Raw genomic sequence first — 57,671 nt, forward strand, 5'->3', positions numbered from 1 at the left:
GGCCTTGTGCACTGCCGGAACGATCTACGTCATGGGCAGGCATTGGGCACCGGATTCACTGATCCCCACCATCCTCAGCGTCACCTGGACCGTAGTGTTCTGCTCTATGCTCGGTGTGTTTGCTATCGTCCAACCAGCCACACGCCGAGGTTTCGGCAAACGATGGGGCGTAATGATGTCCCTGTGGGCGATCACGTAGGTCCTCGCCACGGTCCTCCACGCGAGCCTCGACACAGCAATGTTCCTGTCCACTATCTTCCTCCTGCTAGTTGTCGCTGGCACAACCTGGGAAGCAATCGTGAATCGAGTAGTCCGATGAGCGCTCACCCCCGCCTCGACCTCAACCCTGCATTCAGCAACCCCTTGCGATTCTCCCTGGTAGCAGCATTGTCAGGAGTGGATTCGATGGTTTTCAAAGACCTACGAGACTATATCGCTACCACCGACTCCCCCCTCTTCAAGCACGCGTCTGCCTTGGAAGAACTGGGGTACGTGAAGATTAAAAAGGGGTTCGTCGGCAAGAAGCCGCAAACAAAACTGTCTCTCACCAGCGACGGGCTTAAGGCCTGGCACACCCACCTCGCCACACTCCAAGCAATTGCAGGCTAGTGACCAAACGCCAAAGCCCAGCAACCTCAATTTTGCAGGTTGCCGGGCGTATTGGGTTTTTAGCGCTTATTGCCGCACGCGCACCAAATAGCGGTAGATGGTCGCCTCAGACACGCCGAGCTTGGCTGCGGTAGCCGCAATTCCGCCTTTGAGCAGATAGAACCCTGCTTCATCCAGATCGGAAACCACGTTGAGCCGTTCGTCTACCCCCATGTTCTCGATCACATAACCATATTTCGCAATCGCACCACCAAGCATTGACTCCAGTAGGTTGTCCAGGTTGGATTGCAGATTTTCCATCGTGTCTTCTGCAACGGTTTTAGGTGCTGACGGCGTGGTGAAGTCCATCACTGCTTGTTTCTTCACCTCGTCGACCGGACTTAAGTCCTGGAAGCCACCCAAATCCACCGGCTGATCCTCAATGGGGTCAGGCATTGGCAGCATTTCCACTTCATCTTCGTAACCGTTGGCTACCACTGGTGTCGATTGGCCGATTTGCGGCCCAACGAATCGGTGAAACTGAACAAAATCAGTAATGTCTACGTTGACGCAGATCATTCCGATGAGTTCATTTTGTTCGTTTCTGATGAAGTAGCTTGAAGATCGACAGATCCTTCCAGCGCCGTTTACTGCGCGATAGCCTGCCACATATGGCACAGAAGACTTTGCCCCCTGACGCATGAACCACAATGCAAAATTCGTAACTGGGCCGCCGAGCTTTCGACCACTAATGTGGCCGTTTACGATCGCAATGATTGACTCGTCGGGAACAGTTAGGTCGTGAAGCACGATTTCACAATTGGGACCGATGGCCTGGCCAAGAAATTCCACCAACGGCACGTATCGATCATATAGATCCTGCCGATCCCGGACCGGAGCTGACATCATGAGATGTTGCATTGCTTTCGGATCTTGTTTCATCGCCATCATCTTCTCTACATAACCACTGCACATCACCTCGACACACCGGTAGTTGATGTGTCGAGGTGGTGAGAACTTTCTTGCCTGATTTTAATACTACGAGCAAGGCAAAAGTACTGGAAATACCACTTTGGCCAGACCGCCGGCAGAAGTTTCACGGTACTTATTGTCCATGTCTTTTCCGGTTGCATACATTGTTGCAATGACCGAATCGAGCGACACTGCTGGCTCGGAGTCTCGGTTTATCGCCATCGTGGCGGAGTTGATTGCCTTCACAGCACCAATGGCGTTTCGTTCTACACAAGGAACTTGGACTTGCCCACAGATGGGGTCACAGGTGAGCCCAAGGTTGTGCTCCATTGCGATCTCCGCAGCACTGCATACCTGGGCTGGAGTTCCGCCCAACAGTTGCGCCAAGCCTGCAGCTGCCATTGAACAAGCAACCCCCACCTCACCCTGACAACCAACTTCGGCACCAGAAATAGAGGCATTCATCTTGTACAGAGCTCCGATTTGGGTGCAGGTCAAGAAATAGTCAGCGTAGCTGTCTGGGGTGACCTTCTCGACGAATTTGTCATAGTAGGCCAAGACTGCTGGAACAATGCCACACGCACCATTGGTAGGTGCGGTCACCACTCGACCACCGGCTGCATTGGTTTCGCTCACTGCGAAGGCAATCATGTTCACCCAGTTGACGCTTTCCAGGGCGCCCAACCGGTGGGGAGCATCTTTGGACTCAATGCGATGCTTCAGTGCTGCGGCACGACGAGGGATTCGCATTGGCCCCGGCAGCACTCCGTCTGTATGGAGCCCCCGATCAATGCCTTCCTGCATGACTTCCCATACCCGTGCCATATGCTCCCGGACCTTTTGCTCACCATGAGCTGCAATTTCATTCGCCATGGCCAGCTCTGGGATACTGAGCCCCTTTTGATTACAGAGTCGGAGCAAAGCATCGGCAGTTGGGTACGGATATGGCACTGGCTGGTGCGTATCGCATCGCTTTCCGATCTCCGAAGCCGGCATAACGAAGCCACCGCCAATGGAACAGTAGAACTTAGTGAGGACTTCCTCTTCGCCACGGTAAGCAGTCAGCGACATCGTGTTTTCGTGAGCAGGATGGAAGTCACTGCGGAAGACGATCCCATTCTCCCCGTCGAAGGCTACCTCCTTTTGCGAGCTACCGATATTCAGCTTGTTCGTGGAGCGAACGGTATCGAGGAAAATTGGCATCTGATCGATGTCGACCGTCTCTGGTTCAAACCCCGCCAGGCCCATGATGATCGCATTGTCGGTGGCATGTCCCTTGCCGGTCAGTGACAATGAACCATACACTTCAGCGCTGACGCGATCCACCATGCTGATGAGTTCTGATGCTTCCAGCTCGTCGACAAAGCTCTTGGCTGCTTTCATAGGACCAAGAGTGTGTGAGCTCGACGGCCCGATTCCGATTTTGAACATTTCGAAGATGCTGATGAACACGGCCTTATTACTCCTTTTTCAATTCCAGCAGCAGCTGTTTAGAAAACCTGGAAGATGTTGTAGACGATGGTGCACACCGCAACGACACCGATGACTGTGGTGAAGTAGTTACCAAAGTGCCCACGGAATCGCTTCAATGCTGGAACCTTGTAGATCGCGTATTGCGGCAGCAGGAAGAGCAGGATTGCAATCGTTGGGCCACACAGGGTTTCAATCATTCCCAAGATGGAAGGGTTAGCCCAAGCCACGAGCCAAGAGCTGACCAGCATGAACATCAACGTGAAGTTGTGCAGGGACTTACCTTCTGCAAATTTCTTATTACTCGACGCGCGCTTGACAATGCCTTCAAAGCCCTCAGCTGCGCCCAGGTAGTGGCCCAGGAAGGACTTTGCGACGGCGATGATGGCAACAACTGGTGCAACCCAAGCGATCACTGGATCATCGAAGTGATTAGCCAGGTAGGACAAAATCGTGATGTTTTGCGCCTTGGCCTCAGCGATGTTTTCTGGGCTCAGCGACAAAGCGGTCGAGAAAACGAACAGCATAACCACAACAACCATCAGAATTTCAGCGGAAGCCAGGATTCGACCGGTCTTCTTATCGCTGTTCGCACCGTAGATCTTCTTATTCTCTTTAGCAAAGGAAGAGATGATTGGCGAGTGGTTGAACGAGAACACCATCACTGGCACGAGCAACAGCAGCGTAACTGCAAGGCCGTGGCCAGAAGCTGCGGAAACCGATTCCAGGCTAAACGTAGTGAACAGTGCGCCGCTCCACTGTGGAATCAGGTAGAGAGAGAGCAGCACCAAGATAGCGATGAACGGGAAAACCAGGACAGACATCACTTTGACCACTACGTTTGAGCCAAAGTTGACGATCAAGATCAATGAGCCAACCAACAGTCCAGCAAGCAAACCACGAGGTGGAGCGGACATGTGGAGCTGGTGTTCCATGAAAGAGGTAACTGTGTTGGTGATGGTGACGGAGTAAACCAACAGGATTGGGTACACCGACAGGAAGTACAGAACTGTCATCGCCAACCCAGCCTTGGAACCGAGGTGTTCTTCCACTGCCTCAGTGAGGTCTCCTTCTTCCGAGGAAGACGAGAGGACAAACCTGGTGAGAGCACGGTGTGCCCAGAAGGTCATTGGGAAAGCGACAAACGTCATGATCAACAGCGGGATAATACCGCCGACACCTGCGTTGATTGGCAGGAACAGGACGCCAGCACCGATCGCAGTACCGAAGAGGCTGAGCATCCAGACGGTGTCGTTCTTCTGCCACTTGAGGGCAGCATATGATCGGTCGGCGTCGCCGGAGCTTCCTAGTTGTGAATCACGAGATTCCGTAACGAGGGACATGAGTTTTCCGTTCGATGGCGGAGGAATGAGAAATTTTTGCATTTCGCTCACTTCTCAAGGCAACTCGTGACCCGAAGTGCAAACTTTTTCTCAACTGACACACCTCACAGTAGTCCTCCCCCGCATGTTTGAGAATTAATTATTGCCCAATAGTGTCGGATGCAACATTTTTTACATTGTTGAACAGGAAAAATCGGCTGCGCCCCCCACCAAAACTCCCCCTATGTGGGGGCATTTGATGTCGACGGTGCAGCTCACGAACCGACCCAGCAGTGCGCAACCGTTTGCATGCGAGATCCTTTGCAGCCTGAGAAAAACTTTGATGTTCAACTCACAAATCTCGCATCCAGTGCGACCGAATCTGTGATTACCGGGTTAACTGGCCGACGGGACTAGAAAGGCCCGATCCCCTTACGGAACCGGGCCTTAGTTTCGAATCTGGTAATGCAAAGTGACTAATTCACAAGGAAAACGTCAATTTACATTACCAAATCCCGCACGGGCGCTTTCTACGGCTGCATTACACCGTCGATGAGGCGCGCGGATTCGGAAAGCAGCATTGCTGCTTCGCGTTCCTTGGCTGCTGCGCCGGTGCCGCCAAGGTTTCGGTCGACTGGCTTCTCGTAGAGGGCTGCGCCCCCATGCATGGCGCTGAGGATCCGGCGCAGACCGGCGGCCTCGCGGGCTGCTGCGGCAGAGCGCCATTCGGTTGCACGGGCGCCCAAAGCTGCTTCGAATGCGGCTGGGTGCACGATGGCGATGAGTGCGGAGACATGTCCGAAGCCGAGAGAGGTCACCAGGCCGGCCTTTGGTGCGCGGGACCGCAGGTCCAGGGAGGAGCGCAGCCACACCAGATCGGAGTTCTTCTCTAGGGCTGGGTCGACGCAGTCCAGGGAGCGGTTCGGAGGAACGACGCCGGAGCGTAGGACCTGAGTAAGGCCGATCAATTGGAATGCTGCGGCGCCGCCCTTGGCGTGACCGGTGAGGGTCTTCTGGGAGATCACGTACAGCGGGTTACCTGCGGTGCGGCCAATTGCGCGACCAATGCGGGTATGCAGGTCTGATTCGTTTGGATCGTTCGCCTCGGTGGAGGTGTCGTGCTTGGACACGATCGCGATGTCATCCGGCGTCACACCAAGCGAGGCCAGAGCAGTAACGAACCGGGACTGCGTACCACCACGAGCTGCACCCAGTGCGCCCAGGCCAGGAGCCGGGATCGAGGTGTGCGCACCGTCCGCGAAGGATTCGGCAAAGCCCACCACGCCGAGCACCGGCAAGCCAAGGTCAGCTGCCACGGAACCACGAGCCAGCAGGATCGTGCCGCCACCAGCGGATTCGACGAAGCCACCACGGCGACGGTCGTTGGCTCGGGAGAAGAACTTGTCTTCAATTCCCTTGCCTCGCATGACACCGGAATCGGCGGTGGCCGCCATATCACCGAAGCCGGTGATGCCTTCCATCGACAGGTCATCCAGGCCACCTGCGACCACGAAGTCTGCCTTACCCAGGCGGATCTTGTCCATGCCTTCTTCCACGGACACCGCGGCGGTGGCACATGCTGCTACTGGGTGGATCATCTGGCCGTAACCACCAACGTAGGACTGCATGACGTGGCCTGCCATGACGTTCGGCAGCGCTTCCTGCAGGATATCGTTCTGTCGCGGCTCAGCGAGCAGGCCATCAACGAACAGGGAACGCAGGGACGCCATGCCGCCCATGCCGGTGCCCTGGGTGGAGGACACGCGGGTTGGGTGCAAGGAACGCATGATCTCTGCGGGGGTGAAACCGCTGGATAGGAAGGCGTCCACGGTGCAGACCAGGTTCCAGACAGCGACGCGGTCCAGGTTGTCGATCATGTCCGCTGGGATGCCGTACACGCTGGGGTCAAATCCCTCTGGGATCTGGCCACCAACAAAGCGAGACATCGCCATGCGGCGTGGCACGCGAACTGCGGAACCAGCCTTGCGGGTGACAACCCACTCCCCTATTTGCTCGTCCAGGTGCGCCGTGGTGGTTTCCGGCTCGGAGTCAACGAAGGTGCGGGCAGCAGCTGCGTCAGCGACGTTGAAGGACAGGTCACGGTCCAGGTACACGGTCGTCAGCTCCGGCATGAGGTTGTTCACCATGCCGAAGTCATCGTGGTACTGGCGAACGCCCACACGCGCGAGGACCTCGTCGTGGAAGCGGTCGAAGATGTCTTCCTCCGCAACCGGTTCGTCGGATGCGTCGTACCAGCCCGGTTTCGGGTCCTCGTCCCAGTGGATCAGTCCCATGGTCCATGCCAGCTCAGTGACGCCGGCGGCGGTCAGGGATCCGGTGAGTTCGGCGTCGAAACGCGTGCGGGCAGAGCCGTATGGGCCCAACTCGCCGGCGCCGACGATGACAACCATGTCTTCAAGCTTCTGGGTGACCTCGAAGGACGGCGTGGTGGCGTCGAAACGACGGTACGGCGTTGGAAGGGCCTTAATGGTGCGCGGCTTGTCGACGTCCCCTGCCTCCGATGCCTGTGCCGCAGCGTTACGTGCGAGCTCAGCCAGATTCAGCTCAGCCTCACCCAAGCCACCGGTGAAGTCCTTCACCACCGGCGCGGTCGCTGCCTTGGAACGCACCGCTGGGGTGACCTGCGACAGCAGCTCCTCCGCGATTTCGTTCGTGGCGTAGGTGCGTACACCTGCGGCTTCGACAGCCTCGACCAGCGGATCGTTACCGCCCATGAGGCCGGTGCCGCGCACCCAACCGATGAGCGCGTGGACCAGCGAAGTGCGAGAGCCCCACACTGGCTCAGCGTGCCAGCGAGTGACCAGCGCGTCGAGGGCTGCCTTGGACTCGCCGTACGCGCCATCGCCGCCGAAGCGACCTCGGTTCGGCGAACCTGGGATCACCACATGCAGGCGCTTACCGATCTCCGCGTCCACCCCAATCGCAGACAGACCAGCGATGAGACGCTCCACCGACCACAGCAGCAGACGCATCTGGTTCTCGGCCTGCGGGCCGGCATCTGCCAGGGATCCGGAAACCCGAGGAGCGGCGAATGGGAACAGCAGCGTCGGAACCAAAGCTGGCTTCAGCACCTTCTTCGCACCGTTCACGGTCGCGGTCTGCTCATTGCCGATCCACTCGATCACGGCATCCAGGTCCGTGTAGGACGACAGGTTAGCTGGGACGATCCACAGTGCAGCCTGGCCGCGAGCGGACTCGCGGTAGAGCTTCTTGTAGTACTCAAGACGCTTGTGGTTCAGGCTGGAAGTGGTGACCACCACGGTGGCACCACCAGCGAGCAGCCCCTCGGTCACAGCTGCAGCGATGGAGTTCGGGGACGCACCTGTGATCACAGCCACGTCGTTGGCGTACTGCAACGCTTCAGTGGAACGTGCCTGCGCAGCCAGGTCATTGAGCCCAAAGAACTCAGCCTGCTGTGCGACGGCCTCACCCGCACCGGTGATGTCCAGTTCTTCCAGCTGACCCAGTGCAAAGCGCGTGACGTCTTCGCGGGCAGAGGCCCAGCGGTCGTCGAGAAGCACGGCCTTATTCTCATCGAACGCAGGCGCGACCTGGCGTGGCCAGTCCGATCCGAGTTCGCGAGCGACCAGCTCGAACAGTTCCACGCTGTCGTCCTGCTCCGGCAGTCCGTGGGCTGGAGCGTCGGCAAGGCCCAAGGTATTCAGGATGGTGCGAGCGGTCTCTGCGAGCACGCCCTCGCGCCCGGTCACAGCCTCGGCGAATTCGCCCAGCGCTGCGGAGTCCACCACGCCACCGCCAGCTCCACCGGCGGATGGCAGCCCCACGGACACCCCGTGGCGGGCTGCGACGGCCTGCACGGCGGCGTCGATAAGTGCGTCTAGCTCGGCCGCATTGTTCGCTGGCGGCAGGGTCGCGAGGTCACCACCACGCAGCGACGCACCTTCGCGAGCGCCCATCACTACCTCAGCCTGGACATGATCCGCCCAACCCTGGCCCAGCTGCCACGTTCCGGTGACGCGCTCAGCAATGTAATTCGGGCGCTTTCCGGTAGGTCCGGTGATACGACGCAGCGCGTCCGCAGACGCATCCGCAAGCACCGGCCCGAAGGCGGTGTACCCCTTGGCCATGCGGGACACGGTGTTCTTCAGGTCGGATAGCTCCGCGTCAGCAGCACCATCGATCGCGCCGAGACCGAACTCCACACCAAGGTCCAGCAGCAACTGGTTACGGCGAGACGACACACCCTCAACCAAGGTCTCGATGGAGTCCGTAGCACCCATCTGATCTGGGCGAACCTTCGTCCAGATAGCGATCAGCATGTCGGTGGCATCAGCCGGAGTGAAGGCAATGTCATCCGGGCGAGGGCCGCCGGCAGGCGCCGCAGCAGGGGCAGCCACAACCTCCGTGGCCTGAGCTGCAACATTCTCCGTCTCCGGAGCAGCCTCAGCTGCTGGCTCGTCCTCAGCAACCTCACGGGTGATCGCATCAATAGCAAACACTGTCGCCGCATCGCGCTCAACGTTCAGCACCTCCAGGTGTGCATTCGCATACTGCGGCAGGCGCATCGTCTGGCCAAGCATGTTCGCGATCGTCGGCGAGGATCCCACGCCCACTTCCACGAAGCGGTCCACGCCCAGTGACGTGAGTGCCAGGTGCTGGGTCTCAATCCAACGCACTGGGGAGGCGAACTGCCAGGCGAGCAGCTCGATGAGCAGGGTGCGGGCCAGCTTCTGCTCATCCTGCGCTGCAGCCTCAAAGTCAGCCAAGATCTGGTCGAGCTGCTCGGAAGAAACCACCTCAGCCATGGACTGAACAAACTCGCGACTCAGCTCGAACGGGCGGGCAACCAGGTTCGGGATGTAACGACCCACCAGAATGTCCAGGTCAATGTGGTGCGGGATGAGGGAATCCAGGTGGTCACGGAACGCGCCCACGCCGTCGCGAAGGTGCGAGGAGTGGAATGGCACGTCAATGCCCGGGATCTGGATGAAGGCACGCATGCCGGGCGCGCGCTTTTCCGCGTCAGCAGCCAGAGCGTCCAGCCCGGCGCGGGTGCCGGCGACAGCGTACTGGACACCAGCGATGTTGTAGTTCACAATCTCCAAGAACTCACCGGAGGATTCCGCGATGGAAGCAACGTATGGGAAAACCTCCTCCGCGGAAATGCCCATCTTGTTCGGACGCAACGCGGCCAGGCCGTAGTTAGAGACACCGGAAGCGTCGCGCTCGACCAGGCGGTGCATGGTGAGGCCTCGGGCGTACACGATCTCCACCACGGATTCCAGGGAGAGCACTCCGGCGTACGCGGCAAGCGCGTTGTATTCGCCCACAGAGTGGCCAGCGAAGAAGGCCCGCTGGTTCAAGGCGGACGCCTCGCGCATCTCGGCGACCTGCGCGCAGCCCAAGGTGGCCATGCCGACCTGGGTGAACTGGGTCAGGTACAGCACACCGTCTGGGTGCTGGAACTTCTCGCCCTTCACCGTGACTTCGGATGGGTTGTTGCGGACGATCTCAAGGATGGAGAAGCCAAGCTTGGCGCGGGTATGAGCATCGGCGCGATCCCACACCTCACGCGCCGCTGGGGAGCTGGCGTAGGCAGCCATGCCCATCCCTGGGGACTGGATGCCCTGGCCTGGGAAGGCGTAGAACGTCACCGGCGCTGCCATGACGGCGGTACCGGTGAGAACCAGGTTTCCGTCAACCTTCGCGGTGATCTCGCGGACCTCGCCGAAGCCCGGGCGGTTGTCTACGCCAGCACGTTCAACGGTGAACTCGATCTCAGCACCCGGCAGGACCGGTGCAAGCATGGTCGCGGTGTATTCCAGCACCTTCTTCGGCTCGGAGCCTTCAAACCCGGAGGAAGCGATCAGTTCGGCGATCGCGGAGGTCCACATGCCGTGCACGATAACGCCGTTCGGTAAGCCAGCGAGCGCCGCGGCGGTATCGGACACGTGGATCGGGTTGCGATCTCCGGACACCACAGCGAAGGGCTTCATGGAGGTCGGTGCCACGACCTTGGCGTAAGCACGGAAGGAGCGCGGGGTGTCCACCACGGTTGGGAACACGGAGGTGTTGGTGCGGGCGGTCATCTTGCCACCACGGCCACGGATAGCGAAGCGCTCAGACAGCTCCGCGGCGAGGCGTTCGCCTGCGTCTGGGTAGTCGGCGTAGACGCGGGCACGCACAACGACGACGCGGCCCATGTCCGTATCGGAAACCTCATCAGCGGTTGCCTCGATGCGGATCGGCACGGATGCTGCTGGCAGGGCGTCGGGCTGTGCTTCGACCAGCTTGATGTGGTGCTCGAGGTGCACCAGGGACAGCATGCCTTCGACCACGGAGGCAGAGTCGGTTCCTGGGATCACGGCGGACTTCACGGCTGCGAAGATCGCTGGCCATGCCAGTCCCACGATGACATCTGGCGCGGTGCCACCTGGGGTGACGGTGCGATCCAAGTAGGCGGCGGTGACGTTGTTGTAGTCGGCGATGTGGTCGGTGGACAGTTCGGTGTTCCAGTGCGCCACGCCATCCTTGATCTCTGGCAGTTCGCCACCGGCAGCGATGCGGGTGAGTTCGCCCATGGCGGCTTCCGCGTCTTCTTGGGTGACGGTCGGAACGCCGACCTCTGGGAGGGTGAAGCGAATCTTCAGGTCCGCGGTGGTGCCCGGCGCGGTGGAGCCGGTCAGTGGAACGGTCAGTTCGGCGTGAGTGGCGTCGAGGTCGCGTAGCGTCGCGCCGGTTGGGGCGTGGGTGGCTCCGCCGTCGTGAAGCTGCCATGCGTCGAGGTCGCCGAGGCGGGCGATCATCGAGCCGGTGTTGCGTCCAGCCCAGTAGGTGCCCTGTGCAGCGAGGACGCGCTCGGTGGCGGTCTTCGTTGGGGCGTCGGTGGCATCGAGGCGGTCGATAGTGGCCTGGTTGAAGCGTGCGAGCAGTTCGGCGACAGGCTCGTTGGCGCGGGTGATACCGGCGACAGCGGCTGGTCCTGGGATGATGCAGACGGCGTCGGCGTCGTAGCGCTCATCGTGGGCCTGCCACAGGGAGTCGGAGCGCCACCAGCGGCGCACATCCTTGTCGATCACCGGCACAAAGTTCACCGGTTTGCCCGGGGTGCGGCACAGCCCAAGGAACCATGCGACGTCCGCCGGGTGCAGCAGGTCAGTGGTGTTGTAAAGTTCGCCGAGCTTCACGACGGCCTGGGCTGGATCCTCAGTCAGCTCCACCTGCGGTTCAAACTCGCCGTGGTCTAGCTCGGTGAGGCGAGCCTCGGCGCGTTCCAGCATCTGGGCAAAGCGGTTCTTCCAGGAAATATCAGTCCACTGCCCCTGATACGGGCCGGACAGCTCGAGGTAGCGGTTCAGCCACTGCTCGTAGGTCATGTCGGCCAGGTCGCCAAAGTAGACTTTGCATGTCTTAGCCATGGCGGCGATGATGTCCTCGCGCTGAGCGGCAACGGCTTCTGCATCGCCCGCTACTTCATCGAGGAGACGGCCACACTTGGCAAAGGAGTTGTCGATCTCGTGAATATCGGCGCCCAGTTGGGAGCGTCCGGAGGCCATGCCGAAGGCTGCGTTACCTGCACCAACCCATTCGTCTTGCCCCTTGGTTTCCACCAACAGCTGCTTCACGGCATCGGAAGTCTTCGCTTCCTTGGTCGCCATTGCTGCGGTGCCGACGAGGATGCCGTCCACCGGCATCTTGGGCAGATCGTACTTGGTGGACCACTCACCGGTGATGTAGTCCGCGGCGCGCTCTGGAGTGCCGATACCACCACCGACGCATAGGACGGTGTTCTCGGTCTCGCGGATCATGCCGTAGGTGGCAATCAGTAGGTCATCGAGTTCCTCCCACGAGTGGTGACCACCGGCCTTGCCGCCCTCAACGTGGAGGATGATCGGCACCTCGGGGACAGACCGAGCAATCTCGAGGATCTGGCGGACCTGCTTCACCGCGCCCGGCTTAAAGGCAACCCATGGGAACCCGTTGCCACGCAATTCATGAATCAGCTCCACTGCCTCATCATGCTCTGGGATACCAGCGGTGATCACCACACCGTCGATCGGCGCACCATTCAGGCGAGCTTTCTGCACCAGGCGCTTGCCACCGATCTGCATTTGCCACAGGTATGGGTCCAGGAACATGGAGTTGAACTGCGCGTTCACCCCCGGCTTAAGCAAGGAATCCAGCTTCGCAATATTGTTTTCCAGGATCTCCGGGGTCACTTGGCCGCCACCAGCGAGCTCCGCCCAGTGGCCTGCATTCGCAGCAGCAGCGACAATCTCCGGGTCCACGGTGGTGGGGGTCATACCGGCGAGCAACATCGGGCTACGTCCGGTCAGCTCGGTGAACTTGGTAACGAGCTTGCCGTTCTCCACGCGTGGGGCGAACTGATCAAAGGACACCGGTAGTGATGGGGCGCTCCCTGCGTCGAAAAGCGCGGATTGCCCGGCGTGGGTGCCGACGGAGAGCACGCCTGCGCCCCGCCCCGCAGCGATGTTCGTGGTGAGAGCGCGCACGCCTTCGCCCGGGCCGACGTCCAGCAGCCACGTTGCACCAGCGTCGAGAGCGGAGGTGACATCCTCCACCCAGTCCTCCGGGGTGATCAGGATTTCGGTAGCTAGCTCGCGCGTCAGCTCCACATCCAGTGCGGCACGCTCGGCCCACTGTGCGGCCAGCTCAACGGCGGGCAGCATTGCGGTGTGGTGGAAACCAACCTGTACCCCGAGGAACGCGAACTTCGGAGCAAACGGGGTGCCGCCACGCTTCTTGTTCTCAATCTCGCGGGCATCTTTTGCAGCAAGCTTTTCCAGGCGCTTCTTCAGCTCCACCAGATGCTGCGGCTGCCCGACGGCAACATACCAGTCGCGGGCGTTGCGCAGGCCGATCTCGACCTCGGTTCCCTCGATAGCGTTCTCGAGTTGCTCCCGGGTGATGCCCTGAATGGACAGCATCGGGGTGTGATCACCGCTTGGCACCAGGCGTTTTTCGCGGGCGATCTTGCTGGCTGCGGCCCCCACCAGCTGGGCGATCGCCACAAAATCCGCGGCCCGGGTGAGATCCTTCACGGCGTGCGCCGCGAGAATTCCCTGTGAATGCCCGATTGCGGTGCAGGCGCGCTCAATGTCCAGACCCTGCGCTTCCAGAGTCATGAGGGTGGCCAGCTGTGCGGTGAGTATGCCGGGCATGCTTACCGACGCCATCGTCGCATCAATCAACGGTGGCTGCTCAGCATTTGCCCAGTTGACGGGATCGAAGCCGAACGGTCGCGCCGTGGCGATGTCATCCTCAACCGGAGCAAGTTGCGCGGCTGCGTCGCTGACGACATCGGCGATTGCCCGGCCGGCACCTGCGGAAATTGCGGTACGCAGGCCGGCGAGCCAGTCGACACCTTGTCCCGCGAAAACCAGCCCGAATGGAGTGTTCTCCAGTTCGTCGATCAGACGATTCGCACCGTTCACTCGCAGAATGTGCAGCTCAGTCACGTTTATTCCTCTTTCAGTAGCTGGATTTTGAGTCGGCGATTGACGCACTCCACCAATTTCTTGGGAGTTAACTCTGCAAATATGCCACAGATCGTGAGGAAACCGTCATGTTTTGACGGCGGTTAGTTAGCGTGTCGAAATCTTTCGGTTTCATTTTCGCAGTTGGACGGTTATTTTCTTTCCCAAAACTAGATTTTGTGAAAGCGCCCTATTTTGGGGGTAGTTAAGGGTTGTTCAACACCTTTGCGACGTTTTCGCGAACCTCAGCCAGCTTTTGCACCGAGTCAGCGACCGCACCATCAAAAACCTGACATTCATTTTCAGGCACCACCTCATCAGAAGGAGTGATGCCATGCTCCGCTACATATTCATCAATATGCCTGGAAATACTCATAGTGGAACCCATCGTACCGGGGACATCTTCCCGCCCCAATGTGGCCTGTAAAAGAGAGCCCTAGTGGACGGCGCATCTCCACGCCTTCATATCAGGACACGGAAATCGAGCGTACGGATGGGATTTTTAAGGCGCGAAACATCCCATCCGTACGCTCTATTTCCGCGCCCTTGTACTTAACCCTACGGTGCGCCGATGCAAAAAGCGGGCCCCACCAACGGGGGCCCGCTTCCTGAACAACTGTGGGCCTGGGGAGACTTGAACTCCCACGTCCGAAGACACTGGAACCTAAATCCAGCGCGTCTGCCAATTCCGCCACAAGCCCTTGGTTTTCTCACATGATACACATTCGATAGCTAGTTACCGAATCGTGGCTCTTCCAGGCACAACAGGTAGACTGTTTCTTTGTGAGTGACGATGTCGAGTTGAATGAGCAGCCTCCCCGCAAGAGGAAAAAGGTGCGGGTAACCCATATTGTGTTTCTCACTCTCGCAGTGGCAGCCACTTTGGGGCTTGCCTACTGGCAGTGGACACGATTCCGGGCCGGAACTGGCACTTTCCAGAATCTTGGCTATGCGATTCAATGGCCGGCTTTCGGAGCTTTCATTGTGTATGCGTACCGGCGTTATATCCAGTTGGAAAACGAGTACTCGGAAACTGGGATGTCCCCTGTGGAGTTAGAGAAGCAGCGTAAGGCTGAGGTCACGGAGATTGATGAATCTTTCCTCCCCGAGCGCCCCACAATGAATGTTGAAGAGTTCAACGCACAAAATGAACCTCGTAGACGAAGGAGAAATTCATGACAACCCCCCAGGTGCATCCCGACCGGCAAGCTCGAGTGGCTAAGGCTTTGCGGTTCTTCTCTATTGCGGCGTTTGTCACCGGTATTTGGCTGCTGATTTTGGTCGCCGAAATGATCTACAAGTACCTCATTTTGCCGTCACCGGCCGATGCTCCGGGGTGGTTCTTCTATGTCGCGCAGGCGCACGGCGTGTTCTACATGATTTACCTGCTGACCACCGTCAACCTTGGAATCAATGCGCGGTGGGAACCACTGAAGTGGGTCACCACCGCGCTCGCTGGCACGATCCCGTTCCTGTCGTTTGTGGCTGAGCACCGTCGCCGTAAGGAAGTGACCGCCCAGTTCCAGCTTTAATACCCTTGCCCGGCTAGCTTGTTGTCCACGGCGAAGCGATAGTACTCACTGTGTTTGAGACCAGCTGCTGCGTCGGGGTCGAGCACAACTGTGGCGTGGGGGTGCAGCTGCAGCACTGAGGCCGGGCAGACCGCCGCCACTGGTCCTTCAGCTAGGGCGGCAACCGCCTCCGATTTTCCGGCGCCTGTTGCGATGAGCAGCAGGTGCCCTGCTTCGAGGATGGTCCCGAGGCCCTGGGTGAGAACGTGGTGGGGCACCTGGGATTCGTCGTTGTTGAAAAAGCGGGCGTTATCCCTGATTGTTTGGGGGTGCAGGGTCTTAACTCGGGTTCGGGAAGCTAGCGAGGATCCGGGCTCGTTGAAACCGATGTGCCCGTCCGTTCCAATGCCTAGCAGCTGCATATCAATTCCACCGGCCGCTTTGATTGCTTCGTCGTAGCGGTTGCCTGCAGCGACTGGATCTGCTGCAGTCCCGTCCGGGCTGTGGACGGCACTGTCCTCAATGTCGATCGAGTCGGTAAATTCCCGCCGGATGGTGCGATAGTAGCTTTGCTCATGCTCCCGGGGCAGGCCGAGGTATTCGTCAAGGAGAAAAGCCTGGCATTGGGCGAAACTGAGGCCTTCCTCCTTGTGGCGACGAATCAGCTCCTGGTAGGTCTTGAGCGGTGTTGAGCCGGTGGCCAGACCTAAAGTCTTTCCTTCCCGCGCGTATTTTTCGATGATGTCCGCGGCAACGATTTCTGGACGTTCCGTGATGACGATTTCCATGGGTTAACCTACTTCTTCCGCTTCCCGAAATACTCGGTTGATGGTTAAGTCGTTATCGCACACAATAAAGTTCGCGGGAGTGCCCGCCTCGATCGTGGCTCGGTGTGATTTGCCCAACAGGTGATGGCCGCTGGTACATGCGGTCAGGACGTCGGGTAATGAGTGACCGGCACGCACTGCACGTCGCAATTGGTCAAACACTCGTGTGGTGCCACCGGCAATTGCTCCCTCGGTCCCATCGGAGGTGGTGAGCCGAGCAATGCCATCTGCAACGGTGACGTCGAGGGCTCCTAACATGTACTGGCCATCTGCTTTTCCTGCGGCAGCCATCGCATCAGAGACGAAGGTGACGTGCGCTGGCCCGACCAGACCGAGCACCATATCTACTGTTTTGTCGTTGAGATGCACCCCATCGGCGATCAGCTCGACGGTCACGTCCCCTGCTCCTGCTGCTTCCAAGAGGGCTGCTACCGCTCCGGGCTTTCGGTGGTGCAGTGGAGGCATGGCGTTGAACAGGTGTGTTGCGGTGATGGTCGCGCCTCGGCTGACCGCGTAGCCGATGGCTGAGGCGGTAGCTTCGGCGGACGCGTCAGTGTGGCCAAAGGACACAATGACATTGTGCTCTGCGCAGATGTCAATGAGTTCGTGTGCATGTGCCGTTTCTGGAGCAAACGTGATCGAGCGCAGGTGGCCTCGAGCCTGCGTGATCATTTGCTGCAGCAGGTCCGGGTCACCGGGGATGATCGCGACAGGGTCTTGGGCGCCACACCTACAGGTGTTGATGAAGGGGCCTTCCGCATGGATACCGTCGATGGCTCCTTGTTCGGCGACGTCGGCAAGCACGCTGAGCTGTGGCAGGAGCCGTTCGGCAGGTAGAGACACTGTCGAAGCAAGCAGCGTGGTGGAGCCATGCGCGCGGTGGTACTGCGCGGCGGTGAGGCAGCCCGCGAGGTCGGAGTTGGGGAAGGACTCCCCCACTGCGCCGTGGTTATGCAGGTCCGCGAGGCCGGGGAATACGACCTGTTGCGCTGGCTTATCGACGGGGTCCAGCCCCACGATCACCCCATCGGCAACCGTAATGTCGTGCACCCCCAGGCGGTTTCCGGGGAGCACCACGTCCGCGATGAACGACTCAGTCATGTGCGGCCTCCGCGAATTGCTGGGTGATCCATGCGGTGTCGGTGATTGCGGTTCCGACGATCAAGGCATCCGCCCCCACAGCGCGCCCCTGGCGAACGTGTTCTGGGGTGTGGAACCGGCCCTCACCGATCAGGAAGACATCATTTCCGAGTCGTGCTCGGATTTCCTTGATCAGGTCAAGGTCTGGACCAGTGGTTTTCTCCCGATGCTCAGTGTAACCGGCCAAGGTGGTGGAAATCAGATCAGCGCCGGCCTCATGTGCCGCGACGGCTTCCTCTGGGGTAGCGATGTCAGCCATCGCTAATGCCCCAGCCTCGTGTACCGCAGCGACCTGGTCGGCGAAAGTGGAACCGTCCTGGCGAGGCCGGAGGGTGGCGTCTATTGCGACTACGGTTGCCCCTGCTTCGGCAACGGCCACTGCTGACGCAACCGTGGGAGTGATGTACACCCCGACGTTGCCTTCTTTCGTGAGTCCGATGACGGGAAGATCGACAGCGTCGACAATCGCACGGATATCTGCGAGCCCGCCGTAACCGCCGCAGCGGATCGCAGTGCTTCCGCCGGCTTCGGCGGCTTTAGCCAAGAATGACATTGTTCGGGTGTCGCGCAGCGGGTGCCCGTCCGGAGCTTGGACGGAGACAATGAGGCTGCCACGAATAGCTTCCAAAAAAGCTTTACTTTCCATTAGTTATTCTCCTTTATAAGCCAAGTGAGCCAGGTATCCGGCCCCGACCAATGGTGCATTGGTGCCAAGTTGAGCCGGGAGGATGGGAATCGTGTCGACGGGGTGCAACGCATGCCGCCGGAAACCTTCTGTTAGCGGGGTGAGGATCGGAGCACCAATAGTGCCTACCCCACCACCGATAATGAGGGCATCAACATCGACGGCGGAGGCAAAACCAGCCAGTGCTTCACCTAACGCGAACATGTTGTGGTCAATGACAGCTCGTGCAGTATCTTCCCCTGCATGATAGCGCTGCATGATTTCAGGAAGCGCGAGAACCAAACCAGTTTGGGTGTTGTAGGAGCGTGCCAAACCGGGACCAGACGCGAAATCTTCCACCGAGCAGGCTTTGTCATCAGGCCCCCGTCCAATGATGCCGCGGAGTTCACCCGCCGTGTGGTGAGGTGAGTCAAGGAGTCGGCCCCCTCGCACGAGCGCTCCTCCCACCCCTGTTCCCAAGCTGACAAAGAGAATGTTGGAAAAACCTTGTCCAGCGCCATAGACAGCTTCCCCGAGGCCCATGATGCGAACGTCGTTATGTATGCCAACAGGAACAGGGAAATGGGCAGTGAGCGCTGCGGCGATGTCAGTTCCAGCCCAGCCCGACATCGTGGGGCCAGAAGAAACCACTGTCCCGGCGACCGGATCAATCACCCCAGGGGCTCCCACTCCGATCGCATCTATCGACACGCCACGGAGCTGAGCCTGCCGCTGTAATTCCTGAACAACCGTCACCACCGTCTCCATGACGTCGCACTTTGGGGTCGGTGTGCGCCCTACTGCGGTGACCGTGGTGGGCGTTGCGGCGTCGACAAGCCCATAAGCAATCTTCGTGCCACCTATATCTATGCAGGCAAAGTTAGTCATTGATTTTCTCATCAATCATCCGCTTCAGCGGTCCGTAGTGATCATCGATAGTTTGCAGCAACCGCGCCTCATCGCCAGCCTCAATCGCTTCAACCATGCTCAGGTGCGCATCGACGGTTTCCCGCAAGTCCTTCCCCCGATCCAGATGGAACTGCGGGATCGCTTCCGTATGCACCTGCCACAGCGCCATGTAGAGCTCCTGGATCAGCTGGTTGGACAGCTTCGCATTTAGCTCTTCATGGAACTTTCCGTCGGCCACGGCGATAGACTCGCCGTTTTCGAAACACTGCTGCATTTCCGCGACGATTTCACGCAACCGATCCGTGGAATGATGACGGTACGCTTCAATGAGTTTCCGCGCATTGAACTGGTCAAAGGCGATTCGCGTGTCGACCACTTGCTTGAGGTTGAGCAATGCGCTTTTTTGGTCAATCGTCAGGCGAAGCGTCAAACCGTTCACCAAGGGCGCAAGCGACATCTGGCCGACATACGTGCCGTGGCCGTGTCGAATTTCCACCACATCAAGCGACGACAAGGTACGCATCGCCTCGCGGATCGAGCTGCGTGAGACTTCCAACATCTCACACAGGGCCGCTTCGGAAGGAAGCACATCACCAGGCTTTAGAGCATGATCGCGAATGTAATCCTCAATCGCAGAAGCTGTCGGATTGAGCTTGTGTTTTCCAAGCACCTTTGACATCGATTTTCCTTTAACTAAGGGCCGATCACCGGTCCGGCACACACGCCCGAATTCCAATGACCGCCTAAAGGCACACTCTGTGTTTGTTTTCATGTTTTATTTTAACAGAAAACCTTCACAACATCAGACGTCTGACATATGATGTAGATATCAAAAAAGAAAGCCTTCTTGGCAGTACAGATTCAGATATCTCCCTTCTCACCCAATACGGGACAACCCCGAAAGGAAGAACCATGACCCGCGCATACTCCCGCCGCGACTTCATGAAAATCTCCGGAGTGATCGGCGCAGCCGCCGGCTTCTCCGCAACCCTGGCCGCCTGTGCCACCCCAGCTCAAAACGGTGGCAGCGATGCTCCAGCAGCGGATCCTAATTCCAAGAACCCAGATGGCACCCTCACCGCAGCCATCTCCTACGAATTGGGAACCAACGGCTACGACCCAATGAACACCACCGCAGCCCTCACAGTTGCAGCAAACTGGCACACCCTTGAAGGCCTCACGGAAATGGACCCTGCCACCGGCAAGGTCACCACCGCACTGGCAAAGGAAATGCCTAAAGCCACCGGAACCACAGCCGAAGTCGCCCTCCGCGATGGTGCACAGTTCCACGACGGCAGCCCCGTCACCGCGGACGACGTGGTGTTCTCCTTCGAACGAGTCCTCGACAAAGCAAACAAGTCCCTCTACGCTTCCTTCATCCCGTTCATTGAGAAGGTCACTGCTAAGGACGACAAGACCGTCGAATTCACCCTCTCCCACGAAACCGGCGTCTTCGCTGACCGCCTGGCAGTAGTCAAGATCGTGCCAAAGAAGGCCGTCGAAGCAGATGCCGACGCTTTCGCAGCCAACCCAGTTGGTTCGGGCCCATACAAGATGACCGACAACGGCGGCACTTCTAAGACCATCCAGTTCGAACGCTTCGAAGCCTACAACGGCCCACGCCCAGCATTGGCCAAGAAGATGACGTGGCAGATCATCCCTGATGCCTCCACCCGCACCAACGCCATCCAGTCCAAGACTGTTCAGGCTATCGACTCGGTGCCATACCTTTCCGTCGAGCAACTCAAGGCAGTATCCACCGTGGAATCTGTCCAAGGCTTCGGACTGCTGTTTGCCATGTTCAACTGCGACCCAGGCAGCAAGTTCAATGACCTCAAGAACCGCCAGGCGTTCATGTACGCCCTCGACATGGACAAGATCATTGAAACCGGCATGCTCGGCCAAGCTACTGCAGCTACCAGCTTCCTCCACAAGGAGCACCCAAGCTACAAGCAAGCCAAGACCGTCTACACCTACAAGCCAGAAAAGGCCCGTGAGCTCTTCGCCGAAACTGGCCTGAAGGAGATGCGCCTGCTGTGCACTGACCACGACTGGGTAAAGAAGTGCACCCCGCTCATCGAGCAGTCCCTAACTGGCGTCGGCCTGAAGGTGGAATTCACCGAAAAGAAGTCCTCCGATGTATATAACACCATCGACGGCAAACCAGAAGCCTACGATGTCGTCATCGCCCCTGGTGATCCATCCGTCTTCGGTTCCGACCCGGACCTGCTGATGCGCTGGTGGTACGCCGGTGACACCTGGACCGACAGCCGCATGCACTGGAAGGGCAGCGAAAGCTACGACGAAGTCCAGAAGCTGCTGGATGAGGGCCTTAAAGCCCTGGATTCCTCAGTCCAAGAGCAAAAGTGGGCCGAGCTCTTTGACAAGCTTTCGGAATACATCCCGTTGTACCCACTGTTCCACCGCAAGAGCACCACTGCATGGGACAAGTCCACTCTGATTGATTTCAAGCCGATTTCTCTCACTGGACTTTCCTTCCTGGATGTAGCTACCACAAAGTAGCTTTTTGAATCCAGCATTCGCATTCCGGCCGGGTACGGCCCGCGCAATGTCAGCGGGATGATTCCCGGCCGGAATCCGGAACTCTTACTTTGATGTTGAGGGCTGCCCTACAACAAGAAACTGGGCGAGAACTCAACCAGATCTTAAGGACAGCACATGTCAAACCTCATCCGCCTTATCGGAAGAAGGCTGGTGGCGCTCCCAATCATGGTTCTGGGCGTGACTTTCCTGGTCTTCTTTATTATGTCCTTTAGCCCTGCGGATCCTGCCCGTCTTGCTCTCGGTGAATCAGCTTCGCTGGAAGCCCTCGAACAATACCGCGAAACCCACGGACTTAATGACCCACTACTGGTACGCTACTGGAACTTCCTCACCGGTATGCTGCACGGTGATCTTGGCACCACCACCGGCAACGCATCAGTCACCGAAGTTGTGGCTAAGGCCTTCCCCATCACGCTGCAACTCACGTTCCTGGGTCTCATTATCGCCGCGGTACTCTCCCTCACCTTTGGTGTTATTGCCGCTCTTTACCGCGACAAATGGCCTGACCAGATCATCCGCGTCATCTCTATTGCTTCGCTAGCAACCCCATCGTTCTGGCTTGCTATCTTGCTCATCCAATGGCTCGGCACCATCCCCGGCGGTCTGGGATTCTTCCCTGCCCTCATCACGGCCTGGGTCCCATTCGCTGAAAACCCCGCGGTCTACCTCAACAACATGTTCTTGCCGGCATTCGCACTCGCGGTCCCGGTGGCCGGTTCCCTCACCCGCGTGGTTCGCACCGCCATGGTAGAGGAGCTTGATAAGGACTATGTTCGCACCGCCATCGGTTCGGGTATCCCTAAGGCAGAGGTCATCTCCCGCAACGTCTTGCGCAACGCACTCATTACCCCGATTACTGTCCTCGGCCTGCGCGTAGGCTACCTCATGGGTGGCGCAGTCATTATCGAAATCATCTTTAACATCCAGGCTATGGGCCAGCTCATTCTTGATGGTGTTACCCGCAATGACGTTTACCTCGTGCAGGGTGTCACTCTCACCGTGGCCATTGCCTTCATCATCATCAACATCATCGTTGACATGCTCTATGTCCTCGTTAACCCACGCATCAGGAGCATCTAATGCGTAGAAAACTTACCCACCAATTAGAGTCCCGCGCCGGGCAGCGGTTCCAGGGCATTGCTGCGCTGCCTATCGCGTCCAAGATTGCCCTCGGGTTCCTGACTTTGGTCGCATTGATGGCGCTTTTCGCCCCGCTCATCGCCGGTTACAGCCCGCTCGAATCGGATATACCGGTGCAGCCGCCGAGTGCGCAACACTGGTTCGGCACTGATGCTATTGGACGTGATATTTTCTCCCGTGTCGTCTACGGTTCCCGTTCGTCCCTGATCATTGGCCTGTGCGCTACGCTGTCGGCGCTCGCTATCGCTGCTGTTCTCGGTTCCATCGCGGCTACTGCTGGCAAGGTCGTGTCTGAGATCCTGATGCGTATTTTGGACATCATCATGTCCTTCCCTGGCATCGCACTGGCCGCCGTGTTCGTGGCCGTGTTCGGCAACTCCCTCCCGGTGCTGGTCTTTGCTATCGGCTTCCTGTACGTGCCGCAGCTGTCCCGTGTGGTGCGCGCTAACGTCTTGTCGGAGTTCGGCGAGGACTACGTTTCTGCAACGAAGGTGATGGGCGCCAGCATTCCCCACATCTTGTTGAAGCACGTTGCTCGCAACACTATTGCTCCGATTGCAGTGTTCGCTACGGTGCTGGTGGCAGACGCAATCGTGTTTGAGGCATCGCTGTCCTTCATTAACGCTGGTGTGAAGCCACCACTGCCTTCCTGGGGCAACATCCTTTCCGACGGCAAGCAATTGCTACTTACTGGTGCATGGTGGCCTACGTTCTTCCCCGGCCTGATGATTCTGATCACTGTGCTCGCGCTAAATATTCTCTCCGAAGGCCTCACTGATGCCATGGCGTCGCCACGCATTAAGCGAACCGTACGAGTTCACGATGACGACCCAAGCATCAACACCGCCAAGTCGCTGGGCTCGCTTTCCGACGCTGAAGCCCGCGAAGCCCTGGACGTTTCCCTTGCCAAACTGCATGATGCCGAAACGGCAGAGAACCGACGCCTGGTCTACACCCGTGGCGAAGAACCACTGATCCAGGTGAAGGACCTGTGCATCGCATTCCCGGAGGCACACGGCGATGTCAATATTGTCGACCACGTCAGCTTTGAAGTCTCTCCCGGAGAGACCATGGGTTTGGTGGGCGAGTCGGGCTGTGGCAAGTCGTTGATCGCCATGTGCATCATGGGTCTGCTCCCACCAACGGCTCGTATCACTGGTGAGATCCTGTACGCAGGCAAGAACCTGCTGGATATGACCCCGGAGCAGCGTAATGCGTTGCGTGGCCATGACATGGCAATGATCTACCAGGATGCGCTCAGTTCTTTGAACCCGTCCATGCTGATTCGTACCCAGATGCAGCAGCTGATCCGTCGTGGCGGTAAGCGTACCGCCGAGGAGCTGATGGAGCTGGTCGGCTTGGATCCGGTCCGTACGCTGAAGTCCTACCCGCATGAGCTGTCCGGTGGTCAGCGGCAGCGCGTCCTCATTGCCATGGCGCTGACCCGTAATCCCCGCCTGCTGATCGCTGATGAGCCCACCACAGCGCTTGACGTGACGGTCCAGCACCAGGTGGTCGATCTGCTCAATGAACTGCGGGAGAAGCTCGGGTTCTCCATGATCTTTGTCAGCCATGACCTGGCTTTGGTCGCGAAGCTCGCGCACAAGGTCACGGTTATGTACGCCGGTCAGGTGGTTGAGCGGGGCAATACCCGTGAGCTGCTTGCGGACCCACACCACGAGTACACCCGTGGTCTGCTCGGCGCCGTGTTGTCCATCGAAGCTGGTGCGGACCGCCTGTACCAGGTGCCTGGCACCGTGCCAAGCCCACGCGACTTTGTCGACGGCGACCGGTTTGCGCCTCGTTCCAGCCACCCAGAGCTTGGTATTGGGCAGCGCCCGCTACCGCGAGCTGTTGCTGGTTCCACCACACATTTCTTCGCCGCAACTGACGATGCCTACGCGGCACGCTCCACGAAGGAGAAGTGATCATGCCTACGCAGAAGTCACAACGAATTATTGAACTCAAGGATGTCAATGTCATCCACAAGACGCGCACCGGCAAGCTGTTCCGGCCAGATACGGTTCATGCCAACAAGGACGTGAATTTCTGGGTGGATCGAAAAGAGGTTGTCGGAATCGTCGGCGAATCCGGCTGTGGCAAGTCGACGCTGGCCCGTGTGATGGTTGGGTTGCAAAAGCCTACCAGTGGCCAGGTGTTCTTCCACGACAAGCCATTGAAGCACTCAAGCCGGATGCGTAAGGAACTGGGGCGGTCCATTTCCATGGTGTTCCAGGATCCAGCTACGGCGCTCAATCCGCGCATGACTGTTAAGGAACAGCTGCTCGACCCACTGCGCGTCCACCACATTGGCAACGAGTCCACTCGGTTGAAGCGAGTGCAAGTTCTGCTGGACCTGGTTGGTCTGCCCCAGTCGGCGCTTGATGTGCTGCCCCGCCAGATCTCTGGTGGCCAGCGCCAGCGCGTGGCTATCGCCCGTGCTCTCGCATTGGAGCCTGACCTGATTATTGCTGACGAGCCTACCTCTGCTCTGGACGTCTCGGTTCGAGCTCAGGTGCTCAACCTGTTGACTGATCTTCGTTCCGAACTTGGTCTCGGCCTGGTGTTCATCTCCCATGACATCAACACAGTGCGCTACATCGCGGACCGCATGTGCGTGATGCTCAAGGGCGAAATCATTGAACAGCAGCCCACAGAAGCCCTTTTCGCGACGCCGCAGCAGGAATACACCCGCACGTTGCTCGCGGCCACCCCATCTTTGCTCTAAGGAAGTATCGATCATCATGAACGGAATTGTTTCCGGAATCATTCCCCCACTGCTCACCCCACTGCATGAAAACGGTGACGTTGATTACGAGTCCTTCGGCAATCTTGTCGAACGGCTCGTCGGCGCAGGTGTCGATGGCATCTTCGTGCTGGGTTCGTCTGGCGAGGTCGCGTTCCTCAACGACACCGTCCGCGACCAGGTCATTGAGAAGGTAGTCGCACTTGTCGACGGCCGCTGCCCTGTTTACGCTGGCGTCATCGATACCCAGACCAACCGCGTCATCGAACACATCCGCCGGGCCGAAGCCCTCGGCGTGCAGGCAGTCGTTGCTACTGCCCCGTTCTATGCCATCACTGGACCAGCAGAAATCGAGGCTCACTTCCGGGCGCTGCGCGCCGCTACCACGTTGCCGATCATCGCCTACGACATCCCAGTGTGTGTCCACAGCAAACTTGCCCCGGAACTGCTGGTACGACTCGCCACCGAAGGGGTCCTCCAGGGAGTAAAGGACTCCTCCGGTGACGATGTCTCCTTCCGCCGCTTGTGCATGCTCAACAAGAAGGCAGGATCCCCACTGACGGTGCTCACCGGCCATGAGGTTGTGGTCGACGGGGCTTACCTCGCGGGAGCCGACGGCTGCGTCCCCGGCCTCGGCAACGTGGACCCGTCCGGCTACGTCCGGATGTGGAAAGCCTTCCAGGCAGGCGATTGGGATCGGATGAAGGTGGAACAGGATCGGCTAGCCGAGCTGTTCGAGATCGTCTTCACCCCGATCGGCAAGGTTGGCCCGGCTGCCGGTGTCGGCTCATTCAAGACGGCCCTTGAGCTCATGGGCGTGATCAAGACCAACATCATGAGCGCGCCACTGGCCCCTATTGCCGACGATGCTTCCCGCAACGCGATCGAAAAGATCGTGCGGGAAGCAGGGCTACTGAACTAACTACTGCAGCGAACGGATCACAGGCACTAGCTCAGCTAGTGCCTTTCCGCGATGAGAGCGGGCGTCCTTTTCCTCGGCGGTTAACTCGGCGGAAGCGCGACCGTCGGCGTCGTCAGGCAAGAACAGCGGATCGTATCCGAAGCCGCCTTCGCCCCGTCGCTCTCGGAGCAGCATGCCACGCCATTCACCGCGCGCCACATGTTCTTCACCCGATGGCAGCACGAGGGCACAGACGGACACGAAGCCACAGCCACGTCGCTCGTCGGGGACGTGCGCCATCTGACCGAAGAGCAGGTCATTGTTGGCTTCGTCATCCCCATGTCCACCGGACCAACGTGCGGAGAGCACACCTGGCATTCCGTTGAGTTCATCCACGGCTAGGCCAGAGTCGTCGGCAAGCGTCGGCAGCCCGGTCGCCTTCATCCCGGCGCGCGCCTTGATCAGCGCGTTATCCTCGAAAGTGCGGCCGTCTTCTACCGGTTCCTCATAGGAGGGAACGTCGCTGGTCAGCAGGATCTCTACTCCAGCTATTCCTGCGGCTTCCAGGACGCGTGCCAGCTCGCCGGCCTTCTTTTTGTTGTTCGATGCCAGGTAGAGACGCATTACAGTGACAACTCCAGAGCGGCCTTCTGGGCGGCGATCAGGGAATGTAGGCCCTTCTCAGCCGTGTCCAGGAATGCATTCATCTGCTCGCGGGTAAAGGTGCCGTGCTCGGCGGTGCCCTGGATTTCCACGAACTGGCCGGATTCAGTCATGACCACGTTCATGTCCACCTCTGCACGGGAATCTTCCTCGTACGGCAGGTCGAGACAGACATTGCCGTCGATAAGGCCCACGGATACGGCGGCCACGGGAGGCAAGAGTGGGTTTCCGGGGACCACGCCACGGGTTTTGAGGACGGCGATGGCGTCGGCAAGTGCCACATATGCGCCGGTGATGGAGGCCGTGCGAGTGCCGCCGTCGGCTTGGAGCACGTCGCAGTCGATGTTGATGGTGTTCTCGCCCAGCTCTTTCAGATCAATCGCAGCGCGCAAGGAGCGACCGATGAGGCGAGAAATCTCGTGGGTACGGCCCTTGACCTTGCCCTTCATCGATTCGCGCGGCATACGATCGTGGGTAGCGGCAGGGAGCATGGCATACTCCGCGGTCAGCCAGCCTTCGCCGGAATCCTTCTTAAAGCGTGGCACGCCTTCCTCAACAGAGGCAGTACACATGACGCGGGTGTTGCCGAACTCAACGAGCACCGAGCCCGCCGGGTTGGTGGTAAAACCACGAGTGATCTTGACAGGACGCATTTCATCGAGCGCGCGACCATCAGCGCGAGTAAAGGAAGTCATGTCATAGACACTACCCGCCAAATTTAGCGTACGAAACGGACGTTCAAGCCAATTTTCATCCCATCCGTACGCTAAATTCCGGGGTGCTACAACTGAAACTCCATTCCAGACTCCCCGACGATGACTTCACCGTCGAAGTTTTCTTGGGCACTGCGCAGCGCTGCTTCTGGGTCGGCCCATGGTGGGATGTGGATGAGGACGAGTTTTTTCGCCCCTGCACGGGAGGCGATGAGCCCGGCTTCGGCGCCACTCATGTGCATGTCCGCGGGTTTGCCGAGGGAGCTGTCTCCCCAGGTGGCTTCGCATAGGAAGAGGTCGGCGTCGCGTGCGCATTCGATGAGGGAGTCGGTGTAGGCACTGTCGCCGGAGTAGGCGATGGTCTTTCCGGTGGTTGCTTCCGTGACGCGCAGGCCGTAGGTTTCCACGGGGTGGATCACTGGGTAAGGGGTGATTTGGACGCGGTCGACGATGTGTGGGACTCGGGCAGTCCATGGGGTGAAGGCGAAGGAGTCTGAGTAGTCATCCTCGCCTTCGAGGCTGAGTGGCCCGAGGTGGTTCACGGTGTCCGCGGGCCCCACTAGCTGGTTCCTTCCGGCTGACGGCGCGACGGGGTGGTAGCGACGCCACACCATCAGCGAGGGTATGTCCAGGCAGTGGTCGGCGTGAAGATGGCTGAGTGCCACATGCAGTTCTGCTGGATTGGCGAACTCTTGCACTTTGGCAAGCACGCCTGGGCCACAATCGAGCATCACACCAGGGGCGTTATCAACCTGAACCAGGTATCCCGACGCGGGGTTGTCTGGGGCGCCGGTGCTTCCACTACAGCCAAGTATGGTCAGCTTCATACTGTAACTTTCTCATGTCTCGATTGGTTTTGTGAAGCATTCCTTCACCTTTAAACCTTAGTATGTGACGATACTTCAGTGATGCCGGGACCAAGAAAACGCTCGGAGAGCAGCGCGAACTTGTCCGGGTCACCGGTCGATTCGAAGCTGCGGGTGGGCGGTCCGTGGATTTCTGGGTCTGCGAGCATGTCTGTTTGGCTCAGGACCTTCAGCACGTCTTTGGAGGTTTCCTCCGCACTGGATACGAGGGTGACGTTGTCCCCCATCGCCAGTTGGATGACGCCGGAGAGCAGCGGATAGTGTGTGCAACCAAGCACAAGCGTATCGACGCCCGCTGCTTGCAATGGCTCCAAGTACGCTTCCGCGACACCTAAGATTTGACGCCCGGAGGTGATGCCACGTTCCACGAAGTCGACAAAGCGTGGGCACGGTGCCGCCACGCATTCGATATTCGGGGCAGCCTCAAACATGTCCTGGTACACGCCCGAGTTGATCGTTCCGAGCGTGCCGATGACGCCAACTTTGCCGTTGCGCGTGGTGGCAACTGCGCGTCGTACCGCGGGCAGGATCACTTGGACCACGGGGACGTCGTAACGCTCGCGGGCATCCCTGAGGAACGCCGCTGTCGCCGTGTTGCAGGCGATAACGATCATTTTGCAGCCACGTTCCACCAGCTCGTCTGCGATGCGGGTGGCGTGTTCGCGCACCTTTTGGATCGGCTGCGGACCGTAGGGGCCGTTTGCGGTGTCGCCGATGTAGATGATCGATTCGTGTGGCAGCTGATCCATGATGGAACGCGCAACGGTGAGGCCACCAACTCCGGAATCGAAAATGCCGATGGGGGCGCCTGGGCTCGGAGTACTAGTCATATCGTTGTTATGCTACCTGCCTCGGCGCTCCAAACGCTTTTGTTGCCGTTTTTGTATCAGAGCTATCGGATCGTCAGACGTGATCGTCGCTCCGGCTATAACACCACCAATGGCCCCAAAGAGATGAGCTTGCCAGCTGATCCCAGGTTCGTTGGGAAATACGCCCCAAATGTAGCCCGCGTAGAAAAATGCCAGCACGATTCCCAGCGCAACTTGGCCGAAATGTCGGTTGAAGAGGCCACGGATAATTAGATAGGACAACCAGCCGTAGATAAGCCCCGACGCGCCAATATGGTTAGTTCCCCAACCACCAAAGACCCATGTTCCGAAACCGCCAATGACCATGGCGATCAGTGACACTTCCACCACGACGCGATTGCCAGAAAGCGCAATCAAGAAGATAAAAATAGCCCCAGGCACGCTATTGGAAATAAGGTGGGAAAACGATACGTGCAGAAATGGTGCGGTGAAAATATATGGTAAGGAACTTATATCCCTCGGGTGAATACCGAATCCGCTAATCCAACCACCGGTAATCACGCTGAAAATATGGACAACCCATATCACCAGCAGATAAGCCATTACCCAGCTCACTGCACGGCGAAAGCCGGTATCTCTTTTGGCCGTGTTGTACTGGTACATGTTATTGATCTCCTCTGAGCCCCTGATAACACTCCAGTCCATACCCACTCGTGGCATGAACTACAGCGTCGATAATCGCTGCACACACGACATCAGCCGACGCTGTGGACAGGGCGATCATGTCTTCCAGCGACACGCCCTCGCCGGAGCCGGTGGAGAGGGTGAACAGGGTATCGCCGTCAAGGGGCGAGTGCGCAGGGCGGACCGCGCGGGCGAGGCCGTCGTGTCCGGCCATTGCGAGGCGCTTAGCCTGCGCTTTGGTCGCCGGCGCATCAGTCACGATCACACCGATCGTCGTGTTGAGCTTGGTTTCCAACCCCTTCAAGGCAGCAAAGCGCGCCTTATCGACGGCTAATTCCGGCGCTCCCCAGAACCTACCGGTGTCCTTGTCCACCACTGCCCCAACGGGGTTAGCTACCACCCCTGCTGCGATGGTGTACTCGCCGACTTTGAGCGAGGCTTGGCCGAAGCCACCGCGCAGCACTCCAGCGGTGGCACCGCATCCGGCGCCGACGGAACCCGAGGAGGTGGACGGCCCGGCAAAGGCGTCCTGGACGGCAGCGTAACCGTCCTCGGCGGTGGGCCGGTGGGTAGCGTCGCCAACCAGGAGATCAAAGATCACTGCGGCCGGCACGATGGGAACGCGAATATCCCGGATGACGGGGAACCCAATACCCCGTTCTTCCAGGGCTTTCATGACACCATCTGCGGTGGCGAGTCCAAAAGCCGATCCGCCGGAGAGACACACGGCGTGCACCTGCTGCACTGTGTTGTGGGGCTCCAGCAGGTCGGTTTCCCGGGTACCCGGCCCGCCACCACGAACATCAACAGCAGCGACGGCACCGTCCGGCACTACCACTACGCTCACACCGGTATCCCCCAAGCTACGGTGCCCCAGCAGCACGCCCTGGACGTCGGTAAGCATTGCATTACCCCATCATCACGTCGAGCAGCGACTCTTGCGCGTACGCCAGCCACTGCACCAACATGTCGCGGTCTTGTTCCTCAGCCTCCCCGCCTCGGATTTCCCCAGAAGCAACGTAGAGGCGAATGTCGTTGAGTCCAGCGACCCAGGCGTGAGCCTCCTCCTCTGTCGCCACCACGGCGACGCTGCCATCGGGGCCGAGCGCGCTCGTAATGACCTGGAGGTTTTCTAGCTTTGCGCGGCAGATGTCGTTTTCGTGCAACGACCGCAGCAACGCGTTATCGCCCTCGAATTCCTCATCCCCCTGCATCTCAAAATCGGGGAGCAGACGGGCAAGCGCAGGATCTGACGGGGCTTCCTTGTGCCCAGACGTCATGCCAGTGAGTTCGGCGAGCTCATCCTTCGGGGCGGACTGCGCCCGCTGAATCAGCGCCTCGGCTACCGCAGCGGCCATGTCCCCCAACACTTCCCGTTCCATCGGCTCGAAAATCACGGAGTACTTTGCCCCTTTAAGCAGGGATTTCTTCTTTTTCCACGCTTCCATGTTTATCCCGCCTGCTGCATCGTCGCCCACAAGCCAGCCTTATGCAGCTTCTTCACGTCGCCTTCCACTTTGTCGCGCTCGCCGGTACTGACCACCGCTTTCCCTTCCGTGTGGACCTGCATCATCAGTTCCGTCGCGCGCTTGCGACTCATGCCGAGCACCGTCTGAAAAACATAGGTGACATAGCTCATCAGGTTGACCGGGTCATCCCAGACGATGCACATCCACGGCAGGTTTTCGCTGGTCATCACGTCAACATCGATGACTTCCTCAAGATCAGGCGAAGCCATCGGCGCCGACGGTGTGCTCATATGCGGTGACCAATTACTCATGGTTCCCCAGCTTAGCTGTCACACCTAGACTCCGGCACTTCACAAGCCGGAAAACTTCCTGCTGAAATAGCCCCGCGTGGTCTACACTAACCTCTGTGACCTCTTCAACACCAAGCTCCCATGCCCCAGGCGTCGCCTCGTCCTTACCACCAGCGCGCTCCACGTCGCTGCTGACAGACAAGTATGAACTCACCATGTTGCAGGCCGCGCTTGCCGACGGCACCGCGCACCGCCAATGCGCATTCGAAGTATTCTCTCGGCGACTGCCCAACGAACGCCGCTACGGTGTGGTCGCCGGTACCGCCCGGGTCCTGAGCGCAGTGGAAGATTATGTCTTCACCGAAGAACAACTGGACGGACTGGACTTCCTCAACGAAGAAACCATCTCCTACCTCAGGGATTTCAAGTTCCGTGGGCACATTGACGGCTACCGTGAGGGCGAACTCTACTTCCCTAACTCCCCCATTCTCACCGTTCGGGGCACCTTCGCCGAATGCGTCATCCTCGAAACCGTCATCCTGTCCATTATGAACGCAGACTCCGCTATCGCGTCCGCCGCCGCCCGCATGGTGACTGCTGCCGGTGGCCGCCCCATCATTGAGATGGGATCGCGCCGTACCCATGAGTACGCCGCGGTCACGGCCTCTCGTGCCGCGTACCTCGCAGGTTTTCAAGCCACCTCCAACCTCGAAGCCGGACACCGCTACGGCATCCCTGTTTCCGGCACCGCCGCACACTCCTGGACGCTTGTCCACGTCAACGACGACGGCACCCCGAACGAAGAGGCCGCGTTCCGCTCCCAGATCGCATCCCAGGGCGTGGACACTACGTTGCTGGTTGACACCTTCGACATTGAAAAAGGTGTAGAGACCGCGATCAAGGTCGCCGGCCCTGAGCTCGGCGGCGTCCGCATCGACTCCGGCGACCTCGGTATTCTCACTCGTCGCGTCCGGCAGCAACTCGATAACCTAGGTGCGCACAACACCAAGATTGTCGTCTCCTCCGACCTCGACGAATTCGCCATTGCCGGTCTGAGGGGCGAGCCAGTCGACATCTACGGAGTCGGCACCTCCGTGGTCACCGGCTCCGGGGCTCCGACTGCTTCCATGGTGTACAAAGTGGTAGAAGTTGACGGGCATCCGGTAGCAAAACGCTCCAGCTCCAAGAAATCTGTCGGCGGGGCGAAACGCGGTTTCCGCGCCGCCCGTAACTCCGGCACCGCCGTCGAGGAGATCGTCACCCCCTTCGACGCCGACGCCCCCACCATCGGAGCTCTCAACGTCCGCGACCTGACCGTACCGCTGATGCGTGACGGACATGTCGTAGCAGGCCTACCGACGCTCACCGAGTCCCGCGATTATCTCGCCGCTCAACTAGTGTCATTGCCATGGGAAGGCCTAGCGCTCTCACGCGACGAGCCTGCACTCAACACCCGTTTCGTAGGATTTTGACCCTACTGTGTGGGGAACTTGTAACAAGCGCCAGAAAAGTACTGGTACCCAATCCGGTCACCTCGAGGTAAAGGTGTCCCCCATGATCGCCCTCGCGCTCACCACCGCATCATCTCCCCTGCCGCCCCGCCAACCCCGCAAACCCCGGATTGAGCATCCATAGCTCTCCGGGGCTTGCCCTTCCGTCGTAAAACCCGGGAAGCATTTCCCGGGTTTCGGAGAAAAGCCACCCGAATATCACAAGTGCAGCCGGGAAACGCGCCGAGACCCGGGAAACGCTTCCCGGGTTTTAGCGAGCTAGGAACGCAGAATCCAACAGCTGGCTTCATAAGCCCCAGAACACTGCGACCTTTGGCTTAACTCATAAGACAGATCCCCCTTGGTAACAAGCCACCCCAGGCCTTGTTATTCAAGTTGTGTGTCCTGGGCACAGGTGTCGAGGTTGAGGACACCAGATGCCGATTAGGTGAGTATCAAAGGAGCTCATCTCCGACATGGATGGCCGGTTTTGTCGTTGCCCGTTAGCGGTGAACGAAGCACGCTACACTAGCTGTATTTCCATGGGATCCCTGTTCTGAAGAAAGTTGCCATGTCTGCCACTTCCGCCCCTGATACCAGTGAACTGCTCAACGCCGCTGTGGCTGCGCTTGGGGGAACGCGTCGTGAAGGCCAGGCCCGCATGGCTGACGCGGTGACTCGGGCGATGGAAAACGAACGGCACTTGGCTGTCCAAGCTGGTACGGGCACGGGCAAATCGTTGGCGTATCTTGTGCCGGCGATCCGCCACGCGCAGGAGACGGGGACTACCGTGATCGTGTCCACCGCGACCATCGCCCTGCAGCGCCAGCTCGTGGAACGAGACCTACCGCGACTGGCAGAAGCGCTGGAGCCACTGCTGCCGAAGAAGCCAACGTTTGCCATCATGAAGGGGCGGCAGAACTACCTGTGTCAGAACAAGGTCGCGCAGTCCCAGCTAGACGACCCCGACGCCTTGATCGACGAGGAGGAGCTGTCCTGGCTGGGTAAACATGTGGCTCGCCTGCATGAGTGGGCATCCGAAACCGAGACCGGCGATCGGGATCATTTGGAACCCGGCGTCCCGGACCTGGCCTGGCGGCAGCTGAGTGTGTCGTCCCGCGAGTGCCTCGGGGCGAGTCGCTGCCCCCATGGTGAGGATTGCTTCGCGGAGAAGGCCCGGCGCGCCACGAAGGACGTGGACATTATCGTCACCAACCACGCCCTTTTGGCAATCGATGCTCTCGCCGACATCAATATCCTGCCGGAACACGAGGTCGTCGTCATTGATGAGGCACACGAGCTCGACGGCCGTATCACTGCGGTTGCCACCAACGAAATTTCTGTGACCTCCCTGAATCTCACGGCCAAGCGCGCTGGGAAGTTGGGCGCAGAGGGGCGCGAAGAGAAGGTGTCGGAGCTAGCAAAAGAGCTTGACGACGCCTTCCTCACCGCCCCAGAAGGACGGTGGAAGCAGATGCCAGAGTCCGCCCAACATAGTTTGATTGCGCTTAAGGATGCGCTGTGGTCACTGCGGGACACGATCCAACGCGCCCCGGACGGTGAGTCGGCGAACCAGCCGGAGCGGTTTGCCGAACGACAATCCCTCAGCAACCACTTGTTGGATCTTCATGACGCCATCGTGCGCACCCTGGAGGTGTTTGCCCAGTCAGACCCATCTCAGCACTCTGACGTGGTGTGGCTGAGCCGCGATGAGCGTCGCGGCAGTGTGCTGCGAGTGGCACCGCTTTCGGTTGCTGGCCTGCTGCATAATCGGCTATTTGAGCAGCAGACCGTGATCTTGGCCAGTGCGACGCTGACGATCGGCGGGAATTTTGATGCTATGGCAGCCAGCTGGGGGCTCCCCAAGGGATCATGGGACAGCCTCGATGCGGGAACTCCGTTTGATCCGGCAAAATCGGGGATTTTGTACGTTGCTCGTCATCTTCCGGATCCGGGTCGCGATGGCGTGCCACAAGAAACCCTGGATGAGATCTACGAACTGATCATGGCTGCCGGTGGCCGAACACTGGGTTTGTTTTCTTCGCGACGCGCGGCGGAGCAGGTGACGGAAGCGATGCGGCTGCGCCTGCCTTTTGATGTCTACTGCCAAGGTGATGATTCCACGGGTGCGCTGGTGGCGAAGTTTGCTGCCGATGAGAATTCGTGCTTGTTCGGCACCTTAACACTGTGGCAGGGCGTGGATGTTCCAGGCAGCGCCTGCTCACTGGTGCTCATTGATAGGATTCCGTTCCCGCGCCCCGATGATCCGCTGTTGCAGGCACGAAAGGAAGCAGCCGATGCTGAAGGCCGTAATGGGTTCATGGAGGTCGCCGCGACTCATGCTGCTTTGCTGATGGCGCAGGGCGCGGGCCGGTTGCTCCGCCACGTCACTGATCGGGGTGTGGTTGCCGTGTTGGATAACCGGTTGGTGACGAAACGTTATGGTTCTTTCCTGCGCAGATCCATGCCTGCCTTCTGGGAGACCACAAGTTCCGATACCGCTAAAGCTGCATTGAAAAGGTTGGTGGCCAGCTGATGTCCCTATATGAAGCTGTGTTCGGTGGGGAGCTCCCCGAAACCACTGCGATGATCTCCGGAGATCTCACGCTCACGTACCCGCAGCTAGCGGAGCGTGTCGATGACTGCGCGGCGCAGCTCGCCGCCCGAGGTATCGGCCAGCATGACGTCGTGGGTGTCCAACTAGGAAACGGTGCGGACTTTGCAACGGTGTTCCACGGCGTCGTGAAGCTTGGCGCAATCGTCGCGCCTCTCCCCCTCCATCTTCGTTCGGACGAGCGTGACGCCATGCTCCGCAGCGTCGCCGCGTCGCTACTGGTGGATGAAACGAACGTGCGGGAGGTGGTACGTCCGCGTGGTTCGTTGCCGAGCCCGGCCCCGCAGATCTCTCCTGAGCAACTTGCCTGCCTGCCGTTTTCTTCTGGAACCACTGGCACCCCGAAGGCAGTGATGCTGCCTCACCGCGCACTCGCAGCCAATGTTCAGCAATTTTCCCAGGTGCTTCCTCTGCAGGCGGAGGAAACGTGTCTTTCGGTACTGCCGTTTAGCCACATTTACGGGCTAACCGCGCTGCTGAATGTTCCCCTAGCGATGCGCGCCCGGGTGGTAGCGCAAAATTTTGCTAAGGATTCTTTCCTCGCCGCCCATGATCGCCACGATGTTGCTCTTACTTTCATTGCACCGCCACTGGCCGCTGTGCTGGCATCGGCACCGGCTGAGCATAAGTTTTCCTCTCTCGCCACGATCGTCTCTGGAGCAGCGCCACTTGATCCTGCGTTGGCGCGTCGCGCAGCAGAGCGCACCGGTGCGCGAGTGATACAGGGCTTTGGGCTCACCGAGTCCTCCCCGGTAACACACTTGGCATGGCGCCCCGGCACCCCCTTGGAGGCGATCGGGCACCCCCTGCCTGATACGGAAATCAGCATCCGCGATCCCCACACCCTCGCCGAGGCCACTGAGGGCGAAATGTGGGTGCGCGGCCCGCAGGTCATGGCAGGCTACCTCGGCGACCCCGACGTGAGCAGCCGCACGCTTATCGACGGCTGGTTGCGCACCGGAGACCTCGTTCGGGAAAATCCAGACGGCTCCCACACCGTTATCGACCGGCTCAAAGACCTCATCAAATACCACGGGTTCCAGGTATCCCCCGTGAAACTGGAACGCATCGTGATGACGCACCCCGAAGTTGCGGACGCTGCGGTGACCCGGGGCTACGGGCCGGATGGTGAGGAACAACCCGAGGCCTACGTGGTGCTGCACTGCGGCAGTGAGGCCGACCAGGACGCCATCATGGCAGCGGTGGCCTCCCAGGTAGCCCGGCACGAACAGCTACGCAAGGTGCACTTTGTGTCGCACATCCCGCGCTCGGCTGCGGGAAAAATCCTGCGGCGTCATCTCGCCGCAGGCTAAGCACGCTGCATTACTGGAGCGTTCGTAGCACGGGCGAAAGCGTGAGCGATGGCGATGTAGGACACCGGAACAGTGACCAAAGCCCCGACACCGAGAATAAGGAATCCCACCATAGCAACCAGGCTGGAAATGATGAACAGGAGGATAGCCTGCGCGAAGTTCGCAAGAATAATGTCGAAGGACTTTTGGAAGCTACTAATAATTGAAGTGTGAGGATCTGCGGACGCCGCGACTGCGAACATTCCGAAGAAGGACACAATGAGGCTACCGATCACAACGGTGCCACCGATTTGGACCGCGATGCCCAATAGCAGGGCCACAACAAACATCTTTCCGATGCCATGGAAAGCGAAAAAGTCCGCTACTGTGACCGGCTGTCCCCAAATCACCTGCCGCGCATTACGGAAGATGAGCAGCTGCAAGAAGGAGATAGCGATGACCAGGATCACGATTCCGACGAAAAAGCCTCCCATTGGGAAAGCTGGTACAGAATCCGGGTCCGAGTCTGCGTTAATCGCTGCCACGATCATGGAAAACATGCCAATCAACATCGGTATGGCGGCGAGGCAACCATAGACGAGCGTTCCCACGATCCAAGGAACGGGATTTTCCATGAAGATTTTCCATGCTTGGCCAAGCGACTCAACCGCTTCAAATCTCCCGGCCTTCGCCGTTTGGGATGGATCGTTATGGTAGCCGCCGTAACCCTGGTATCCGGCGTATCCACCGTTCGTGTCCTGGTAGCCCCCGTACTGCGCGCCTGGGTTTCCGGCAGGTTGCCCCGGGTGTGGTGCGTTAAACGGGGAGGCAGATGAGTTCTCTCCCGAATTGTCAAAGGGATTAGTCACGGTGCTACGACCTTTCGATCCTCTTCATTTTCATGCAGTTAACTTTTCACTGACTAAACAAGACTAAACGAAAGTCGTGGTCTGCGAAACTGGAAGAGGGAAAACGGGCCGGTAGTTAGGCGGTGGGGTTGCGATGTTGCAGTGGGCGCCCTGCCGCCTTCATGTAAGCGTGCGCCGTCGCAATCACTCCGAATGGGACAGTGACTATAGTAGCGGCGCCAAGTGATCCGCCGATGCCGTTGAGGATCGCAATCAGGACGAACAGCAATAGGGTTTGCCCCAAGTTGGCCTTCACCACTTCAAATGATGATTTGAACGCCGCGCCAATAGACATGTCATCGAACACAAGAGCTGGCATGACAAACATCAACGCGATCGAAACCACGAACGAGCCAATGATGAACACCAGAAAGCCTAACAGCGAAGCCAAAGCAATCAGGATAGAACCCACAAACAAAATTCCGCACCGCTGGAAAGTGAAAAAGTCTTTAAATTCTGGACGTTTTCCACCAGCAGCATAAACCGCTTCACGGGTCAGTACTAGCTCCCACAGCACAAGTGAAATTGCTCCCACCAAAAGCAACACGCAGAACGTCACGAATGGCATGACCGGGAATTCGTCAGATCCCTCGGGGATCAGGGCCACATTGACCAGGAAAATAATGTAGCCAAAGAATGCAATCACGCCAAAAATAGCGAAATAGACGACCGAGGACAGCAGCCACCCCAAGGGCTTTTCCGTGATTATCCGCCACGCTTGAATGAGGGAATCCATTGCGTCGAAGGATCCAGGTGGGATAACTTTCTGGGCACCCGGTTGTGGTGCGTACTCGGGCTGCTGATAGCCGTAACCCTGGGGCTCTGGAGATCCATCAAAAGGATTCGTCATGTCATCCATCCTCTAAGTAAAAAATGAAAACCGTATCGGTTTCATACTAACTACCAATCACTCATGGCGCAGCTGTCACAACAACAACGGTCGTCGACAAGCGTTGCACACGACCCAGCAGCTGCCCCCTAAAACTCGTTAGGTAGGGCCACCACGGTCACCGAACCTGGCGTCACTTCCGTGTAACCGGCGTCGCGCACGGCAACTGCGTCCGCCCTGCCAGCCAGCGAGGCAAACTGCGCGCGGGGAACCTCCCTGACTTGTAGCGGGAACCCTTGCTGGGCCCAGCGCCACGCCGCATCGGCCGGCACATGCGCCGCCAACAACATAGCCGCGTGCCCGACCTGCGCAGCCGCCTTACCGACGCTCATCCCCAACGACGCGTCCACCACCAGCAGCGGAATACCTGGAGCTACGGGACCCGGTGACTCTACAGGAAGATCTGTGCCTTCGATCTGCAGCTTTGCGATCAGGGGCTCAGTAGCATGGACTACGCTCGGTACAAATGCGCGCGCCTGCGCACCACCCTGCTCAGCAGTGACTCCAGGCAGACCTTGCACTCGCTCCCATTGGGTATTGCGCGCCCGACGAGCGATTTTACGGATCCGTGCCCCATACCACCGCTGCAGTACGTCCGCGAAGGCAGAGTCTTCCCCAGCCCGCGGATCCAGACAGACAGCAACCACCGCCCGCGCTGCTGCCTCAAGCAGCTCCGTGCGCGACGGCCGGTTGCTTTTCGGAATATTCAGCACAATCGGCATGGCCTGCACAGTGTCGGGATTAGTGGGGTCCTCCCCATCACGACCGGGGGCTAACACCAACTGCAGTCGCTGGTGTGCCCTCTCAAAGCTAGCGGGCAGCACGGTCAACATCGAGCTTGTTGATGCCCAACATGTACAGCACCTCATCCATGAACGGCGACGTGACCGCAGCGTCCGCGACCTCGCGCAACGCCGGCTTCGCATTAAAGGCAATCCCCAGACCAGCCGCCGAGATCATGTCAATGTCGTTGGCACCATCGCCGACCGCTACAGTCTGGTGCATGTCCAGGCCAGAATCTGCCGCGAATTCCCGCAGGAAATCCGCCTTTGCTGGGCGATCCACCACCTTGCCGATCACTCGACCAGTGAGCTTGCCATCCACGATTTCCAGGGTGTTTGCACGCACGTAGTCCAACTTCAGGTCCTCTGCTAGATCCTCTAGAACCTGGATAAACCCGCCAGAGACCACGGCTGTCTTGTATCCCATCTTTTGCAGGGTCTTCAGGGTGGTTCGCACGCCTGGTGTGAGCTTTAGATCTCGTGCGACGGCGTGGATCACTGACTCATCGAGGCCCGCCAGAGTCGCAACACGTTCCCGCAACGACTCCTCAAAATCAAGTTCGCCGCGCATTGCCCGGTCGGTCACCGCTGCAACCTCGGCTTCTTTACCAGCGTATGCAGCCAGCATTTCGATGACTTCTTGAGTAATCAGCGTCGAATCGCAGTCAAAGCAAATCAATCCCTTGGCGCGTCGCTGTACACCCGCGCGGTCGATTGCGATATCGACACCGATCTCGTGAGAAAGCTCTGCCAGCGCGCGACGAAGCGGTACCCCACCTCCCGGCTCAGCGTTAGGGACAGATACGTCGAGCTCAATGGCCGTGATGGGGTAATCAGTCAGGCCTCGGTAGGCCTCAATATTGGCGCCATAATTAGCGAGAGTCTGGCCGAGCTTGTACACGTGTTCCGCAGTGACCACCGAGCCCAACAGCGCCAGAACGTGGGTGGAGTGGGGCCTAGGCTGTGGTACCGCGGGGAGTTCAGCCACAGTAACCTGCAGTCCGTGTACCTTCAGGGTGTTGCGCAGCCCCTCAGAAACGGTATCAATTTTCTCTGGTTTCATTCCCACGAACGCAGCCAGGGAGAGCTGTCCTCGGAATACCGATTGTTCAATATCAACGAGTTGCACGCCATGCGCTGCCAGCACTCGGAAAACAGCTGCTGAGACGCCTGCTTGGTCGGAGCCGGTGACGGTGATGATTACTGGCACGAGGCCGTCGGCAAGTGCGTTGAAGTGCTCTTCAGGGAGATCCGTAGTCATGGCTTCATTCTTTCACGCTTAAACAGATGGCTAAAACAGGGCCACCCCCAGCAGTCGTAACAATCGACTGCTGGGGGTGAGTTCACATCGCCAAGTGCGATAGAAACCGGTTCTTAGTGGCGACCGGAGTGTGCCTCTGCACGCATACGCTCGACCATGTGAGGGTAGTGCAGTTCGAACGCTGGGCGTTCGGAGCGAATGCGAGGCATGGAGGTGAAGTTGTGTCGTGGAGGAGGGCAAGAGGTTGCCCACTCGAGGGAGTTGCCGTAGCCCCATGGATCGTCAACGGTGACGATCTCGCCGTAGCGCCAGGACTTGAAGACGTTCCAAATAAATGGGATGACGGACAGGCCGAGGATGAACGCGGAGACCGTGGAGATCTGGTTCAGCAGGGTGAAGCCATCGGAGTCAAGGTAGTCAGCGTAACGACGTGGCAGACCCATGTTACCCAGCCAATGCTGAACCAGGAAGGTGCCGTGGAAGCCGAAGAAGCTCAGCCAGAAGTGCCACATACCCAGCTTTTCATCCAGCATACGACCGGTCATCTTCGGGAACCAGAAGTACACACCTGCGCAGGAGGCGAACACGATGGTGCCGAACAGGGTGTAGTGGAAGTGCGCAACCACGAAGTAGGTGTCCGAGATGTGGAAGTCCAGTGGTGGGGATGCCAGCATGATGCCGGTGAGGCCACCGAAGAGGAAGGTAACCAGGAAGCCCATGGCCCACACCATTGGGGTCTCCCAAGAAATGTGCCCCTTCCACATGGTGCCTACCCAGTTGAAGAACTTCACGCCGGTTGGCACGGAGATCAGGAAAGTCATGAAGGAGAAGAACGGAAGAAGAACCGCACCGGTGACAAACATGTGGTGTGCCCACACAGCCATGGACAGTGCGCCGATGGACAAGGTTGCGAAGATCAGGCCGACGTAGCCGAACATTGGCTTGCGGGAGAACACTGGCACGACCTCAGAGATGATGCCGAAGAATGGCAGCGCAAGGACATATACCTCAGGGTGACCGAAGAACCAGAACAGGTGCTGCCACATAATGGAGCCACCGTTGCCTGGATCGTAGAGGTGGCCACCGAGCTTGCGGTCAAACAGCACACCTAGGGCAGCTGCAGTCAGAACCGGGAAGATCAGCAGTGCGATAACGGAGGTGACAAAGATATTCCAGGTGAAAATTGGCATGCGGAACATGGTCATACCTGGTGCACGGAGGCACAGGATGGTGGTCAGCATGTTCACTGCGGACAAAATGGTACCAACTCCACCGGCACCAACGCCGACGATCCACATGTCAGAGCCGATGCCTGGGGAGTGGATGGAGTCAGACAGTGGGGAGTACATGGTCCAGCCGAAGTCTGCTGCACCACCTGGGGTCAGGAAGCCGGACAGCATCGCGACACCACCGATGGTGGTCAGCCAGAAACCGAAAGCGTTCAGACGTGGGAATGCAACGTCCGGTGCACCAATCTGGAGTGGGAGAATGTAGTTTGCAAAGCCCCACACCACTGGGGTGCCGTACAGCAGCAGCATAACGGTGCCGTGCATGGTGAACATCTGGTTGAACTGCTCGTTCGACAGGAACTGAAGTCCTGGGGAGAACAGCTCGGCACGAATCAGCAGAGCCATCAGGCCACCGAGGAAGAAGAAGCTGAAGGACATGATGATGTACATGATGCCCAGCTGCTTGTGGTCGGTGGTGGTAAGCATCTTCCAAGCAAAAGAACCCTTGCGGGCATTGCCGGTAGGTGCAGGCCTTGCTGGTACGACCGAATGGTCGACCTTAGGCGCTACAGCGGTCATTAGTTCCTCCTGACTAAGCGAAAGACCCTGCCCTCACAGAATCTTCCATTATTATGACCCAAACCTTCATTTGAGACACAATGAACCTATCCGGCCATATAGACCGGTTACCCGGCCAAGTCTAGCGTCCCCTAAGGCATTTCGGTAACTCTTATCAGACTGCGGGGGTATTGCCTTGCACACATTGGGGAACCAATTGCGCTGCGACACGAAACAATATTTTCAATTTTCGCTAGTTATACAATCACTTAAACGTTCATCAGTTGTATCGTCCCCGCTCAACGCCGTGCGAGCGTTCACTTTTGTCACTTCGTCCACAACTGCAGTTCCCCTCCCGCGATTTCACACATCAACCCTTAGTTGTACCCCTTGCCACCCTCCCGCTCCGCACGGAGATCGAGATCGCTGGCAGCTTGCAGACCCGGCGGTCGCCAACTTCATGCAATGGGCTAGCCGTATCCAAAAATGCAACAAGCTAACCCGAGCCCCTGAAGCAAAGAACCCAAAATCAGGAATCGAGCGTACGGATGGGATTTCTGAGTCCTAATTCATCCCATCCGTACGCCAAATTTCGGGCGTCAATACTAATGGCCGGCCCCCGCCCTCATTTTTGGAGAGCGACGGCCGGCCATCGTAACCGAGAACCTAGAAGTCCCAGTCGTCGTCGGTGGTGATCTCAGCTTTGCCGATCACGTAGGAGGAACCGGAACCGGAGAAGAAATCGTGATTCTCGTCGGCATTTGGAGAAAGCGCAGACAGGATAGCTGGGGACACCTTGGTGTCATCTGCCGGGAAGAGTCCTTCGTAACCCAGGTTGTTCAGGGCCTTGTTCGCGTTGTAGCGCAGGAATTTCTTTACATCTTCTGTCCAGCCCAGTTCGTCGTAGAGATCTTCCGTGTATTGGATCTCATTGTCATAGAGCTCGAAGACCAGGTCGAAGGTGTGTTCCTTCATTTCGTCGCGGCGCGCCTGCGTTTCCTTTTCCAAGGCCTTTTGGTACTTGTACCCGATGTAGTAACCATGGACAGCTTCATCGCGAATGATGAGGCGGATCATATCCGCAGTGTTGGTCAGCTTGCCGTGGGAAGACCAGTACATCGGCAGATAGAAACCGGAGTAGAACAGGAACGACTCGAGCAGTGTCGAGGCGACCTTGCGCTTGAGCGGATCTTTTCCGTCGTAGAAATCGAGGATGATCTTGGCCTTGTTCTGCAAGTACTCGTTTTCCTCGGACCAACGGAAGGCATCGTTAATCTCTGCGGTGGACGCAAGCGTCATAAAGATATTGGAGTAAGACTTAGCGTGCACCGACTCCATGAACGCAATGTTGGTAAGTACTGCTTCCTCATGGGGAGTGACGGCATCCGGAATCAAGGAAACCGCACCGACCGTGCCCTGGATAGTATCCAGCAAGGTCAGGCCGGTGAAAACTCGCATGGTTGCGAGCCGTTCTTGATCATTGAACATTTCCCAGTTCTTGATGTCGTTGGACACTGGAACTTTTTCAGGAAGCCAGAAGTTACCGGTGAGACGGTCCCACACTTCTTGGTCTTTTTCGTCTGGAATCTCGTTCCAGTTGATTGCCGAAATTGGCCCTGCCAACACTCGGTTTTGCTCATCGTGACGATGAGAAGGCGCATGCGATTCAAGAGACATACGATTACTGACCCTTCCATTTTTAATGTGCCTACCACCTTACCGCGTTGTTGCAGAAGCGGAAATCGCAACCTACAGCCACTGACGAGGGGCCAACTTTGCCCCGTTTTAAGCCGAGTCAACATCTGACCATTGCCCCCGAAGCACAGTTTTATTCACATTCCACTAAGGGTGGCTCACATGCGATCCCAACCCCTTTGCCAGCTGGCTTGAATATTTGCCACTGATAGGCAAAAACCAAAAATTGCTTCCTCCCCCCGCTGCCCGATCATTTTTGCACGGTAGCGCACGTTCTTAACAGCAAAAGGGGACAGCTTCCGCCGATCGCTCACACACGACGTTCAGAATTATGCTGACAACTAAAACAAATAAGCAATGGTGAACGGCATTTAATTCATGGCGCTTAGTGGAACTAGAGCCAGTCGTGTACTACATTCTTTGTCATCGACTTCTTTCTTGCAACTGCTGGTGAGGGAGCCGTCACGGTTTCTTTGTTGAACATTGTTGGTTTTCCGTTGGTTCTTCTAGGCACTAACGGAAGGAGAAACCGCGTCACCCCTCGAACGATTAGACATCAATAATAAGGAAATCCACTCATGCCAACCATGCCCATTCGCCCCCATGCTCCGCTCTTGGAGACTGTGTTGGATCAGATCGGCTCGGACATTGTCAGTGGCAAGATCAAATCGGGTGAGAAGTTCACCCTGCAGACGCTGTGCGAGTCCTTCTCGATTTCTCGCACTGTTGCTCGCGAGACCATGCGTGCACTAGAACACCTCGGGATGGTGTCCTCTTCACGTCGCGTTGGCATCACGGTGTTGCCATCCTCCCAGTGGTCGGTGTTTAGCGAACCGATCATCCGGTGGCGCCTCCGGGAGCCTTCTCAACGTAACGAGCAGCTGTCGTCCCTCACTGCTCTACGGGAAGCTGTAGCACCTCGCGCCGCCGCGATTGCAGCCGTGGCAGCGAGCCAGCGGGAGGGGCAGCGACTCCGTGACCTCGCAGCGACGATGCGCACGCTCGGCGCTGACAAGGAAGGAACCAGCGAGGAGTTCCTGAACACGAATCTCGAGTTTCACTCATTGCTGCTGGAGTGCTCGGACAATGAAATGTTTTCTGCACTCATCCCATCGATTTCTGCCGTGATTCGCGCCCGGTACGACGCCGGTGGATTTGACGCTCAGCCGTCGAGCGAGCTCCTCGATACCTACGACGCCTTGGCGGAAGCCATTTTCCACCGCGATGACAACGCAGCGTCGCAGGAGTGCGCGAAGCTGATTGCATTGGAGTCAGCCACCGCGTAAGCGCCTCCAGGAACGCTAAAAATGGGCGTCGTTAAGCAGCTTGCTTAGCGACGCCCATCAGCTGTTACAGCATGCAGCTGACGCAGCCCTCGACCTCCGTACCTTCCAGCGCGGTTTGACGCAGGCGGATGTAGTAGATGGTCTTGATGCCCTTACGCCACGCGTAGATTTGCGCGCGGTTGATGTCGCGGGTGGTGGCAGTGTCCTTGAAGAACAAGGTCAGGGACAACCCTTGGTCCACATATTTGGTGGCGACGGCGTAGGTGTCGATGATCTTCTCGAAGCCGATCTCGTAGGCATCCTCGAAGAACTCAAGGTTGTCGTTGGTCATGAACGGCGCCGGGTAGTAGACGCGACCAATCTTGCCTTCCTTACGGATCTCAATGCGAGAGGCAATCGGGTGGATCGAGGAGGTGGAGTGGTTGATGTACGAAATCGAACCTGTTGGTGGCACCGCCTGTAGGTTGCGGTTGAACATGCCATGCTCCATGACCTCACGCTTCAGTGCTTCCCATGCTTCCGCGTCCGGAATTTGCACAGAGGACTGCGCGAAGATCTCCTTCACCCGATCGGTCTTAGGTTGGAAATCGGCTGGGTCGAAGCGATCGAAGTATGCGCCACTGGCGTAGTCGGAGGTTTCGAAGCCCTGGAAACGCTGGCCCCGCTCCTGCGCAATCTTGGTGGAGGCTTTAATTGCTTCAAACAGGATTGCTGCGAAGTAGACGTTGGTAAAGTCCAGCGCTTCTTCCGAACCGTAGTGAATACGCTCACGCCCCAAGTAACCATGCAGGTTCATCTGACCCAGTCCAATGGCGTGGGCAGCATCGTTGCCCTTCTTGACGGATGGCACCGAGTCAATGGAGGTCTGTTCAGACACGGCGGTCAGCCCGCGGATCGCAGTTTCCACGGTCTGGGAGAAGTTCGGGGAATCCATGGTCAGCGCAATGTTGAGTGAGCCAAGATTACATGAAATGTCCTCGCCTACTTCCTTGTAGGACAGGTCAGCGTTGAACGTGGACGGCGTGGAAACCTGGAGAATCTCAGAGCACAGGTTTGAGTGCGTGATACGGCCAGCGATTGGGTTCGCTTCATTGACCGTGTCCTCAAACATGATGTATGGGTAGCCAGATTCGAATTGAATCTCCGCCAAGGTCTGGAAGAACTGGCGGGCGTTGATCTTTGTCTTTCGGATGCGGCCATCTTCCACCATCTCGTGGTAGTGCTCAGAGATCGGCACGTCGGCGAATGGCTTGCCGTAGACGCGCTCAACATCGTATGGCGAGAACAGGTACATGTCATCGTTCTTCTTCGCCAGTTCGAAGGTGATGTCTGGGATCACAACACCGAGGGACAGCGTCTTGATGCGTACCTTCTCGTCAGCGTTCTCGCGCTTAGTGTCCAGGAACTTCATGATGTCCGGGTGGTGCGCGTGCAGGTACACAGCGCCAGCACCCTGGCGAGCGCCCAGCTGGTTGGCGTAGGAGAAGGAGTCCTCGAGCAGCTTCATCACGGGGATCACACCAGAGGACTGATTCTGGATCTTCTTGATCGGAGCTCCCGCTTCACGAAGGTTGGACAGCAACAGCGCCACACCACCGCCACGCTTGGACAGCTGCAGCGCGGAATTGATGGCGCGGCCAATGGACTCCATGTTGTCCTCGATGCGCAGCAGGAAGCAGGAAACTGGCTCGCCGCGCTGAGCTTTACCGGAGTTGAGGAAGGTCGGAGTTGCCGGCTGGAAACGGCCGGAGATGATCTCGTCAACCAGGTTTTCGGCCATGGTCTTGTCGCCGGCCGCAAGGGTCAGTGCGACCATGCAGACGCGGTCTTCAAAACGTTCCAGGTAGCGCTTACCGTCGAAGGTCTTGAGGGTGTACGAAGTGTAGTACTTGTAGGCGCCGAGGAAGGTGGTAAAGCGGAATTTCGCCGCGTATGCGCGCTTGAACAGGGATTTAACAAACTCGAAGTCGTACTTATCGAGCACTTCCTGCTCGTAATAGTTGTTTTCCAGCAGGTAGTCGAGCTTTTCCTTCAGGTTGTGGAAGAACACGGTGTTTTGGTTCACATGCTGGAGGAAGAACTGACGGGCGGCGGCGCGGTCCTTATCGAACTGGATCTTGCCGTCGTTGTCATACAGATTCAACAGCGCGTTGAGCGCGTGGTAATCAAGCTGATCTGCAGCAGCCATGGGATCCTTGATGGATTCATTAGTGATGGTCACGTCAGGTTTCCTCTTACGTAGTTGGAGTTTCGGATTCTAGAGTACGTTGTTCACGCAGCTTACGCTGCCGTTAAACCGAGTTGAGTGGCATTATCGAGGAGCCCGCCACGAACAATGCGGACGTCTTCTTCATTGCCCATCAACTCAAAGCGATAAACATAGGGCACGCCGCATTTCTTCGAGATCACATCGCCCGCCACCCCGAAATCCGTGCCGAAGTTGGAGTTCCCTCCTGCGATCACGGCTCGAATCAGGCTGCGATTGTGCTCATTATTGAGGAATCGAATGACCTGCACTGGGACAGGTTTGGAGTTCACCCCAGTAATGGACGCCCCTCCCCCATACGTTGGACAGATCAGCACATAAGGCTCATCGACGACCAGTGGTTCGTCACTTTTGTGCATCGGAATTCGGGCACTAGGAAAGCCGAGCTTTTCGACGAACCGGTGCGTGTTTCCTGTGGCGGAAGAAAAATAGACGATGAGCATGGTGTTCTCTGCAATGCGGGGGAATACAAAACAAAGGCCGCCCTCAATCGACATGTAGAGGGCGGGCACTTTAATTGATGTCCCTGTGGAATCTCTTGACAGCGATCCGGTCTCTTGCGGATCTACAGGGACCGAACGGTTAGTACTTAAGCAACCTCAGCAGCGAGGCTGCGGATGCGCTCTGGACGGAAACCCGACCAGTGCTCGCCGTTAGCTTCCACGACAGGCGCCTGCAGGTAGCCAAGTGCCATGACATAGTCACGAGCATCATCGTCCATGCTGATGTCAACCAAGTTGTACTCAAGGCCAGCACGATCGAGGGCCTTCTTGGTTGCTACGCACTGGACACAAGCTGGCTTGCTGTAAACGGTGATTGCCATGTTGATCGATCCTTAAGAGACTAGCTCCTGCATCTAGCGATACAGAGAGAGGAAGATTCCGAAAACTAACGAACTAACCGAAGCTTTTCCACCGGGCCGTTGAGCCAGTGTTTTGTGTTTCGGTGACAAGAAAAGACACTATACGTTGTGGCCAAAAAGCGCAAAGGATACTAGATGTAGTAGTTACAACGTGAGTATTTGCAGGATCCAGCCAAACGGCGACACTACATGTTGCGCTTCCCACTCGCTGCAAATTACATCGTTGTACCTTCCCGACTTACACTAATGACATTTCCCCAGCTCGCCCCCTTTCCTCGTTACCGAATTGTTATATTTAGCCCTTGCTAGAAATCTCACTGGTAGCCACTTGCCATCCCGCCCCCTCGAGTACTGAAACCCGGGAAGCATTCCCCGGATCTCGGGACCACAACACAGAAATAGCAGGTCTGCAGCAAGAAAACCTACCGAAACCCGGGAAACGCTTCCCGGGGATTACAGAGAAAGGGGAACAACCAGCCCAGCCCCAGGGACAAAACAAAACGCCCGTGCCGAAACCGGCACGGGCGCTTATACTCAGGGATTAGCCCTGGCGAGCCTTGAAGCGTGGCTCCTTCTTGTTGATGACGTAGACCTTGCCACGGCGACGCACAACCTGGGCGCCCGGCTTGTTCTTCAGCGACCGAAGGGATTTACGGACCTTCATTCGGGCGCTCCTTTCTTTAATGCGCGATGAGAATGGAGCCACGCGCGGGTATGCGGCGACTCTCGACGGCTGACAACGGTGCCAGCCATGACACGAACATCTATGTTAACCGACAGTGGCGCTTTTACCAAAACGGGAGTGACGTGCCCGCATGTCCTCGGAAATTTCCGTCAGACTCCGGCCGGCGGTTTCGGGAACATAGCGAAGCACGAACACTAGCGCGGAACCACCTAGCACTGCGAAGACAATGAAGGAGGCTGGGCCGCCGATGGCGCTGACCATGGGCAGGAATCCCTGGGCTACTGCCCAGTTTGCTGTCCACAGGCCAAGTCCGGCAATGCCCATGCCAAGACCACGTGCTTGTTGTGGCACCAGTTCACTGAGTAGGAGCCAGGTTGTCAGAGACACCGCCGCTTGTTGGAACGCGATAAACAGTGCCATGAGGATCAATACGGCCCAGGAGATGCTGGCGTTTGTTTCAGCAAAGTTGTAGGCGACCGCGAGCAGGATGAGGGATGTCGTCGTTCCGCTCAGGCCAATCGTCAGCAGGCGACGCCGCCCCACCTTGTCCACCAGCATCATGCCGACCCAGCACGCGATAACGCTGACGCTACCGATCACAATGGACGTATAGACCGCATTTTGAGTGGAAATCCCCACCATATTCATCATCTTCGGCGCAAAGTACACAATTGCGTTTACGCCGGTTATTTGCTGCGTGATGCCTACGAGGACGGCAATGATCACGGTGGTTCGCACCCACCGGATTTTCAGTGCTTCTTTTTCTTCTCGTCGGGTTTGCTTCGCGGATCGTGGATCAGCAGACCCGGATTCTTTCAACGCCACCCGCTGCGCCACAGCGTCAGCCTCCGCTGTTTTACCTTTGCGGTACAGCCAGGTTGGGGAGTCTGTCATGAACATCATGCCCACGGCCAGGATGGCTCCGGGGATGGCGGCCAGCCCCAGCATGAGTCGCCAGTTTCCAGTGTGGGCTAGCGCCGAGTTAGTGAGAAAGGCGAGTAACTGCCCCACCACAATCATGAGGGTGTTGAGGGAAACGAGCGAGCCGCGCACCGCAGGTGGGACCATTTCGGAGATGTACATCGGCACCACGATCGAGACCAGGCCAACGGCGAAGCCGAGCAGAGTGCGGGCGGCCCCCAGCATCGGCACGGAGGTCGCGACCGCACAGGCAAGGGATCCCACTACGAACACCACTCCGCCGAGGATCAAGGTGAGCTTACGGCCGAGGGCGTCAGCGACTCGTCCGCCGAGCAACGCCCCTAGTGCTGCCCCGACGAGCAGCATCGAAGTGATGGAACCTTCCGTCGCGGGCGTGAGCTGGTAGTCCTTACCGATATAGAGCAGCGCCCCGGACATCACACCGGTGTCGTATCCAAACAGGACACCGCCCAGCGCAGCAATAAGGGCAACGAGCCGGGCATAGCCGGGTACTTGAGTCTGAACATTCACGTCTAATAACCCTGCCACTTCACTATGCTGTATGTCATGTCAGTGAGAAGCGAAATCGTCGCAGCATTGCACACCCGCCCAACGATCGACCCCCAGGAGGAGATCAATTCCCGCGTCCAATTCCTCGCAGATTACCTGCGCAGCACGGGGCTGCGGGGTTATGTGTTGGGGATTTCCGGCGGTCAGGATTCTACGGTGGCAGGTCGATTGGCGCAGTTAGCCGTCGAAAAGCTGCGCACAGAAGGCTACGACGCTGAATTTTGGGCGATGCGCCTGCCTCACGGCGTGCAGGCCGATGAGGAGGACGCACGTATCGCTCTAGAATTCATTCGCGCCGACCACGAGGTAACAGTCAACATCAAACCCGCCACGGCGGCTATGGAAGCAGCGGTCGCCCAGGCGCTCGGGCAGGAGAACCTTGGCGATTTCAACCGCGGCAACGTCAAAGCTCGCCAACGAATGATCGCGCAATACGCACTCGCCGGCGAAAAAGGTCTTCTTGTCATTGGCAGCGACCACGCGGCAGAGAACGTCACCGGGTTTTTCACCAAGTTTGGCGACGGCGGCGCAGACGTTCTGCCCCTCTTCGGACTGTCAAAGCGCCAAGGGGCAGCGCTCTTATCGACGCTCGGGGCGCCGGAATCCACGTGGAAAAAAATACCTACTGCTGACCTCGAAGACGACAAACCGATGCAACCCGACGAAATCGCCCTAGGGGTCTCATACGCCGACATCGACGACTACGTCGAAGGCACCGCTAATGTTCCAGTAGCAGCAGCCCAGCGCATTGAGCATCTATGGCGCATCGGGCGCCATAAGCGCACCACCCCGGTCACTCCCCAAGACTCCTGGTGGCGCGACTAAAACCAAAAGAGCCTCCCACCCCGTCACCGGGAGGGAGGCACCGTGAGCTAGTAACGCTCTGGTTCTTCACCGAGATCGAACTCTCGGCCCGAAATATCGTGTGCCACGATCTTGACAAAGTTGTACTTCAATGTTGGAATCCACGGCTTCAACGGCAACGAATCCGCATGCTGGATCTCTTTATTCGAGGTCAGCAGGTGTGCCTCACCACGAACCACCACAGACCACGCGTGGCCCTCGGAAACCTCATCAGCCTCAAACAACACTTCGCTATTCAATGCCACAGTAAACAGCTTTGAACCTTCCGCGGAGCGGAAGTAGATGTCTTCACCGTCGAGGACATAATTCACCGGGAAAATATCGAACTCTTCTTTGCGGCGGACAACCAACCGGCCGAGCTGCTGCGTTCCCAGCTTTGCGAAAGATGCTTCGCGGTCAAGGACAGTGATAGGGGAATTTTCAGTCATAGCTCTTATTGTGCCACCATCCGACAGTTCCTGACTCTCCCCTCACAATACGGGGGTAATGTGACGACGCTATCAAGGCGAAACGAAGAAAAGCACCCCGGTCAGTTTCCTAAACCGAGGCGCTTTATTGTGGTGGAGCTAACGGGACTCGAACCCGTGACCCCCACACTGCCAGTGTGGTGCGCTACCAGCTGCGCCATAGCCCCGCACGTAACACTTCACAGCCAGATTCAAACCTCCGGCTGAAAGTGAATGCCTGTTTAAAGTACATGACCCGCGAAAGATTAACCAAATCCGCAGGTCAAAGCGGATGTCAACGGGGAAACTCATGAAGCCTCCCCCGGCGACTAGAGAACCATGGCAGCAACCCAACCCGCCACCAGCAACGGCAAGTTGAAGTGCAGGAACGTCGGGATTACCGAGTCCCGGATGTGATCGTGCTGGCCATCAGCGTTAAGACCCGATGTCGGCCCCAGAGTGGAATCCGACGCCGGGGAACCGGCGTCGCCCAACGCGCCTGCCGTACCGACGAGCGCGACCGTTGCCAGCGGGGAGAATCCCATGGACATGCACAGCGGCACGTAAATCGTGGCGATGATCGGCAACGTCGAAAAGCTGGACCCAATGCCCATGGTCACAATCAAACCAACCACAAGCATCGCCCCCGCAGCTGCGGTTTTATTACCTTGGAACAGCGCGGCGGAGGAATCCACGAGGGTTTCCACGTGGCCGGTGGCAGACATGACAGCAGCAAACCCTTGAGCGGTGATCATGATGAAGCCGATGAGCGCCATCATTTTCATGCCGGCAGTGAACACGTCGTCAGCTTCACGCCAATTCACGGCGCCCGTACCAAGGAAAATCGCCAGGCCAATCAGCGCGCCGACCAGCAGGGAATCTGCCTCCAAGTTGAGTGCTTGCATTGCTACCTGCACCGTGAAGGTAGCAATGATCGCGATCACCGATACGATAATTTTGTACCGTGACACCGGCTCATCCTTGTCGACGGTCCCTTGAATAGGCAAGTCTTGGTAGGTGCGCGGTTTCCGGTAGCTGAACAACACAGCAATGAGCAGACCAGCGATCATACCGACAGCCGGAATCGCCATGGCAGACATGACATTTATGCCTTCGGTGGACATACCCGCCTTATCGATGTTGCCGAGGAGAATATCGTTGAGGTAAATGGAACCGAAGCCCAGCGGTACCCACATGTACGTGGTGATCATGCCACCGGTGATAATGCAGGCCACAGCGCGACGATCCAGCCGCAGATGGTTAAAGACCTTGAGTAGCGGAGGGACGATCAGTGGAATGAATGCGATGTGGACCGGAATCAGGTTCTGACTCATAATGGCCATCGCGAGAATACCGACGACAATGCCCCACTTGGTGGCAGCTTCGGCGTTTTTCTTAGCCGACTCACTCTCAACCTTCAACGCACCGATCAGTTTGTTCGCGAGCAGCTTAGGCAATCCCGCACTGGCCACCGCCATCGCGAAAGCACCAAGAAGGGCGTAGCTCAGAGCTAGCTTCGCACCACCGGAAAGCCCTTCTTCAAAAGCGACCATGGTGCCGTCGAGGCCGAGCCCGGCAACGAGCCCACCCACAACCGCTCCAACAAACAAAGAAAGTACGACATGCACGCGAGAAACCGCGAGGATAAGCATGATAAGTACGGCAATTAGTACTGCATTCATGAGTAGACAGCGTAGTCTGCTATGCGCATATAAGTATAAAATGCTTACACCGCAAAATGCCCCCGGGGTTAGTGCCCCCTCGCCGAAGTCACGTGAATCAAGCGTACCGATGGGACGAAAAACGCTCGAAAATCCCAAGCGTACGCTCGATTTGGCGCTTAGATTCCGTGGTGAAGCAAAGCCAGAGCATGTACAACAAGGTCCGGGTCATATAGGCGCACAAATCTTGTTCGTTACCGCACCTACCAGGCCAAATGCATGAAGATCGGCACCAGTCACCAGACGAAACACTTTCCTTTTACTTAACCCCCCAACGTAAAAAGCGCCCCACTTTAAAGAAGCGGAGCGCGGGTTACAGGGAGTGCAAAACTAGGACTGCTTGGCCACTGCCACCCAGTTCTGCAAATCTTCGATGTCCTTGCCATCCTTAATCACGCGAGGGGAAGATACCTTGCCGGTTTCCTCCTGGAGCTTCTCAGCATTAGCCTCAAAGACCTTCACGGCTTCTGCGTGATCTGCCGGAAGTTCAGCAATCTGCTTGACGGCTTCGTCGCTGGCACCGACCTGCTTCGCAGCGTCGGCGAAGTCCTGCATGGTCCACTTGCTGTAGATCTCCTGCTGCTTCTGCATAAGGAGGTCACGGAAGTTCCAATACGCACTTGCGTCGCCAGTTTGAGCGACGACGCGGAGGGCGTCACCGGCGCGGGTGGAGTGGCCGTCGTTGTTGCCACGATCCAGGAAGTGCAGGGTGCGGATATTGACGATCAGCTCACCGGCATCGACAGCGGCCAGCATGTCCTTGTCCGTAGCAATGGCCAGGTCTGAGCAGTGCGGGCAAGAGAAGTCTTCATACAGGTCTACCTGTGGAGTTGAATCAGTAGCCTTGTCCGACTTGAGCTGGTAGGCGTTGTCTTTCACGGACAAGTCGAAGGTGACCTCAGTTTTTTCGAAACCTTCGGTGATTTTTTCAATCTTGGCACCTTTGCCACTGACGAAGATGTAGCCAACCACAGCTACGGCAATTACGAGGACGGCCACCAATGCCCAGAGGAAGCCATTGCTCTTCTCATTTGGGCTCTTGATTTTATTACTCACGTGAAGTCAACCTTTACTTGTTTTCCTGCTGTTATCTCTCACTTTAGGGGTGAAGTGCCAGTTTCCGAAATGGGAACTTCACTGCCCACACAGCCATCGCTAAAAACAGCACGTCACGGGCGATCGCCCATCCCAAGGAGCCCGACTCCCCAGACCCCGAGGAGAAACAGCCACAATCAATTTCCAGGCCACGGATCGCCGCAGAGCTGATCCCTGCGATGAATCCGACCATGATCACTGCCGTGAACGTAGCTGCAGGTCGCAAGAACAGCCCACACAAGAGGAAAAGTCCCAGCACTATTTCCACAGGAGGAAGTGTGAGTGCAATAACCTCCACTAGCCCCGGTGAAAACAGCTCATATGCCTGAATCGACTGTCGAAAGCCCATGGGATTGGCCATCTTTTGATAGCCCGAGACCAGCCACACCAGCGCCAGCCCGAACCGCGCCACGATGCTGAGCACTGTGAACACAGTCCGACCCTTTATATTAGTTGACATATATACAACTTTCCGCGTAGTGGCTGGCAATTAACTAGGAATTACCCAGCACTTCCGAAACCAGCGCCTGGGCTTCCTGCTGAACCTGCTTGAGGTGTTCTTCCCCCTTGAAGGACTCAGCGTAAATCTTGTACTTATCTTCCGTGCCGGATGGCCGGGCTGCAAACCACGCATTCTCGGTGGTGACCTTAAGGCCACCAATTGCTGCACCATTGCCCGGAGCTTCGGTCATCTTCGCGACAATCGACTCCCCCGCCAGCTCAGTGGCAGTCACCTGCTCCGGGGACAGCTTCTTGAGTACAGCCTTTTGCTCGCGATTGGCCTCGGCGTCCGTGCGAGCATAAGCAGGCGCGCCATACTCGTCGGCAAGCTCGGCGTAGCGCTGAGACGGAGTCTTACCGGTTACCGCGATGATTTCTGCGGCCAACAGGTCGAGAATGATGCCATCTTTATCGGTCGACCACACGGTACCGTCGTGACGCAGGAAGGACGCACCAGCAGACTCCTCGCCACCGAAGCCGACGGAGCCGTCGACAAGCCCTGGCACAAACCACTTAAAGCCGACCGGAACCTCCACCAGGTCACGGCCCAGCGCCGCCACGACGCGGTCAATCATGGAGGAGGAAACAAGCGTCTTACCGACGGCGGTGTGCTCTCCCCACCCTGGACGGTGAGCGAACAGGTAATCAATTGCGACAGCCAGGTAGTGGTTCGGGTTCATCAGCCCCGCATCTGGGGTGACAATTCCGTGGCGATCAGCGTCGGCATCGTTGCCGGTAGCAATGTCGAACTTGTCTCGGTTGTCGATCAGCGATGCCATTGCATTCGGGGAGGAGCAGTCCATACGGATCTTGCCGTCGGTATCGAGGGTCATGAAGCGCCAGGTAGCGTCTACCTCAGGGTTCACGACGGTCAAATCCAGGCCGTGAACTTCAGCGATGCGCCCCCAGTAGTCCACGGAAGCGCCGCCCATTGGGTCAGCTCCAATGCGCACGCCAGCCTTCTTAATAGCCTCAATGTCGATCACATTTGGCAGGTCATTGACATAGTTGTCCATGTAGTTGTAGCGGGTAGCACGCTCGTCCAACACGCCGTCCACACGGGTTAGCTCGATGCCCTCAAGCTCGTTTTCCAGCAGCTCGTTGGCCCGCTTAGCGATCCAGTCCGTGGCGTCAGTGTCCGCAGGTCCGCCATGCGGTGGGTTGTACTTGAAACCACCGTCACGCGGCGGATTGTGCGATGGCGTGATAACGATGCCATCTGCGCGCTGCGGGGATGTGCCAAGGACGCCACCTTCCAACTTGGCGTTGTGGGACAAAATGGCATGAGATACCGCTGGGGTTGGGGTGTAGCGGCCACGGTCGTCGACAAGCACTTCAATGTCGGTGGCGAGCAGCACCTCCAACGCTGACAGCATGGCCGGCTCCGACAGCGCGTGAGTATCGCGACCTATAAACAGTGGCCCCTCAATACCTTGGGAGGCACGGTACTCTACGATCGCCTGGGTGATAGCAAGGATGTGGTTCTCGTTGAAGGCTGTGTCGAAGGCAGAACCGCGGTGGCCCGAGGTGCCGAACGCCACTTGCTGATCCGGAATAGTGACGTCAGGTTCCAAGGTGTAGTAGGCGGCCACCAACGCCGCGATGTCAATAAGATCTGCTGACGTTGCCCGTTGGCCAGCGCGCTCGTGTGCCATGTTTTACTCCTTTGGACGAAAAAGTCGTGGGTACCCCTTCCATCTTTCCCGTCTTTTCCAAGCGCTGCAGGACAGCCTCCACTACCCCCGCTCCGAAGAAGGGTGTTTTCCACCGTTCACCAGCACATTAGCGATACTTTAGTGCATAAAATTACCCGGTTTTTCCTTGAAAGCTTTTCAAAACCCCACCTCACAGTGCAGAATGTTATCCATATCACCTTCGTCTATCCACGTTGGTGCAAACCATAGCTCAAGAATTAGCGGAGACAACCATGTCTGATTTCAACACCCTTTTGGGTGATATCGATACTTTCGTTTGGGGACCTTTCTTCCTGATCCCTCTTCTTTTGGGC

The 57,671-nt window shown here is 58.0% G+C and carries 49 protein-coding genes and 2 tRNA genes (2 of these 51 cut by a window edge); 15 read left to right on the plus strand and 36 right to left on the minus strand.

What is annotated here, in order from left to right; translation table 11 throughout:
* Both ACZ6ZO_RS05495 and ACZ6ZO_RS05500 read left to right on the plus strand, forming a co-directional pair.
* On the plus strand, window positions 1–199 hold the 3' portion of the coding sequence (locus ACZ6ZO_RS05495) for a hypothetical protein (protein WP_465291148.1). It extends 95 nt beyond the left edge of the window; only the last 199 of its 294 coding nucleotides appear in the window; the start codon falls outside the window, past its left edge; the stop codon is at window positions 197–199.
* A 116-nt stretch (window positions 200–315) separates the two neighbouring features.
* Window positions 316–609 carry a winged helix-turn-helix domain-containing protein gene (locus tag ACZ6ZO_RS05500; RefSeq protein WP_182385525.1) on the plus strand — a complete coding sequence of 98 codons (294 nt, stop codon included), beginning with the start codon at window positions 316–318 and terminating at the stop codon, window positions 607–609.
* Between the two features lie 66 nt (window positions 610–675).
* Here ACZ6ZO_RS05500 and ACZ6ZO_RS05505 read toward each other — a convergent pair whose 3' ends face one another.
* From ACZ6ZO_RS05505 to ACZ6ZO_RS05530, 6 genes are all read right to left on the minus strand, one after another.
* On the minus strand, window positions 676–1,530 hold the full coding sequence (locus ACZ6ZO_RS05505) for a helix-turn-helix transcriptional regulator (RefSeq protein ID WP_465291151.1): 855 nt from the start codon (window positions 1,528–1,530) through the stop codon (window positions 676–678).
* Window positions 1,531–1,626: 96 nt separating this feature from the next.
* A complete protein-coding gene (locus ACZ6ZO_RS05510; protein WP_269149328.1) occupies window positions 1,627–3,012 on the minus strand; it encodes an L-serine ammonia-lyase in 1,386 nt (461 codons plus the stop codon).
* Between the two features lie 38 nt (window positions 3,013–3,050).
* Window positions 3,051–4,373: an aromatic amino acid transport family protein gene (locus tag ACZ6ZO_RS05515; protein WP_465291153.1), complete on the minus strand. Its 1,323-nt coding sequence runs from the start codon at window positions 4,371–4,373 to the stop codon at window positions 3,051–3,053.
* 509 nt (window positions 4,374–4,882) lie between these two features.
* Entirely contained in the window at window positions 4,883–13,813 is an 8,931-nt protein-coding gene (locus ACZ6ZO_RS05520; protein ID WP_465291155.1) for a fatty acid synthase subunit beta domain-containing protein, read from the minus strand.
* 223 nt (window positions 13,814–14,036) lie between these two features.
* On the minus strand, window positions 14,037–14,207 hold the full coding sequence (locus ACZ6ZO_RS05525; RefSeq protein WP_182385522.1) for a hypothetical protein: 171 nt from the start codon (window positions 14,205–14,207) through the stop codon (window positions 14,037–14,039).
* A 243-nt stretch (window positions 14,208–14,450) separates the two neighbouring features.
* Window positions 14,451–14,532, minus strand: a tRNA-Leu gene (locus tag ACZ6ZO_RS05530).
* An 82-nt stretch (window positions 14,533–14,614) separates the two neighbouring features.
* On the opposite strand from ACZ6ZO_RS05530, the gene ACZ6ZO_RS05535 reads away from it, so the two are divergent.
* Complete coding sequence (locus ACZ6ZO_RS05535; RefSeq protein ID WP_407926234.1) at window positions 14,615–15,010, plus strand: hypothetical protein; 396 nt, start codon at window positions 14,615–14,617, stop codon at window positions 15,008–15,010.
* The gene (locus tag ACZ6ZO_RS05540; protein WP_182385521.1) at window positions 15,007–15,363 is read left to right on the plus strand and encodes a DUF3817 domain-containing protein; all 357 of its coding nucleotides are present in this window, start codon (window positions 15,007–15,009) and stop codon (window positions 15,361–15,363) included. The genes ACZ6ZO_RS05535 and ACZ6ZO_RS05540 overlap by 4 nt, the downstream gene beginning before the upstream one ends.
* Here the strand turns inward: ACZ6ZO_RS05540 and nagB are convergent.
* Genes nagB through ACZ6ZO_RS05565 form a run of 5 tightly spaced genes read right to left on the minus strand, consistent with a single transcriptional unit; the run spans window position 15,360 to window position 19,561 of the window.
* Window positions 15,360–16,130, minus strand: coding sequence for a glucosamine-6-phosphate deaminase (gene nagB, locus ACZ6ZO_RS05545; protein ID WP_182385520.1), 771 nt, complete (start codon window positions 16,128–16,130; stop codon window positions 15,360–15,362). The two genes, ACZ6ZO_RS05540 and nagB, sit on opposite strands and share 4 nt — an antisense overlap.
* Window positions 16,131–16,133: 3 nt before the next feature.
* Window positions 16,134–17,270, minus strand: coding sequence for an N-acetylglucosamine-6-phosphate deacetylase (locus ACZ6ZO_RS05550; protein ID WP_182385519.1), 1,137 nt, complete (start codon window positions 17,268–17,270; stop codon window positions 16,134–16,136).
* Window positions 17,263–17,955, minus strand: coding sequence for an N-acetylmannosamine-6-phosphate 2-epimerase (locus tag ACZ6ZO_RS05555; protein ID WP_208767982.1), 693 nt, complete (start codon window positions 17,953–17,955; stop codon window positions 17,263–17,265). Before ACZ6ZO_RS05555 ends, ACZ6ZO_RS05550 begins: the two co-directional genes overlap by 8 nt.
* A gap of 3 nt (window positions 17,956–17,958) precedes the next feature.
* Window positions 17,959–18,861, minus strand: a complete 903-nt coding sequence (locus ACZ6ZO_RS05560; protein ID WP_208767983.1) for an ROK family protein — start codon at window positions 18,859–18,861, stop codon at window positions 17,959–17,961.
* Window positions 18,854–19,561, minus strand: a complete 708-nt coding sequence (locus tag ACZ6ZO_RS05565; RefSeq protein WP_182385516.1) for a FadR/GntR family transcriptional regulator — start codon at window positions 19,559–19,561, stop codon at window positions 18,854–18,856. Before ACZ6ZO_RS05565 ends, ACZ6ZO_RS05560 begins: the two co-directional genes overlap by 8 nt.
* 233 nt (window positions 19,562–19,794) lie before the next feature.
* On the opposite strand from ACZ6ZO_RS05565, the gene ACZ6ZO_RS05570 reads away from it, so the two are divergent.
* The 5 genes from ACZ6ZO_RS05570 (at window position 19,795) to ACZ6ZO_RS05590 (ending at window position 26,255) form a co-directional block, all read left to right on the plus strand.
* A complete protein-coding gene (locus ACZ6ZO_RS05570) occupies window positions 19,795–21,405 on the plus strand; it encodes an ABC transporter substrate-binding protein (RefSeq protein WP_208767984.1) in 1,611 nt (536 codons plus the stop codon).
* 156 nt (window positions 21,406–21,561) lie between these two features.
* Entirely contained in the window at window positions 21,562–22,527 is a 966-nt protein-coding gene (locus ACZ6ZO_RS05575) for an ABC transporter permease (protein ID WP_182385514.1), read from the plus strand.
* A complete protein-coding gene (locus ACZ6ZO_RS05580; protein WP_208767985.1) occupies window positions 22,527–24,515 on the plus strand; it encodes a dipeptide/oligopeptide/nickel ABC transporter permease/ATP-binding protein in 1,989 nt (662 codons plus the stop codon). The genes ACZ6ZO_RS05575 and ACZ6ZO_RS05580 overlap by 1 nt, the downstream gene beginning before the upstream one ends.
* A gap of 2 nt (window positions 24,516–24,517) precedes the next feature.
* Window positions 24,518–25,315: an ABC transporter ATP-binding protein gene (locus tag ACZ6ZO_RS05585; protein ID WP_182385512.1), complete on the plus strand. Its 798-nt coding sequence runs from the start codon at window positions 24,518–24,520 to the stop codon at window positions 25,313–25,315.
* 16 nt (window positions 25,316–25,331) lie between these two features.
* Window positions 25,332–26,255, plus strand: a complete 924-nt coding sequence (locus ACZ6ZO_RS05590) for a dihydrodipicolinate synthase family protein (protein ID WP_465291162.1) — start codon at window positions 25,332–25,334, stop codon at window positions 26,253–26,255.
* On the opposite strand, the gene rdgB is transcribed toward ACZ6ZO_RS05590, so the two are convergent.
* The 8 genes from rdgB to clpS form a co-directional block, all read right to left on the minus strand.
* On the minus strand, window positions 26,256–26,858 hold the full coding sequence (rdgB, locus tag ACZ6ZO_RS05595; RefSeq protein ID WP_465291164.1) for an RdgB/HAM1 family non-canonical purine NTP pyrophosphatase: 603 nt from the start codon (window positions 26,856–26,858) through the stop codon (window positions 26,256–26,258).
* Window positions 26,858–27,592, minus strand: a complete 735-nt coding sequence (rph, locus tag ACZ6ZO_RS05600) for a ribonuclease PH (RefSeq protein ID WP_465291166.1) — start codon at window positions 27,590–27,592, stop codon at window positions 26,858–26,860. The genes rdgB and rph overlap by 1 nt, the downstream gene beginning before the upstream one ends.
* Window positions 27,593–27,678: 86 nt before the next feature.
* Complete coding sequence (locus tag ACZ6ZO_RS05605; protein WP_465291168.1) at window positions 27,679–28,437, minus strand: MBL fold metallo-hydrolase; 759 nt, start codon at window positions 28,435–28,437, stop codon at window positions 27,679–27,681.
* A 50-nt stretch (window positions 28,438–28,487) separates the two neighbouring features.
* Window positions 28,488–29,306 (minus strand): glutamate racemase, encoded by an 819-nt coding sequence (gene murI, locus ACZ6ZO_RS05610; RefSeq protein WP_465291170.1) that lies wholly within the window; start codon window positions 29,304–29,306, stop codon window positions 28,488–28,490.
* Between the two features lie 12 nt (window positions 29,307–29,318).
* Window positions 29,319–29,948, minus strand: coding sequence for a rhomboid family intramembrane serine protease (locus ACZ6ZO_RS05615; protein ID WP_417925039.1), 630 nt, complete (start codon window positions 29,946–29,948; stop codon window positions 29,319–29,321).
* Between the two features lies 1 nt (window position 29,949).
* Window positions 29,950–30,873 (minus strand): P1 family peptidase, encoded by a 924-nt coding sequence (locus tag ACZ6ZO_RS05620; protein ID WP_465291173.1) that lies wholly within the window; start codon window positions 30,871–30,873, stop codon window positions 29,950–29,952.
* A 4-nt stretch (window positions 30,874–30,877) separates the two neighbouring features.
* The gene (locus ACZ6ZO_RS05625; protein WP_465291175.1) at window positions 30,878–31,417 is read right to left on the minus strand and encodes a DUF2017 domain-containing protein; all 540 of its coding nucleotides are present in this window, start codon (window positions 31,415–31,417) and stop codon (window positions 30,878–30,880) included.
* Window positions 31,418–31,419: 2 nt separating this feature from the next.
* Window positions 31,420–31,728, minus strand: a complete 309-nt coding sequence (clpS, locus tag ACZ6ZO_RS05630; protein WP_182387502.1) for an ATP-dependent Clp protease adapter ClpS — start codon at window positions 31,726–31,728, stop codon at window positions 31,420–31,422.
* Between the two features lie 116 nt (window positions 31,729–31,844).
* On the opposite strand from clpS, the gene ACZ6ZO_RS05635 reads away from it, so the two are divergent.
* From ACZ6ZO_RS05635 to ACZ6ZO_RS05645, 3 genes are all read left to right on the plus strand, one after another.
* The gene (locus ACZ6ZO_RS05635) at window positions 31,845–33,200 is read left to right on the plus strand and encodes a nicotinate phosphoribosyltransferase (protein ID WP_465291177.1); all 1,356 of its coding nucleotides are present in this window, start codon (window positions 31,845–31,847) and stop codon (window positions 33,198–33,200) included.
* Between the two features lie 589 nt (window positions 33,201–33,789).
* Entirely contained in the window at window positions 33,790–35,754 is a 1,965-nt protein-coding gene (locus ACZ6ZO_RS05640; RefSeq protein WP_465291179.1) for an ATP-dependent DNA helicase, read from the plus strand.
* Window positions 35,754–37,145, plus strand: coding sequence for a class I adenylate-forming enzyme family protein (locus ACZ6ZO_RS05645; protein ID WP_465291181.1), 1,392 nt, complete (start codon window positions 35,754–35,756; stop codon window positions 37,143–37,145). Before ACZ6ZO_RS05640 ends, ACZ6ZO_RS05645 begins: the two co-directional genes overlap by 1 nt.
* On the opposite strand, the gene ACZ6ZO_RS05650 is transcribed toward ACZ6ZO_RS05645, so the two are convergent.
* The 6 genes from ACZ6ZO_RS05650 to nrdF form a co-directional block, all read right to left on the minus strand.
* Window positions 37,142–37,993 (minus strand): hypothetical protein, encoded by an 852-nt coding sequence (locus tag ACZ6ZO_RS05650; RefSeq protein WP_465291183.1) that lies wholly within the window; start codon window positions 37,991–37,993, stop codon window positions 37,142–37,144. The genes ACZ6ZO_RS05645 and ACZ6ZO_RS05650 overlap by 4 nt on opposite strands.
* A gap of 115 nt (window positions 37,994–38,108) precedes the next feature.
* Entirely contained in the window at window positions 38,109–38,882 is a 774-nt protein-coding gene (locus ACZ6ZO_RS05655) for a hypothetical protein (protein ID WP_465291185.1), read from the minus strand.
* A gap of 128 nt (window positions 38,883–39,010) precedes the next feature.
* Complete coding sequence (locus ACZ6ZO_RS05660) at window positions 39,011–39,643, minus strand: aminoacyl-tRNA hydrolase (RefSeq protein ID WP_465291187.1); 633 nt, start codon at window positions 39,641–39,643, stop codon at window positions 39,011–39,013.
* An 88-nt stretch (window positions 39,644–39,731) separates the two neighbouring features.
* The gene (serB, locus tag ACZ6ZO_RS05665; RefSeq protein WP_465291189.1) at window positions 39,732–40,964 is read right to left on the minus strand and encodes a phosphoserine phosphatase SerB; all 1,233 of its coding nucleotides are present in this window, start codon (window positions 40,962–40,964) and stop codon (window positions 39,732–39,734) included.
* 113 nt (window positions 40,965–41,077) lie between these two features.
* Window positions 41,078–42,772: an aa3-type cytochrome oxidase subunit I gene (gene ctaD / locus ACZ6ZO_RS05670; RefSeq protein WP_465291191.1), complete on the minus strand. Its 1,695-nt coding sequence runs from the start codon at window positions 42,770–42,772 to the stop codon at window positions 41,078–41,080.
* A gap of 645 nt (window positions 42,773–43,417) precedes the next feature.
* Window positions 43,418–44,428, minus strand: coding sequence for a class 1b ribonucleoside-diphosphate reductase subunit beta (gene nrdF, locus ACZ6ZO_RS05675; protein ID WP_465291193.1), 1,011 nt, complete (start codon window positions 44,426–44,428; stop codon window positions 43,418–43,420).
* A 596-nt stretch (window positions 44,429–45,024) separates the two neighbouring features.
* On the opposite strand from nrdF, the gene ACZ6ZO_RS05680 reads away from it, so the two are divergent.
* Window positions 45,025–45,732, plus strand: coding sequence for a FadR/GntR family transcriptional regulator (locus ACZ6ZO_RS05680; protein ID WP_465291195.1), 708 nt, complete (start codon window positions 45,025–45,027; stop codon window positions 45,730–45,732).
* A 64-nt stretch (window positions 45,733–45,796) separates the two neighbouring features.
* On the opposite strand, the gene nrdE is transcribed toward ACZ6ZO_RS05680, so the two are convergent.
* The 5 genes from nrdE to ACZ6ZO_RS05705 form a co-directional block, all read right to left on the minus strand.
* On the minus strand, window positions 45,797–47,920 hold the full coding sequence (gene nrdE / locus ACZ6ZO_RS05685; RefSeq protein ID WP_465291216.1) for a class 1b ribonucleoside-diphosphate reductase subunit alpha: 2,124 nt from the start codon (window positions 47,918–47,920) through the stop codon (window positions 45,797–45,799).
* A 92-nt stretch (window positions 47,921–48,012) separates the two neighbouring features.
* Window positions 48,013–48,441: a class Ib ribonucleoside-diphosphate reductase assembly flavoprotein NrdI gene (gene nrdI, locus ACZ6ZO_RS05690; protein WP_182385489.1), complete on the minus strand. Its 429-nt coding sequence runs from the start codon at window positions 48,439–48,441 to the stop codon at window positions 48,013–48,015.
* Between the two features lie 146 nt (window positions 48,442–48,587).
* Window positions 48,588–48,821, minus strand: a complete 234-nt coding sequence (gene nrdH, locus ACZ6ZO_RS05695; RefSeq protein WP_182385488.1) for a glutaredoxin-like protein NrdH — start codon at window positions 48,819–48,821, stop codon at window positions 48,588–48,590.
* Between the two features lie 580 nt (window positions 48,822–49,401).
* Window positions 49,402–49,524: a type B 50S ribosomal protein L36 gene (gene ykgO, locus ACZ6ZO_RS05700; protein WP_005511141.1), complete on the minus strand. Its 123-nt coding sequence runs from the start codon at window positions 49,522–49,524 to the stop codon at window positions 49,402–49,404.
* A 105-nt stretch (window positions 49,525–49,629) separates the two neighbouring features.
* Window positions 49,630–50,997, minus strand: coding sequence for a sugar porter family MFS transporter (locus ACZ6ZO_RS05705; protein WP_465291198.1), 1,368 nt, complete (start codon window positions 50,995–50,997; stop codon window positions 49,630–49,632).
* Window positions 50,998–51,033: 36 nt separating this feature from the next.
* On the opposite strand from ACZ6ZO_RS05705, the gene nadE reads away from it, so the two are divergent.
* Window positions 51,034–51,861 (plus strand): ammonia-dependent NAD(+) synthetase, encoded by an 828-nt coding sequence (nadE, locus tag ACZ6ZO_RS05710; protein ID WP_182385486.1) that lies wholly within the window; start codon window positions 51,034–51,036, stop codon window positions 51,859–51,861.
* A 47-nt stretch (window positions 51,862–51,908) separates the two neighbouring features.
* Here nadE and ACZ6ZO_RS05715 read toward each other — a convergent pair whose 3' ends face one another.
* From ACZ6ZO_RS05715 to pgm, 6 genes are all read right to left on the minus strand, one after another.
* A complete protein-coding gene (locus ACZ6ZO_RS05715; protein ID WP_182385485.1) occupies window positions 51,909–52,328 on the minus strand; it encodes a pyridoxamine 5'-phosphate oxidase family protein in 420 nt (139 codons plus the stop codon).
* A 130-nt stretch (window positions 52,329–52,458) separates the two neighbouring features.
* Window positions 52,459–52,534, minus strand: a tRNA-Ala gene (locus tag ACZ6ZO_RS05720).
* Between the two features lie 141 nt (window positions 52,535–52,675).
* The gene (locus tag ACZ6ZO_RS05725; RefSeq protein ID WP_465291201.1) at window positions 52,676–54,028 is read right to left on the minus strand and encodes a Na+/H+ antiporter family protein; all 1,353 of its coding nucleotides are present in this window, start codon (window positions 54,026–54,028) and stop codon (window positions 52,676–52,678) included.
* A gap of 369 nt (window positions 54,029–54,397) precedes the next feature.
* Window positions 54,398–55,123, minus strand: a complete 726-nt coding sequence (locus ACZ6ZO_RS05730; protein ID WP_465291203.1) for a DsbA family protein — start codon at window positions 55,121–55,123, stop codon at window positions 54,398–54,400.
* Between the two features lie 43 nt (window positions 55,124–55,166).
* Window positions 55,167–55,622: a MauE/DoxX family redox-associated membrane protein gene (locus ACZ6ZO_RS05735; RefSeq protein WP_244310990.1), complete on the minus strand. Its 456-nt coding sequence runs from the start codon at window positions 55,620–55,622 to the stop codon at window positions 55,167–55,169.
* 34 nt (window positions 55,623–55,656) lie between these two features.
* A complete protein-coding gene (gene pgm, locus ACZ6ZO_RS05740; RefSeq protein ID WP_465291205.1) occupies window positions 55,657–57,318 on the minus strand; it encodes a phosphoglucomutase (alpha-D-glucose-1,6-bisphosphate-dependent) in 1,662 nt (553 codons plus the stop codon).
* A 272-nt stretch (window positions 57,319–57,590) separates the two neighbouring features.
* Here pgm and ACZ6ZO_RS05745 point away from each other — a divergent pair, with 272 nt between their 5' ends.
* A protein-coding gene (locus tag ACZ6ZO_RS05745; protein ID WP_182385480.1) for an alanine/glycine:cation symporter family protein crosses the window boundary here: on the plus strand, window positions 57,591–57,671 show its 5' portion. The gene runs 1,338 nt beyond the window's last position; only the first 81 of its 1,419 coding nucleotides appear in the window; the start codon lies at window positions 57,591–57,593; its stop codon lies off the right edge, out of view.

Source organism: Corynebacterium sp. NPDC104732 (assembly GCF_055583565.1).

Excerpts from the sequence above, each read along its gene's own strand:
- ACZ6ZO_RS05500 (WP_182385525.1), top strand. The coding sequence starts at position 316 with ATGAGCGCTCACCCCCGCCTCGACCTCAACCCTGCATTCAGCAACCCC.
- ACZ6ZO_RS05505 (WP_465291151.1), bottom strand. The coding sequence starts at position 1,530 with ATGAAACAAGATCCGAAAGCAATGCAACATCTCATGATGTCAGCTCCG.
- ACZ6ZO_RS05515 (WP_465291153.1), bottom strand. The coding sequence starts at position 4,373 with ATGTCCCTCGTTACGGAATCTCGTGATTCACAACTAGGAAGCTCCGGC.
- ACZ6ZO_RS05525 (WP_182385522.1), bottom strand. The coding sequence starts at position 14,207 with ATGAGTATTTCCAGGCATATTGATGAATATGTAGCGGAGCATGGCATC.
- ACZ6ZO_RS05540 (WP_182385521.1), top strand. The coding sequence starts at position 15,007 with ATGACAACCCCCCAGGTGCATCCCGACCGGCAAGCTCGAGTGGCTAAG.
- nagB (WP_182385520.1), bottom strand. The coding sequence starts at position 16,130 with ATGGAAATCGTCATCACGGAACGTCCAGAAATCGTTGCCGCGGACATC.
- ACZ6ZO_RS05550 (WP_182385519.1), bottom strand. The coding sequence starts at position 17,270 with ATGACTGAGTCGTTCATCGCGGACGTGGTGCTCCCCGGAAACCGCCTG.
- ACZ6ZO_RS05555 (WP_208767982.1), bottom strand. The coding sequence starts at position 17,955 with ATGGAAAGTAAAGCTTTTTTGGAAGCTATTCGTGGCAGCCTCATTGTC.
- ACZ6ZO_RS05560 (WP_208767983.1), bottom strand. The coding sequence starts at position 18,861 with ATGACTAACTTTGCCTGCATAGATATAGGTGGCACGAAGATTGCTTAT.
- ACZ6ZO_RS05565 (WP_182385516.1), bottom strand. The coding sequence starts at position 19,561 with ATGTCAAAGGTGCTTGGAAAACACAAGCTCAATCCGACAGCTTCTGCG.
- ACZ6ZO_RS05570 (WP_208767984.1), top strand. The coding sequence starts at position 19,795 with ATGACCCGCGCATACTCCCGCCGCGACTTCATGAAAATCTCCGGAGTG.
- ACZ6ZO_RS05575 (WP_182385514.1), top strand. The coding sequence starts at position 21,562 with ATGTCAAACCTCATCCGCCTTATCGGAAGAAGGCTGGTGGCGCTCCCA.
- ACZ6ZO_RS05580 (WP_208767985.1), top strand. The coding sequence starts at position 22,527 with ATGCGTAGAAAACTTACCCACCAATTAGAGTCCCGCGCCGGGCAGCGG.
- ACZ6ZO_RS05585 (WP_182385512.1), top strand. The coding sequence starts at position 24,518 with ATGCCTACGCAGAAGTCACAACGAATTATTGAACTCAAGGATGTCAAT.
- ACZ6ZO_RS05590 (WP_465291162.1), top strand. The coding sequence starts at position 25,332 with ATGAACGGAATTGTTTCCGGAATCATTCCCCCACTGCTCACCCCACTG.
- rdgB (WP_465291164.1), bottom strand. The coding sequence starts at position 26,858 with ATGCGTCTCTACCTGGCATCGAACAACAAAAAGAAGGCCGGCGAGCTG.
- rph (WP_465291166.1), bottom strand. The coding sequence starts at position 27,592 with ATGACTTCCTTTACTCGCGCTGATGGTCGCGCGCTCGATGAAATGCGT.
- ACZ6ZO_RS05605 (WP_465291168.1), bottom strand. The coding sequence starts at position 28,437 with ATGAAGCTGACCATACTTGGCTGTAGTGGAAGCACCGGCGCCCCAGAC.
- murI (WP_465291170.1), bottom strand. The coding sequence starts at position 29,306 with ATGACTAGTACTCCGAGCCCAGGCGCCCCCATCGGCATTTTCGATTCC.
- ACZ6ZO_RS05615 (WP_417925039.1), bottom strand. The coding sequence starts at position 29,948 with ATGTACCAGTACAACACGGCCAAAAGAGATACCGGCTTTCGCCGTGCA.
- ACZ6ZO_RS05620 (WP_465291173.1), bottom strand. The coding sequence starts at position 30,873 with ATGCTTACCGACGTCCAGGGCGTGCTGCTGGGGCACCGTAGCTTGGGG.
- ACZ6ZO_RS05625 (WP_465291175.1), bottom strand. The coding sequence starts at position 31,417 with ATGGAAGCGTGGAAAAAGAAGAAATCCCTGCTTAAAGGGGCAAAGTAC.
- clpS (WP_182387502.1), bottom strand. The coding sequence starts at position 31,728 with ATGAGCACACCGTCGGCGCCGATGGCTTCGCCTGATCTTGAGGAAGTC.
- ACZ6ZO_RS05640 (WP_465291179.1), top strand. The coding sequence starts at position 33,790 with ATGTCTGCCACTTCCGCCCCTGATACCAGTGAACTGCTCAACGCCGCT.
- ACZ6ZO_RS05645 (WP_465291181.1), top strand. The coding sequence starts at position 35,754 with ATGTCCCTATATGAAGCTGTGTTCGGTGGGGAGCTCCCCGAAACCACT.
- ACZ6ZO_RS05655 (WP_465291185.1), bottom strand. The coding sequence starts at position 38,882 with ATGACGAATCCTTTTGATGGATCTCCAGAGCCCCAGGGTTACGGCTAT.
- ACZ6ZO_RS05660 (WP_465291187.1), bottom strand. The coding sequence starts at position 39,643 with ATGCCGATTGTGCTGAATATTCCGAAAAGCAACCGGCCGTCGCGCACG.
- serB (WP_465291189.1), bottom strand. The coding sequence starts at position 40,964 with ATGACTACGGATCTCCCTGAAGAGCACTTCAACGCACTTGCCGACGGC.
- ctaD (WP_465291191.1), bottom strand. The coding sequence starts at position 42,772 with ATGACCGCTGTAGCGCCTAAGGTCGACCATTCGGTCGTACCAGCAAGG.
- nrdF (WP_465291193.1), bottom strand. The coding sequence starts at position 44,428 with ATGTCTCTTGAATCGCATGCGCCTTCTCATCGTCACGATGAGCAAAAC.
- ACZ6ZO_RS05680 (WP_465291195.1), top strand. The coding sequence starts at position 45,025 with ATGCCAACCATGCCCATTCGCCCCCATGCTCCGCTCTTGGAGACTGTG.
- nrdE (WP_465291216.1), bottom strand. The coding sequence starts at position 47,920 with ATGGCTGCTGCAGATCAGCTTGATTACCACGCGCTCAACGCGCTGTTG.
- nrdI (WP_182385489.1), bottom strand. The coding sequence starts at position 48,441 with ATGCTCATCGTCTATTTTTCTTCCGCCACAGGAAACACGCACCGGTTC.
- nrdH (WP_182385488.1), bottom strand. The coding sequence starts at position 48,821 with ATGGCAATCACCGTTTACAGCAAGCCAGCTTGTGTCCAGTGCGTAGCA.
- ykgO (WP_005511141.1), bottom strand. The coding sequence starts at position 49,524 with ATGAAGGTCCGTAAATCCCTTCGGTCGCTGAAGAACAAGCCGGGCGCC.
- nadE (WP_182385486.1), top strand. The coding sequence starts at position 51,034 with ATGTCAGTGAGAAGCGAAATCGTCGCAGCATTGCACACCCGCCCAACG.
- ACZ6ZO_RS05715 (WP_182385485.1), bottom strand. The coding sequence starts at position 52,328 with ATGACTGAAAATTCCCCTATCACTGTCCTTGACCGCGAAGCATCTTTC.
- ACZ6ZO_RS05725 (WP_465291201.1), bottom strand. The coding sequence starts at position 54,028 with ATGAATGCAGTACTAATTGCCGTACTTATCATGCTTATCCTCGCGGTT.
- ACZ6ZO_RS05735 (WP_244310990.1), bottom strand. The coding sequence starts at position 55,622 with ATGTCAACTAATATAAAGGGTCGGACTGTGTTCACAGTGCTCAGCATC.
- pgm (WP_465291205.1), bottom strand. The coding sequence starts at position 57,318 with ATGGCACACGAGCGCGCTGGCCAACGGGCAACGTCAGCAGATCTTATT.